Genomic DNA, 51,133 nt, shown 5'->3' with positions numbered 1-51,133 from the left:
TTTCGATGGTGTTGATAGCTCGTGAGACTGTCGATTGAGAGACAGCAAAAAGTTCTGCGAGGAGTTCTTCGGTGAGGTTATGGCGGTGGTAGAGCAGGGTGATTTTGAGGGCTTGGTTGAGGGTTAGTGCTGGTGGTCTTCCGCCTGGTTTTGACCAGGTGAGGTGATGGGTGAGGGCTGTATGTAGCGTGGCGAATTGCGTGGCTGTGAGGCCGGTTGTACGCTGGTGTGGCAACGGTCTTGTCCGGTATGGCTTGAGGTTATTTGTAGAGATTTAACGCTCATATTTTTGCCGCGGGTGGGGCCGTTGTCTAGTTGGTGGGTGTGGGGTGCGTGCCTACTTTTGAATAAGCCTCTAAAACTAATGTCGTTACCCAGAATCAAAACTATCGCAATTGACCCAGCTATCTCTACGAGGCGCTGAGTTTTCGTTACCGCAAGGTTCAAACGCAACTTCCCTGTGAGACTGAATTTCAGTCAAAGACAAGATGGCCAAAGGGTAAGCCCAGAAAATGGAAACAAAAAAACCGTGCAAGCTGGAAAAAGCAGCTTGCACGGTATTGGGATTTCTGAGCTTAATAGGCTGGTGTCTACTCAGCTACCAGCGACAGGGCCTCCAGGCGGTGGCCGGCCAGGATCTCGCGTCCGCCCAGGCCCTCAAGCTCCAGGAGCACGCCAATGCCGGCGACCTTCAGGTCAGCCATCTCCATCAGGTGGGTGGCCGCCTCAAGGGTGCCGCCGGTGGCCAGAAGGTCATCCACAATCAGCACACGGGAACCTGCCGGGATGTCGTCCTTGTGAATCTCAATCGCGGCCTTGCCGTACTCCAGGGAGTATTCCTTCATGTAGGTATCGCGCGGCAGCTTACCGGCCTTACGCACGGTCATGACGCCGGTACCGGCAATGTAGGCAATAGCCGAAGCCATCAAAAAACCGCGCGCCTCAACGCCAGCTACGATATCGAACTGACCCTCAAAACGCTGGGCGAGCTCTTCCATCGACGCCCGGAAGACCTGCGGGTTAGCGAACAGGGTAGTGACGTCGTAGAAGAGGATGCCTTCCTTGGGGTAGTCCTGAATCTGCGCGCAGGCAGCGGGAATCTGCTCCTCAAGGGGCAGGGAAGAATCAACGGGCTTAATCATGCTTTTAGCCTAGCTGATGACCTGGGGGCGGGCTGCGAAAGCACGCGCAGGTTCTAGCTCACTCTTGAGCGCTTCCAGCTGGGCGGCCACAGCGGACGGGGCGGTGCCGCCCTGGGCGCTGCGGGAGTTCAAAGACCCCTCAACGGTGAGCACTTCGCGGACGCCCGCGTGCAGGGCAGGTGAGATAGCCAGATAGTCCTCGTCGGTCAGGTCCCACAGCTCGCAGTCCTTTTCTTCGCAGACGCGCACAGCTTCACCGGCCAGTTCGTGGGCCACACGGAAGGGCACGCCCTCGCGCACCAGCCACTCGGCAACGTCCGTCGCCAGGGCAAAGCCCTGGGGAGCCAGCTCAGCCAGACGGTCGGTGTTAAAGATGAGGGTAGCAATCATGCCGGAGACAGCGGGCAACAGAACTTCAAGCTGGTCGATGGCATCAAAGACCGGTTCCTTATCTTCCTGCAGGTCGCGGTTGTAGGCCAGGGGCAGGGCCTTCAGGGTTGCCATCAGACCGGTGAGGTCACCAATCAGGCGGCCGGCCTTACCGCGGGCAAGTTCAGCGATATCGGGGTTCTTCTTCTGCGGCATAATCGACGAGCCGGTCGAGAAAGAATCGTGCAGGGTCACGAAGGAGAACTCCTTAGTGGCCCAGAGAATAACCTCTTCAGAGATACGGGAGAGATCCACCGAAATCATGGCGGCAATCCAGGCGAACTCGGCGTAGACATCGCGAGAGGCAGTGCCGTCGATGGAGTTGTGGGTTGCAGAGTTGAAGCCCAGGTCAGCTGCTACAGCTTCGGGATCCAGCCCCAGGGAAGAGCCCGCGAGCGCCCCGGAGCCGTAGGGAGACACAGCGGCGCGCTTGTCCCAGTCCAGCAGGCGGTCAAGATCGCGGGACAGGGCCCAGGCGTGGGCCAGGAGCTGGTGGGAGAGCAGGACGGGCTGGGCGTGCTGCAGGTGGGTGCGGCCGGGCATGGGTGCGTAAGGGTGGGCCTCAGACTGGGCGATGAGGGCATCGATGGTATCCATGACGCCCTGAGCAATGATGGAGGCGTGGTCACGCAGGTACATTCGGCCCAGGGTGGCAATCTGGTCGTTGCGGGAGCGGCCAGCGCGTAGCTTACCGCCCAGTTCGGCACCGGCACGTTCGATGAGGCCCTTTTCGAGGGAACCGTGCACGTCTTCGTCCGACTCCGCCGGGGTGTAGGCGCCAGAACGGACGTCGGCTTCAAGCTGGTCGAGGGCTGCAATCATGCCGGTGAGCTCGTCGTCGGTGAGCAGACCGGCCTTAGCCAGCACACGGGCGTGGGCGCGGGAGCCTGCAATATCGTAGGGCGCTAGACGCCAGTCGAACTGGGTTGACTTCGACAGGGCGGCAAGGGCCTCAGAGGGGCCGCCTGCGAAGCGTCCGCCCCAGAGAGCGCCATCGTTGGTACCGTGCTTTTCAGCTGACATAGTTTTACCTTTGCGGGGTTGGGAAAATCGTGCGGGGTAAGGCAAAAGCCGCCCGCCGGCGTCCTCACCTTTCAGTGGGATAAGGACGCGCGGGGTTGGGCGGCTGAAGCGGGGCTAGTTTTAGAGGCCCAGGCGCTGGTCGCGGGCTGAAGCGACCTTGGAGGACATACCGAACAGCTCAATGAAGCCGCGGGCCATGGACTGGTCGAAGGTGTCGCCCTCGTCGTAGGTGGCCAGGTTGAAGTCGTAGAGGGAGGTCTCTGACTTACGGCCGGTAACAACGGCGCGACCACCGTGCAGGTCCATGCGGATATCGCCGTTGACCATCTTCTGGGTGTCGTTGATGAAGGCGTCCAGGGACTTCTTCAGCGGTGAGAACCACTGGCCGTCGTAGACCAGTTCGGTCCAGCGCTGGCCAACGATCTTCTTGAAGCGGGCCTGCTCGCGCTCGATGGTGACGTTTTCGAGTTCCTTGTGGGCAGCCATGAGAGCCATAGCGCCGGGAGCCTCGTAGATTTCGCGGGACTTAATGCCGACCAGGCGGTCTTCAACGATGTCGATACGGCCGATACCCTGGGCACCTGCGCGGCGGTTCATAATCTCGATAGCTTCAAGCGGGGTAACTGCCTGACCGTCGATAGCAACAGGGACGCCTTCCTTGAAGGAGATGACGACGGTGTCGGGGGTGGGAGCGAAGGTGGGGTCGTCGGTGTAGTCGTAGACGTCCTTGGTGGGGGCATTCCAGATGTCTTCAAGGAAGCCGGTCTCAACAGCGCGGCCCCAAACGTTCTGGTCGATGGAGAAGGGGTTCTTCTTGGTGGTGACAATCGGCAGATTGTTCTTTTCTGCGTAGTCGATAGCCTTCTCACGAGTCAGGGCCAGGTCACGCACGGGGGCGATGCACTTAAGCTCGGGCCCCAGGGTCTGGATACCGACCTCAAAGCGGACCTGGTCGTTACCCTTACCGGTGCAACCGTGGGCAACGGTGGTGGCGCCAAACTGCTTGGCTGCTGCTACCAGGTGCTTGGTGATGACGGGGCGGGACACCGCCGATACCAGGGGGTAGGCGTCCATGTAGAGGGCATTAGCCTTGAGAGCGGGCATGCAGTATTCATTGGCGAATTCATCGCGGGCATCCGCTACATAGGCTTCAACGGCACCGCAGTCGAGGGCGCGCTGGCGGATGGTCTCGAGGTCCTCGCCGCCCTGCCCTACGTCAACGGCAACGGCGATAACTTCTGCGCCGGTTGCTTCGCCGATCCAGCCGATGGCAACTGAGGTATCTAGACCGCCTGAGTAGGCCAGGACGATGCGCTCTTTCATGGTGCTCCTTGAGATATTACGTTCAGGGGCGGGAGGTCCCCGCAGGTTCTATAAATAATTATGCACACTCAGACATAATTATGCAAAACGTATCAGTCAGTGATACGCGCTACTATCATCGCGCGCCACCCCAGAACCAGCAAGAGAAACGCGCGCCCAAAAATGAAAAAACCTTAATGGAATACTCACAGAACTTTTAAAGACAACTGCCACACTAGAAACATGCTCAAGAAATACATGTTCGGAATCCTGCTCCTGGCAGCCGCCGCCATCGTCGCGGCCCTTGCCCTGGTCATGACCTTTCGCGGCCAGCTCGGCGATGAAGTTGACCCCATCGTGCTCGACCGCACCAGCTCGCCGAGTGCAACGGCGTCCGCCTCCCCTCGCACTGCCAGCGCAACGCCCACCGCAGCAGAAAGCTCCGAGGCAGCCGCTGAGCCCGAACAGGCCCCAGCAGAACAAACACCTGCTGACCAGGCTCCGGTTGAACAAGCACCAGCCGAGCAAGCTCCCCCGGAGCAGGCACCGGCAGAACCCGCCCCGGTAGCCCCCGCACCCGTGGTGGTTGAGCAGGCCCCTGCACCCGTCGCTCCCCCGGCGCCCCAGGTAGAGTACTACCCCACCGAAGCCGACGACGATGACGACTACGAGGTAGATGACGATGACGATGACGACTAAATGGTGGCCCCGCCGAACCACCCACCAGCGTACAGGCTCCGTGCGTCTGCGTATCGTCGCCTGGATGGTACTGGTCACCACCTTCGTTATCACCGGCCTCATCTTTACGGTGCGAGAAATCCTCATCAGCGAAGTCGGCACCAAGGCAGCAGCAAACACCAGCAGCGAAATCTCCGAGTTCCGCACCTTCGCCGAACTCGGCGTCGACCCCACCACCGCTGCCCCCTTTGAGAATCTTGACCAGATGCTCACAACTTTCGTCTCCCGCCAATACACCGGCTACAGCGAACAGCTCATCGGAGTCACACCCCAGCAGGTCATCTTCATCGACGAACAACAGCAGTTCGCCGAAGACACCGGCTACCGGCTACACCAGGACAGAGACCTGCTCGCCAGCATCACCGGCAACAGCAGGACGTCGGGGATTGAGCAGACCCCGGCAGGGCCGGTGCACTGGGGCAAGGTAGAAATAAGCCTCAACACCGACAGCGGCAGCCAGGCAGGCTACCTGGTCGTTGTCGAATACATCCAGCCAGAACTCGACGCGGTGCAGCACACCATCGTCACCATGATATGGGTGGGCCTGGGCGGGCTAGCAGCCACGGTCGTCATCGCCTGGCTTGTAGCCTCCCGTATCACCAAGCCCATTCGCAGCCTGCGCACCGTAGCCCAGGACATCAACGACAAAAACTTTAGCGGCCGCGTCACCGTAACCGGCGACGACGACGTAGCAGCCATGGGCCGCACCTTTAACCAGATGCTCGACCGATTGGAGGAGTCAGCCATGATTGAACGCCAGTTTATGGACGACGTCAGCCACGAGCTGCGCACCCCCATCACCATCGTGCGCGGCCACCTAGAACTCATGGACCGCACCGAGGAACAGGATCAGACCCTACAACTGGTCGATGACGAGCTAGAACGCATGGGCCGTATCGTCGCTGACCTGCTCACCCTCGCCAAATCAGAAAGGCCCGACTTCGTGGCGCCCCACCCGGTTGAGGTAGCAGAACTCATGATTACCCTGGACTCCAAGGTGCAGGCCTTCACCGGCCACCGCTGGATGATGGCCGACATCGCCGAGGGCGAGGTACAGCTTGACGAACAGCGCATCACCCAGGCCATGGTGCAGCTCTGCGCCAACGCCGCCCAGTATTCGCCCGAAGAGTCAACCATCTCCATCGGCTCCCGCTTCGAGGGCAAGGGGGCAGAACGCACCCTCAACCTCTGGGTGCGCGACCGGGGCCCAGGCGTCAGCGAAGAAGACGCCGCCACCCTCTTCGAACGGTTCAAGCGCAACAACGCCAAAAATCCCGCCACCGCCAAAAAGCACTCGGTCGGGGCAGGTCTGGGACTGGCCATCGTCCGCTCCATCGCAGAAGCCCACGAGGGCTCCGTCTGGATCGCCCAGCCGGACGACGGCATCGGCGCGATCTTCGGCATCACCCTGCCAGCACCCACCGACCCCGACCAGGGCCAGGACGACAGCACCCCGGCAGATACCCCCGTCACCGTCACCCGCTACCCCAGCTGGACCCGCTAACCCCTCACCCACACACCCAAACACGTCGAAAGAAGCACCGCCATGAGCCATATCCTCATCGTTGAAGATGACCCGCGTATCTCGTCCTTCATCGTCAAGGGCCTCAAATCAGCCGGCTACACCTCAACCCTCATCGACGAAGGCCGCTCAGCCTACGCCCTGGCCAAGGTCAGCGACTTCGATCTCATCATCCTCGATGTAGGCCTACCCGGCATGGACGGATTCACCATCATGAAGGCCCTACGCGCCGACGGCATCACCACCCCCATCATCATGCTCACCGCCCGCGACTCCGTCTCAGACACCCTCGAAGGGCTCGAAAACGGCGCTAATGACTACATGACCAAGCCCTTCCAGTTTGCCGAGCTACTGGCCCGCATCCGCCTGCGCCTGCTCGATACCAACCGCGAAGAAAGCAGCGCATCCACTCTCACCCACCGCGACCTCGTCCTCAATGTGCTCACCCGCCAGGTCACCGTCTCAGGAGCCAGCACCGAGCTCACCAGCCGCGAGTTTGCCCTGCTAGAGACCTTCATGCGCCACAAGAACCAGGTGCTCTCCCGAGAGCAGCTCCTGGGGCAGGTGTGGGGTATGGACTTCGACCCCAACTCCAACATCGTTGACGTCTACATTCGCGCCCTTCGCAAGAAAATCGGCGACGACTACATCGCAACCGTACGCGGGGCAGGCTACAGGTTCGTCTAATGAAACTTCTCTACACCTCAACCTCCACCCCGGCGCAGGAGCCGCCGACCCACACCGCGCCGCTACCGGTACAGGCCCCCAGCTTCATCACCGTCAAGGTGCTTATATCCTTCTTCCTGGCGGTGCTCCTGATTGCGGGCACAGCCCTGACCGGAGTCACCTCAGAAGAGCTCTCCCTCGAAGGGGCCCTCACCCTCACCATCTTTATTCTGGCGATCTGGGCCTGGGTGTTCAGCCCGCTGTCAGACACCTACGTCTCACTCGCAGCTGCGGTAGCTCTGGTGCTCACCGGCATCATCAGCACCGACCAGTTCACCGCCTCACTGGGCACCTCAGCCGTCTGGCTGCTGGTGGCCGCTGTGGTGATGGCCCAAGCGCTGACCGCCTCAGGTCTCACCCGCCGTCTCACCGCCCGGCTCGTAGCACTGGCCCGCACCCCGCGTCAGCTCGCCCACCTCTACAACCTAGCCCTCTTTCTGACCGTCTACCTAGTCCCCTCACCTTCAGGCCGAGCAGCCCTTGCCCTGCCCATCTACCTGGCCATGGCAGAAGCTATGCCCGACCGCCCCAAGCTGGTCAAGGCCCTGGGAATCCTAGCGCCCTCCACCATCCTGGTCTCAGCGGTTGCCTCGTTTATCGGTGCAGGTGCCCACCTGGTCACCGCCGAAATCCTGGTGGCCTACGGGCTAGAAACCATCGGCTTCCTTGAATGGATGGTTCTGGGCTCAGGCCTGGGTCTGCTTGCCTCGCTTCTGGTCACCGAACTGGTCTTCGCGCTCTTCCCCACCCGCGACGACGCTCCGGCAAAACTGCACATCGACCTGGCAGACTTTGAAACCGAAGATTCCACCCCCGTACGTGGCGCACTTACCCAGCCAGAGAAAAATATCGCCCTGGTACTCGGCCTTGCAATCCTGCTCTGGTGCACGGAGTCCTTCCACGAGGTAGACCCGGTGATTGTGGCCGTGCTCGGCGCACTGGCCGCTAGTGCCCCTGGCTTCGGATCCGTCAAGCTGGCTGCCGCCCTCAAGAAGGCCCCCTGGCCCATGCTCATCTTCATGGCCACGACCCTGGCCATTGGTACCGCTCTCTCGGAGTCGGGGGCAGCGACCTGGCTGGCAGAGTCAATCTTCGCCCCGGTTTCAGGGCTAGGACGCAGCGGCGCGGCAGCCTTCGTGCTTCTCGTCATCGCCCTCTCGACGGTGGCCCACCTGGTGATTCAGTCCCGCTCAGCCCGCTCGGCCGTTCTGGTTCCCCTGATTATCACCGCCGCGATTCCCCTGGGGGTCAACCCGGTAGCAGCCGCCTTCATCTCAACCGCAGCCGCCGGCTTCTGCCACACGCTGACATCCAGCGCTAAACCGGTAGCCCTCTTTGCCTCCATCGACGGGAAACCCACCTACACCCCGTCCGATCTTCTCAAGCTTTCGGCCTGGCTGGCACCGCTCCACGCAGCGCTCATTGCCGGCTTCGCCTTCTTCATCTGGCCGGCCCTGGGCCTGCCGCTCTACCTCTAAATCACCACACCTTTACAAGGAGAAACACCATGACTATGTCCATTCCCCAGCGTATTCTGATCGCACCTTCCGGTTTCAAGGGCTCTCTTGAAGCTGATGTTGTAGCGGACGCCATTGCTTCCGGTATCCGCCGCGTCATTCCCGGCGTCAACACCGTGACCATGCCGATTCCTGACGGCGGCGAAGGCACCGCAAAGATGCTGGCTGGCTCCACCGGCGGCAAGCTCGTACACACCAAGGTCACCGGCCCGGTTGGCCAGCAGGTTCGTTCCCACTACGCCCTGCTCGGCGGGGCTCAGGACGGCGTCGCGGTCGTTGAAATGGCAGCGGCCGCAGGGCTCTCCCTGGTCCCTAAGGATCTGCGTAACCCCGCTGAAACCACCACCTACGGGGTGGGGCAGCTCATTGCTGCGGCACTCGATAACGAAGACGTACACACCGTGCTGGTAGGCTGCGGCGACTCAGGCACCTCAGACGGCGGTGCCGGTGCCCTCTCAGCGCTGGGTGCCCGCATTCTCAACGAGGTCGGAGAAGAAATCCCCCTGGGCGGCGCCCACCTGACCGAGGCTGCGTCCATCGACTACTCCGGTCTGCACCCCCGCCTTTCCCAGGTACGCATCGTCCTGGCTCTCAACCAGCACAACATTCTAACCGGCCCCAAGGGCGTTGCCCGCGTCTTTGGCCCCCAGAAGGGGGCAACCCCCGAGCAGGTTGAACAGCTGGATGCGGCCTTAACCCACTGGGCCAACCTGCTGGAAGAGACCTACGAGACCATGACCGACGGCAAGCTGCACATGGACTTCCACACCGGCGCAGGCACCGGCGCTTCCGGCGGTCTGGGGGCAGGGCTGGCTTTCATCGGTGCCGAGCTCACCCCGCGCTTTGAGGCCCTCATCGACTCCGGCCTGGCCGGCATCAACCTTGATGAAGAAATCCGCCACGCTGACCTGGTCGTTACCGCAGAAGGCGCTATCGACTTCCAGACCCCCAAGGGCAAGGTTCCTGCAGAAATCGCCGCCCGCGCCCAGGGTTCGGGTGCTCCAGTCCTCGCATTGGCTGGCTCTATCGGTAAGAAGGCCTACCGCGTGCACGATGCCGGCATCGACGCTTTCGCCTCGATTATCCCCCTGCCCATGGACCTTGAAGATGCCCTGGTCAACGGTGAAGAGCTGCTGACCGACTCGGCAGAGCGCACCTTCCGCATGATTCTGCTGGGTGCTTCGCTCTCGGCGTCCATGCAGTCCCGCCGGGCGCAGATGGCCGCCGCCTAACCTAACGGGTGAACGGTAGAGGCTCTCCCCTAGGCTTCCTGGGTGAGGGCCTCTGCCAGTACCCGCTTCAAGATTTTGCCGGTGGGCCCCAGCGGCAGCTCCTCTTTGAAAACATAGCGACGCGGGTACTTGTAGGCGGCAAGTTCCCGGCGGGCCAGCTGATCGAGGGACGCGGTCAGCTCGGCCTGCTGCGAAGCGTCCAGGGGTTCGCGCGGCACCACTACCGCCACAATTTCTTCGCCCACAGTTTCAGAGGGCTGCCCCACCACGGCTGCCAGCTGGACAGCGGGGTGGGTGTAGAGGACGTCTTCAATTTCCCGCGGGTAGACGCTGTTGCCGTTACGCAAGATCATGTCTTTGAGGCGGTCAACGATAAAGATGTTCCCCTCATCATCGAGCCGGGCTACATCGCCGGTGGCAAACCAGCGGCCCTTGAGCACCTCGGCGCTCGCTTCGGGGCGGCCCCAGTACCCGGCCATGACGTTGGGCCCGGCTACCCACAGTTCGCCCGCTTCACCGGTAGCCAGCGGCTGCCCCTGCCTATCGACCACTTTCACCTCTACCCCGGGTAGAGCCCTGCCGACAGAACCAATCACTAGGCCGTATTCAGCCCGGTTGAAGGACACAACGGGTGCAGTTTCACTCAGCCCGTACCCCTCGTAGATGGGGAAGGCCACCAGGTGCTCAATATCGGCGTGGACGGAGGCGGGCAGGGCAGCTCCGCCCGATATGCCGAAGCGGACGCGCCCCCGCAGCTGGTGGGTCAAAGCAGGGTCAGTGCCCAGATAGGTAGCCAGGGCACTGTACATAGTGGGAACTGCAGCAAACGCCGTAACTCCGGCAGTTGCACATAGCTGGGCTGCCCCACCCGGGGTGAAACGCGGGAGCAGGGCGATAGCAGCACCCGCTGCAAGTACCGCGTTCATCGATACGGTCTGCCCAAAGGCATGGAAGAGGGGAAGGCCACCGAAGATAACGTCGTCTGCGGTGAAGCCAAAAACATCAACACAGGTTCTAGCGTTCGACAGCATATTGGTATGGGTCAAGGTAGCACCCTTAGGGGCGCCTGTTGTACCTGAGGTGTAGAGGATAACGGCAGCATCGTCCCCGACGACCGCCTGCGGAGCCCAAGAACTCAAGGTGGGAGTATCTACCTCGAAGGTTTCCTCGGGCGCTATAGACTCGATGCGCAGCGAAGCTCCTACCTCGGCAGATACCTGGTCTAATTCCTGCCCAACCCGGGTCCCAGCCGCTGCCACCAAAAGCCGCGCACCGGCGTCCTGAACCTGATAAGCCGCTTCGCGGGCTGATAGGAGCGGGTGCATGGGCACCACAATCGCTCCCAGCGACAAGGCACCGTAGTAGAGGCCCACCATAGCCGGTACGTTGGGTAGCGCCAGCGCAACCCGGTCGCCGGTCTCAACACCGCGGTGAAGGAGCCAGTCACGAGCGGAAGCCGTCAGCAGGTTCAGCTGACGGTAGGTAAAGGTTCCACCCGCCCAGGTTAAGGCTAGGGAATCATCATCTGCCCGCTCCGAAAGTAGGGCTGCAATATTGTGCTGAGGCGATGCAACGAGAGTCTGGTCAGCGTCTTTGGTATCCACGGGTCTGCCTTTCTTCGAGCCTAGCTAGCCCTGCCCATTCTTTCACACCTTCTACCTCAAAACTTCTGAACAAAAGTTCTAAATAAGGCGGGCATGAGCTGTAGGGTGGTCTAGACAGGGTTGCTAACGTGCCTCACTTTTTGAGAAAGTGAAAGTATGACAGATGTGAACCATAGCCTGACCGAGCAGGACATCGACTTCCTTGACTCGGTATTCGATCTGGCACGTGATAACAAGCCGGTAGCCCTCAAATCACTGTTTGACCAGGGCGTACCTGTTGACCTCACCAACGCCAAGGGCGATACCCTGCTCATTTTGGCCGCTTATCACGAACACGCTGACATGGTTCAGCTCCTGATCAATGAGGGGGCCGACCTTGACCGTCTCAATGAGCGGGGCCAGACCGCCCTTGTCTGCGCTACTTTCCGTAACAACCTTCCGATTGCCCGCATGCTTCTCGATGCTGGCGCCGACGAAACCCTGGGGTCGCAAACTCCCGCTGATGTGGCAGAGTTCTTCGACCTTGACGAGATAAAGAAACTTTTTGAGGGGTAATGGGTTAGACCGGTATCACTACCGGGTTTACCTACGCCCACCCCGTTAATTCAGCCCCGGTCTTCGACGATGAAGACCGGGGCTTAACTGTGTGTGCGGTGCCTGCTCAGCGGGGTTAGGCCGCCCACTCCAGAAAGAGGGATGCGACCTTTTCGCCGCCGTTGGGGTCGCGGGTAATGACCATGACGGTGTCGTCGCCCGCGATGGATCCCAGCAGGGGCTCTAGCCCGGCCTGGTCAATAGCTGAGGCGAGGAACTGGGCGGCTCCCGGCGGGGTACGCAGGATGACCAGGTTGGCTGAGGCCTCGGCGGTCACGAGTAGTTCTTTGAAAAGGGAAACGAGGCGGGCGTCGGGGCCTTCCTGGGTGCTACGACGGACGGGGTGGTTAGGCACGGCGTAGATCAGCCCCGACTTTTCGTCGCGCACGCGCTCGGCGCCAATTTCCACCAGGTCGCGGGAGAGGGTCGCCTGGGTGACTTTGAGCCCGTCGTCGGTGAGCAGCTGGGCTAGTTCGGCCTGCGAGCGCACGCGGTGGGTTTGGAGCACCTCGATGATGCGGGCTTGCCGCGCGGTTTTGGTGGAGGGAATCGCCATTGTTTCTTCTCTTTTTCTGGTCGGTTTAGCTAAGAGCGGTGCGGACGTCGGTGGCTAGGTTGGACTCGGCGAGCAGGAAGGCCATGAGGGCTTTTTGGGCGTGGAGGCGGTTTTCTGCTTCGTCGAAGACGACGGAGGCGGGCCCGTCGATGACGTCGGCTGTGACTTCGTAGCCGCGGTAGGCGGGAAGGCAGTGGAGGAAGATAGCGCTGGAATCAGCCCTATTCATAGCCTCGGTGTTGACGGTGTAGGGCTTGAATACTTGGGCGCGGGCTTCTTTTTCGTCCTCTTGGCCCATGGAGACCCAGGTGTCGGTGATGACGACGTCAGCGCCGGCCAGGGCCTGGTCGGGGTCGGTAGTGACCAGGATTGAGCCGCCGGTTTCGGCTGCTCGCTGTTGGGCTTCTGCGACGACGGAGTCGGTGGGAAGGTAACCCTCGGGGCCCGCGATACGAACGTGTATGCCCGCGGTGGCGCCACCGAGCAGGTAGGAGTTGGCCATGTTGTTGGCGGCATCGCCCAGGTAAACCATGGTGAGGCCGGCCAGCTTGCCCTTGTGCTCGCGGATGGTGAGCAGGTCAGCGAGAATCTGGCAGGGGTGGTAGTCATCGGAGAGGGCGTTAATGACGGGCACGCGGGAGTGCTCAGCCATCTCCTCAAGACCCGCCTGGGCGTAGGTGCGCCAGACGATAGTGGAGACCATACGGGAGATGACCTTGGCGGTATCTGAGATGGTTTCCTTATGTCCAAGCTGGGCTTCGCCGGGGTTAACAATCAGGGGGTTGCCGCCGAGTTCTGCGATACCTGCGTGGAAGGAGAAGCGGGTGCGGGTCGAGGTTTTATCAAAGATGACGGCTGCGGTCTGGGGGCCGGCCAGGGGCTTGTAGCCGTAACGGTCCGCCTTCATGGAGGCAGCCAAATCGAGCACCTGCGCCTGCTCGGCGGGGGTGAGGTCGGTGTCTTTGAGGAAGTGGCGGACCACGGTTTTCTCCTAGGGGTAGGGGCAGCGTTTCAGCTGACCTTTCATTATATGCATAGTTACTGATAGTTATGCAGTATGTGAATAGATGGATAGAAGTACACGTCGCGGACGCCCTTCTGCCGACTAACCTTCTCACAGGCTCGCTAGCGCTCGCATGTGATTCATGCCAGCCCCAGCCAGTCGGCGTACAGGGCGGCCGCGACGTGCATCTGCATTTCCATCTGCATTTACTTCTGTCGCGCCTCAGCCAGAATTGCGGGGAAGGCAGCGGTAAACTCTGCTAGTTCGGCATCGGTGATGGTGAGGGCTGGGGCGATGCGGACGGTGCGGGCGTCCGGGGCGTTGACGATGAAGCCGGCTGCCCGGGCGGCGGTCACGAAGGCTGGTGCCAGGGGTGCACCGGAGTTGGTGGTGTCGTCGGTGAGGACGATGCCGATGAGTAGGCCCGCTCCCCTGGTTTCTGCCACACCGTCTAGTTCTTCGATAGCGGCTCTGAAGGTTGAGCCTCGTTGGGCAGCGGAGTCGAGTAGATGTTCAGCTTCGATGGTTTCGAGGGTTGCGGTAGCTGCTGCGGTGGCCAGGGGGTTGCCGCCGAAGGTGGTGCCGTGCATACCGGCTTCGAGGGTGCTGGTGTTGTCTTCGCCGACTACGATCATGGCGCCGATGGGGAAGCCGCCGCCCAGGCCCTTGGCCAGGGTAATGGCGTCGGGTAGGTTTTCGCCGGTGAGTTCACAGGAGTGTTCGAACCAGCGGCCGGTGCGACCCATGCCGGTCTGGACCTCGTCCACGATGAGCAGGGCGCCGCGAGCGCGGGTGAGTTCGCGGGCGCGGGTAAGGTAGCCTGCGGGCAGGGGCAGGACGCCGGCCTCCCCCTGGATGGGTTCGACGATGAGGGCAGCGACGTCGTCGGTGAGGTTTTCTTCCAGGGCTTCGAGGGTGGCCGGAATGTGTTTGACGCCGGTGGGGAGGGGTTCGAAGGGCTGGCGGTAGGCGGGTTTCCAGGTGAGGGATAGGGCGCCGATGGTGCGCCCGTGGAAGCCGTGGTCCAGGGCTAGGATGGTGCCTTTGCCGTGGAGGTTACCGTGGCGGCGGGCGAGTTTGTAGGCGGCTTCGTTGGCTTCGGTGCCGGAGTTGCAGAAGAAGACGCGGCCCGATTCGGTACCCAGGTAGCCCAGCAGGCGATGGGCCAGGGAGATCTGTTGGGGGCTGGTGAAGAAGTTGGAGATGTGGGTCAGGGTTGCGGCCTGCTCGCTGACGGCTTTTACCCAGGCGGGGTGGGCATGGCCAAGAGCGTTGACGGCGATACCGCCGAGTAGGTCAAGGTAGGTGGTCCCGTCGGCGTCCGTCACGCGTGAGCCCTGCCCCGAGACCAGCACCAGGGAGGGGTCGCCAAAGACCCCCAGGAGGTCGTTCCGGTAGTCGGCTAGGAGGTTTTCTTGTGTCATGGGTAGTCCTAATAAGTCACCGGCTTGACCTGGAAGTCAGGGGCCGGGTGGTGCCAGGGGGTGTCGTCGACGTTGTCGGGGGTGAGCTGGGTGCCGATGCCGCGGTCGGTGAAGATTTCGAGCAGGGGCGAGTGGGCGAGGCGTCCGTCGACGATGGAGGCTCTGGGCACGCCCTGTTCTACGGCCTGCAGGCAGGCGCTCATTTTGGGGATCATACCGGAGACTAGGCTGGGGAGCATCTCGCGTAGTTCACTGACGGTGAGGGAAGAGATGAGGGAGTCTTTGTCGGGCCAGTTGGCATAAAGGCCCTCGACGTCGGTGAGGACGACGAGTTTTTCGGCTCCGAGGGCGGCGGCGACGGCTGCTGCGGCGGTGTCTGCGTTGACGTTGAGGATTTCTCCGGTCAGCCCGGCAAGCCCGTGGTTGTGTTCAGGGTACTTTTCGGGGTCGTGCATTTCGGGGGCGACGGAGGAGATGACGGGGATTTTGCCGGCCTGGATCATGGACATGATGGCGGTGGTGTTCACACCGACCACTTCACCAACGAGGCCGAGGTCGACTTCTTGGCCGTCCACCACGGTGCCGATGCGGCGGGCGCGTAGGAGCCCGCCGTCCTCGCCGCTCATGGCGACGGCGAAGGGGCCGTGGGCGTTGATGAGGGAGACGAGTTCGCGGGCTACTTGGCCGGTGAGTACCATGCGGACGACGTCCATGGCTTCGGGGGTGGTATAGCGCAGGCCGCCGCGGAACTCGCTTTCGATGCCGAGTTTGGTGAGCATGGCGGTGATTTGGGGGCCGCCGCCGTGCACGACGACGGGGCAGATGCCGATGGTTCGTAAGAAGACCATGTCTTCGGCGAAGGCGGCGCGGAGCTCCTCGGAGATCATGGCGTTGCCCCCGTATTTGAAGACCATGATTTTGCCCCGGAACTGTTGGATCCAGGGTAGGGCTTCCATGAGGGTTTTAGCTTTTTGTTGGGCGGTGTCGAAGCGGGTGTGGGCGTTTTTTTGCTCTGCCATGGGGATCTTTCAGTTAGCTGGAGTAGGCCGAGTTTTCGTGGACGTAGTCGTGGGTGAGGTCGTTGGTCCAGATGGTGGCTTCGTGCTGGCCTGCGCCCAGGTCGATGTCGACGGTTACTTTGCGGTCTGCGGCGAGGTCAACGAGGGAGCGGTCTTGGCCGATGCCGCCGCCGGTGCAGACCTGTACGCCGTTGATGGTGACGTTGACCCTATCGGGGTCGAAGGCGGCTGAGGTAGTGCCGACTTCGGAGAGGATGCGGCCCCAGTTGGGGTCGTTGCCGAAGATGGCTGTTTTGAAGAGATTGGAGCGGGAGACAGCCCGGGAGACTTCTTCGGCGTCCGCTTCGCTGGCGGCGCCCAATGTGCGCACGTGGATATCGTGACTGGCGCCCTCGGCGTCCCCAATGAGCTGCAGAGCGAGATCCTGGCAGACCTTGGTGAGGGCTTCGGTGAAGACGCCTAGGTCAGGTTCGATATCGGAGGCGCCGGAGCTCATGAGAATAACGGTGTCGTTGGTCGACATACAGCCATCGGAGTCGGCCCGGTTGAAGCTCAAGCGCACCGCCTCGCGTAGGGCGGTATCGAGGTTGTCGGGTGAGACCAGGGCGTCGGTGGTGATGACCACCAGCATGGTAGCCAACCCCGGGGCCAGCATACCTGCGCCCTTGGCCATACCGCCGATCAGGTAGGCGCCGCCCTCTTCAATTTCCACGCCAATAGCGGCCTGCTTTGAGACAGTATCGGTGGTCATGATAGCTTCAGCCGCAGCTAGGGATGAACCGGGGCTCACGCCCAGGGCGGCCGCGGCGTCCTTTGCACCCGCGGTGAGCTTGTCCATGGGCAGGCGCTCGCCGATCAGGCCGGTGGAGCATACCAGCACGTCGCCGGCTGAGATATTGAGCAGGTCAGCAACGAGCTCAGCGGAGGCATGGGTATCTTGGAAGCCGGGGGCACCGGTGCAGGCGTTGGCACCGCCGGAGTTGAGCAGCACGGCGTCCGCCCGCCCGTCGCTGATGACCTGCTGGCTCCACAGCACGGGGGCGGCAGCGAAGCGGTTGCTGGTAAAGACCGCGGCGGCGTTTTTGACCGGACCATCGTTGACGACCAGGGCAACGTCCTTCTTACCCTCAACAGCGCTAATACCGGCGCGGACGCCGGCAGCGCGGAAGCCGCGGGGGAAGGTCACGCCGTGGGTGGTTACGCCTTCAATCTGGTGGATAGTGTCGGTCACGGTGCGAGTCCTTCCTGGAGCAGACCTGCGTTTTCGGGCAGGCCCAGGGCAATGTTCATAGATTGGATGGCACCGCCTGCGGTGCCCTTGGCGAGGTTGTCGATGACGCTGGTGATGATGACGCGCCCGGCGTGCTCGTCGAAGGCCAGTTGCATCTCAGCGTGGTTGGAGCCCTGCACGCTCTTGGTGGTGGGCCACTGCCCTGCAGGAAGCAGATGCACGAACTTTTCGTCGGCGTAGGCGGCCTGCCAGGCTTCATGCAGCTGAGCTTCGGTCACGCCGGGGCGGACGCGCGCGGTAGCGGTGGCCAGAATGCCGCGGGGCATGGGGGCAAGGGTTGGGGTGAAGGAAATCTGCACCTGCTCCCCCGCTACGGTGGAAAGTTTTTCTTCAATTTCGGGGGTGTGCCGGTGGGAGCCACCAACCCCGTAGGGGCTCATGCCGCCCATGACCTCTGCTGAGAGCAGGTGGGGCTTGAGGCTCTTCCCTGCTCCCGAGGTGCCGGAGGCCGCAACAATCACAACATCGGTGGGCTCCAGCAGGCCAGCGGTAAAACCGGGGGCCAGGGCCAGAATGGACGCTGTGGGGTAGCAGCCGGGCACAGCAATCCGTTTGCTCCCCACCAGGTTCTCACGCTGTTTGCCGCTGGGGGTGGGCAGCTCAGGCAGGCCGTAGGGCCAGGTGCCGGAGTGCTCTGAGCCGTAGAACTTGACCCAGGCGTCCGCGCTCTCAAGGCGGTGGTCTGCCCCGGCGTCAATCACCAGGGTGTTCTCGGGTAGCTGGGCTGCAATCTCTGCGCTGGCACCGTGGGGTAGGGCCATGAAGACTACGTCATGGCCACTCAGGGCCTCGGCGGTGGTGTCAGCAACGACCAGGTCGGCGTAGGCGCGAAGGTGGGGGGCAATATCACCCAGGCGGGAACCTGCGGACGAGTGCGCGGCCACGGTTTTCACCTCAACGTGGGGGTGGGTTGCCAGTAGGCGCAAAATCTCGCCACCGGCGTACCCGGTGGCTCCTGTGACAGCTACGGTAATAGTCATAGCACTATATTTGCATGTTTTTACATAGTAGTAAATATTTATGCACTGCGTTTCGCAATGTGAAATCAACTAACAGATTTGGGACCACAGGGACTCAAAACTTAGGAGTTATTCAGATGATAGAAACCACCAACACACAACCTAAACCACAGCGCAACAGGAAAAGAAATACAGCCCCCCCCCCCGCACACCCACGCTCACACCACTACACCCATCTTTGATAGCATTATTCTCAAATTAAAAACTCACTAAAGTATGGACATTTCTACCAAACTCCCCATCAACAACCAAAGTCAGCATATAATATGTTACGAAGCCACGTAATCTAACATTCTATAAATTATGACAAAAATAGAATTAACAATACTGCACTTTAAAAAGTAAAATCAAGGAGATGCAATGAGTGAAAAATCAATATTCTTTGCCGAAATTAAAAACGAAACGAAAAAGGGAGAATATTTTACACATCCCGCAAAAGATATTTTCGATCCTAATAAAAAAATCGAGAGAATCTACATACCTAAAAGAGTTGCGGATGAGCTCTCGATTAAAGAACAAAAACAGAAATACTCAGACGATATTGCCCTCCTTGGCTTCGTCGACTACACCACAGCACCCAGCCCAAGTGCCATCAGCCTGCTCGGCCTTTGGAGCACATCAAGCGACGATGTTAGAAAAATTAGCAATTTTATTGACGTAATCAACCTTTTAGATTTAATAACAAAAAAACCATTAGGAGATAAATTTAGGCAGACTTTCGAAAGTTACATAAAAAATATTGAAAATCATATCCAAAAAAATTATCAACTAATAGAACTGCCCGACGAGCTCGAAGTTCAAGCAAAAGCATTTATTAAGTATTTTCAAAAGAATTTCGGCATAGATTATTCTTTGGAAAATCTCGCAGAGAATATATCTGATATCCATTCAAAGATTTCGGATATAATAGCTAGTTCGAGATCAATCAAAGAACTAGAAAATTCAATAAGAAGCATTCACGCTTTTATAGAAGAAAAAGAAAAACAGATTGAGTCCCTTGAAAAAATTTTGGGAAACGTAAACCAGCGTGAAAAATTGCCAGAAATTGTAAATCTTAAAAAATCAATTGAGCCCGATGATATCAGTAAAATTTGTGAAAATATCGAACTTCACAGAGGCCATATTTTTAGCGAAGAAATAATAAAATTTTTCATATACGGTTTGTATACGCACCAGCTCTTGATATTCTTTGGAGAACCTGGAACCGGAAAGTCATCTTTCGCAAGGGATATCGCCTGGAGTATTGGAGCTAACCTACTTGAAGTTCCTGTACAGCCTAGCTGGTCAGAAGAACAAGATTTATTTGGATACTTTAATCCGGTAACGAATGAATTTATTTCTACTGAATTAACAGAATTTATTCTCAGGGCAAATAGCGAATGGAACAGTCAGAAAGAAAGTTCTCCACTCTTTATAGTCTGCCTCGATGAAATGAATATTTCGCAGGTTGAATACTACCTCGCGACTGTTCTTTCACGCATAGAAATAGATTATCGTAACGATAGCGCCCAAAGAAACATATCACTCTTACCACCTAAATTTGCAGAGCGCTCCTTACAGCTTATTTCTAGTAACAAGATATTATCTAAGGAAGAAGAATCTTCTATATCAAAAATCATAAGATATAAGAATCTTGCTATTACACCTAATATAAGATTTGTCGGCACTATAAATGTTGATGAAACGACAAAGAAGCTTAGTCCTAAAGTTATCGACCGTAGTTTTATAATAAATTTTAATCAACTAGGCGATAATATATCGAAAGCTAGCATCATTGGTAAGAACGATATTACTTCCCCCTCAGCTTCTGCAACCTACGCTGCTAAGATTTTTGGAGACTCTCTGCCCAACTTCTCTTCTTACGATATATCGAAATTACCAGATAGAGTAAAGACCCTAATTAGTCTCTCAAGTTATAGAACAAAAATTGCTGCTGGAGTTCTATGGAACTTTAGGGAAATTTTTAGTATTTCAGAAGAAGAAATGCTTGATATTCTTCTTCACACGAAAATATTGCCTAAATTCGACGGATATCCCTCAGTCTCTGATGACAAGAATATTAAAATAATTGCTGGATTAGTCGAGGGTCTAGACCAAAGCAGTGCATCCAAAATTTACGGAAGAATGAAAGAGGATAGATTTAATACAGGAATTTTCTCCTACTTTAATTTCTAGGTTTAAAAACAATGAATTATTCACTTAATTACGAACCTACGTCAGAAATCACAATTAAAGATAATAGGGCATACAAACAAGCGTACACTGGTGATTGTTTATTTAAGCTTAATTCTACCACTCCTCTTCCCGAGAATATAGACTGCAAAATCTATTCGGAAATCAACTCTATTACTATTAAGAAGGGGAAAAATGGATACTATAAACTAAACAGTAGCTATACGAATATTCCAGGTATTATCTCAATAATATTTGATATTGACGGAGAAATTGTTAAATTCGAGCTTTTTATAGTCCCCAAAGACGCAGTTATGGGCATTAATCAGTATATCAATATGCTCAACTTCTTAGATAGAAATAGAGTCATTTGGGAGGTTGACAACACATACTCCAGTCTTGCACAAAGACAATACCTGTCCCATAACAAATTAGAGAATACACTTCGGCAACTAGAATTTGTAGTTAAGAAGATTGTTAGTTCACCCCAATCTACAGTGATAAAAAGTTACCGAAGCACATGGAATCCATCTAACAAAAACTTTAATAAGAAAATTTTAGTAAGTATCGCATCTGGAAAACAAACTAGCAAAAAAATATCCTATCAATTTTCCGATAACTTTGATATTCCAGAGAATAGATACCTTAAAACTATCCTCACTGAGATACTCAGAAGACTTCTATATCAGTTAGAAATTAGCGAAGGAAATAGCTTTAATAATCAAAATATAGTTAATTCCTACTATGTTGGAAAATCTATTTTAAAATTGCTTGATTCAGGTAAATTTTCACGTGTCAGCTTCGATAAAAACTCTTTTCTGAAAGGTAGAAATTATTTTTTCAGAGATAGTAGGTACAGAACAGCAGTTCTACTAACAAATAATATTTATGACTGGACTAATTGTTATACCTCTGCGATCCACAGTAGATTAGTTTCTAGTACGCCTTTTATCTATCAATCTTTTACATTTTACATTCTGCTAAATTTTTTTATTGATCTCGGGTTTACGCTTGAAAGCTCTAATAGACCTCTATCCCCTCAAAAAACTGATACAAAAGAAATAGAAGTTCGTTTTATGAAGAAACTAAAATCAGTTTCTCTGCATATAACTCTCTTGTATGAGAGTAGTGGCATAATTGACTCTAATAAGCGTCCAGATTTCCAGATTCTTTATTATTACTCTTCGGATGATAAAAAATTTAACAATCTATCCTCTAAAGTATTTTATTGCATTCTAGACTCAAAATATAGGCTGCTAGAGGATACCACGGAATGGGGCGTCCCACATTCAATTTTTGATGAGGCATACATTAAATATTATAAAAAATTTATCGAAGATGTTTCATTCCAAACTAAAGAATTCTCACACGTCGGCTCATATTTGTTGCACCCTACTTCTACAGATGAAAAAATTAAATCTCTGCACTGTGAATCTTCATTTATTTTCAACAAACCAAACTTCGCAATTGAAATAGCTGACCAGGTTATCGCGTCAGATTATTTTTCAAGAAAATATGAAAACAGTGCAGATGAGGATAGAAAAAATTTTTTTGAGCAACCTAGCTATAGATTTGGCGGGCTATGTATTAATGCTTCAAATATAATTGATGGGCCAAATGAAACTGGAGATTTGAGAAGACTTTTTAATTATCTTTTTCATTTTATTCCTTACGATGCAGTTACAAGACCGCCTGAGATGTCTACACCCAGTCGTTTCTCTCTCATCGAGTATGAAAGTATTCTACATCCTGAAAAAAACTCTTTCTGTACACGTTGCGGTTCTGTATCAATAGATGATGATTCATCAGACCATAAGATAAAAGGGAGAAAGCTTAAGTGTACCGACTGCGGATATTCTTTTTATCTTGCATATTGTGGTAACAAAGTGCATCGAGATAGCCTCTCCGAAACTTACCGCCCTAAGCTTATCCATTATGATACTGATAATTTTGGGTTTAAGCCGAATCCAAAATCGCCCTATACCGTCTGTGTTGAATGTGGAAAGACTTACGATGACTTATTCCCACCTCAAAAGTAACTCGATGTCAGCGGCTGACGTAAATTGTCTAGCGAACGATAAAACAGGCGATAGGAGCGGCTTCGAGCGTAAGCCTGTGGAGCCATTTATGAATAATCCCTATAGTTTATAGAAATCCATATTTCTATCGTTCTCAAATATAAAAGGGATGCCTAATCGGATAAATTGGCATCCCTTTTATTTATAATTTATTATTTTATTAATTGAATGTAGTATCTAGATTAGTTTAGGTAATAAACCTAGTCAGGTAATTCAGTGCTTCTACGCTTGCGAATCATCATGAAGGTGCCTGCAACACCGGCGCCAAAGACCAGAATCGCACCGGCCAGGCGGAACATAGCACTGCGCTTCTGGGAGGCTACGGTATCCTCGGTCACCGGTACCAGGCTACCTTCTTCGCCGGTACGAACCACGGTCAGGTTAGCGTCTCCGGTTTGCACCAGCAGGGCATCGACGGTCTCGGGGAAGTCAGCGCTGACGGTACCGGTCTGGGAGCCGCGGAACTCAACAGTAGAACCGGGGTTCACCTGCACAGGATCAGCAATCTCCGAAATGAAAGTCTTACCGGTCATCGCGGTGTTGTCAGGCAGGGTGCCGGTGTAAGTCGCCACATTGCTATCACCTTGCAGGTCGCTGGTGACCTTTTCAAAGGTGCCGGTCATGACCCATGAGCGCCCCTCGTAGCCTTCGTTGGCGCGGGCCTCGTTGAAGGTCCGGATGCCGCCAATCAGCAGGATAATGGCAAAGATGGAAGCCAGAATCATGATACCCGCCGCAGCCAGCTTGGGCCCAAGTGGTCCGCGGGGTTCCTCGTAGTCTTCTTCCTCTTCTGCGAAGGTGAAGAAGTCGTCGGTGCGGTCATCTTCGTCGAAGTTGTCGTGGTCTTCGAGGTAGCGCTGATCGCTCACGGTGCATCTCCAGAGGTTGTGGGTGATTGCCTATACAAAGGCGGAAGTCCATTCTACCGCGTCAGCTCCCAAAAGGCTTATCTGTCTCACCGACCACCCAGCCTTTTCAGCGCCGCCGCCCAGAAAACTGCCCGTCCTCGCTCAAGCACCTGCCCGGCAGGCTAGCTGCGCAGACAAAGAGCCCGGCGGACGCGCGTCCGCCGGGCTCTACCCGAATCTGGGGTTTGTGCGGGCCTTAGGCTCGCTGAACCGCGCCGAAGCGTTCGGCGGCCAGAGCCACACCGGCTTCACGGGCTGCGGAGGCCTCGTCAGCGGTCAGGGTGCGGTCGGTGGCACGGAAACGCAGGGCGAAGGCCAGGGACTTCTTGCCCTCTTCGATGCCGGTGCCGCGGTAGTCGTCGAAGACGCGGACGTCCTCGAGCAGTTCACCGGCGCCCTCAGCCAGGGCTGCGGCAAGGTCAGCAGCCGGGATTGCTGCGTCCACAATCAGGGCGACGTCCTGGTTGGCTGCCGGGTAGCCGGAAATACCGGTGGCCTGCACTGCCTCGCCTGCCTGGGCGATGAGGGCGGTGAAGTTGAGTTCGAAGGCACTGGTGCGCTCGGGCAGGTTCAGCTTGGCCAGCAGCTTGGGGTGCAGTTCACCGGCGTAGGCGATGACCTCACCGGCTGCGTTCTTGAGCACGGCGGTGCGGCCCGGGTGGAAGGCCTGGTGTTCGCCGTTTGCAACGGTGACTTCTACCCCGGCGGCATCGGCTACCAATAGCACAGAGTCCAGGGCATCGCGCCAGTCAAAGGCACGGGCGGTGATTCCCGGGGTTTCCTCGTGCTCAGCACCGGCGAAAAGACCGGCGATGTGGCGGGGCTGGTCGGGAATACCGGCGTTCAAATCTGCCAGAACCTCGTCGGCGGGCTTGACGCCAAGACCGGGGATGGAGGCTGACCCCAGCTGGGTGCCGGGAATAAAGACGGAACCGGTCTCGTAGATGGCCAGGTTCTTGAAGCCGCGGGAGAGGTTGCGTGAGAGCACCTCGGTCAGGCCCGGCAGCAGGGAGCGGCGCATCCAGCCCTGGGCGGACGAGATGGGGTTAGCCAGGCGGATGGAGTCCACCGGCTCACCGGCAACCGGGGAAGCCCAGAGGTTATTGTCTTCATCGGAGACAAAGGGGTAGGCAAAGACCTCGGTCAAACCCGATGCTGCCAGGGCGTTGAGGGCCCGGCGGCGCAGGGTCTGCTCAACAGTGTAGCCGCGGCCGGGAGGGGCCACGGGTAGGGTCGAGGGAATCTTATCGTAGCCCACCAGGCGGGCAACTTCCTCGGTCAGATCTTCCTTAGCGCCCAGGTCGGTGCGCCATGAGGGCACGGTAACCTCGTAAGAACCCTCGGCCACCTCAACGCTGGCGCCAATCTGCTCCAGGGAGCCAACAATCTGCTCTTGGGTGTAGTCGATGCCAATGCGGCCTGCGGTGTAGTCGGCGGGCAGGGAGATGACGGTGGGCTCGAAGCTGCCACCGGCGTCCGTCACGCCCTCATCGGCAGTTGCACCGGCCAGCTCAACCAGCAGGTCAACGGCCCGCTGGGCAGCAGCGGCCTGAATCTGGGGGTCAACGCCGCGCTCAAATCGCTTGGACGCCTCAGATGAGAGCTTGTGGCGGCGGGCGGTGCGAGCGATGGAAACCTCATCGAAACGGGCTGCCTCGATAACGATGCGGGTGGTTGAGTCGGAGACCTCGGTGGAGGCCCCACCCATGACACCGGCCAGGCCGATGGGGCCGGACTCGTCGGTAATCAGCAGGTCTTCGACGTTGAGCTCGCGCTCTTTCTCATCCAGGGTGGTGAGCTTCTCGCCAGCTTCGGCACGGCGCACGGTGATGCCGCCGGTCAGCTTATCTGCATCGTAAAAATGCAGGGGCTGGCCGGTTTCAAGCATGACGTAGTTGGAGATATCCACCGGCAGGGAGACGGAGCGGACGCCCGCCAGGCGCAGGCGGGAGGACATCCAGGTGGGGACGGGGGCAGTTGCGTCGACGCCGCTAACAGAGCGGGCAACGAAGCGGGTGGCGCCGTCCTTACCGTGAATGGGGGCTGAGTCGGTCAGGGTGACGGGCAGGCCCGCGCCGTTGGCAGCGGGTGCCTTGGCGGCCAGGTCGAGGACGAAGTCATCAAAGTCGTTGCCGGTGGCGTGGCAGTATTCGCGGGCGATACCGCGAATGGAGAAGCCGTAGCCGCGGTCGGGGGTTACGTTGACTTCAGCGGCTTCGTCGTAGAGGCCCAGCAGGTCCATGGCGTCGGTGCCGACCTCGGGGTCAAGCCCCAGGGTGGAGAGCACCAGAATGCCGCCGTGGTCCTCACCAATGCCGAGCTCCTTGACAGAGGCGATCATGCCAGCTGACTTGTGGCCGTAGGTCTTGCGGGCGGTAATAGCGAAGCCACCGGGCAGTACAGCGCCGGGCAGGGTGACAACGACCTTATCCCCGGGCTTGAAGTTGTGGGCGCCGCAGATAATACCCTGCACGCCGGACTCTTCAATGCCCTTACCGGTCAGGGTCTGCTTCTGACCCTCGGGCACAACGCGCACCTGGCACCAGTTAACGGTCTTACCGTTGGAGTGGGTTTCGGGCTCCATCGAGAGCACCTGCCCCACCACGATGGGGCCGGTCAGCTCATCGGTCGGGCGGTGAACGTCTTCTTCTTCAAGGCCAACCTTGACCAGGGTAGCCATAACATCTTCGGCACTTGCGTCGGCCGGGACGGGTGCGTATTCACGCAGCCAGGAAAGGGGTACTCGCATGGGTTAGATCTCCATCTTGAACTGCTGTGAGAAACGGACGTCGCCTTCAATCATGTCGCGCATATCCTGCACACCGTTGCGGAACATGAGGGTACGTTCGATGCCCATACCAAAAGCGAAACCTGAGTAAACTTCGGGGTCAACACCGGCTGCTCGCAGCACATTGGGGTTGACCATGCCGCAGCCGCCCCACTCAATCCAGCGGGGGCCGCCCTTGGCGTCCGGGTGCCAGACGTCCAGCTCAGCGGACGGCTCGGTGAAGGGGAAGTAGTTAGGGCGCAGGCGGATCTTGGCTTCTTCGCCGAACATAGCGCGGGCCATGTGCTCCAGGGTGCCCTTGAGGTCAGCCATGGTCAGGCCCTTATCGACGGCCAGGCCCTCAATCTGGTGGAAGACCGGGGTGTGGGTAGCATCGAGCTCATCGGTGCGGTAAACCTGGCCGGGGCAGACCACATAAAGGGGCAGGTCGCGGGAAAGCAGGGAGCGCATCTGCACCGGGGAGGTGTGGGTACGCAGCATCAAGTGGGCGCTAGTGGGCTCCACGAAGAAGGTATCCTGTAGCTCGCGGGCCGGGTGGTCAGGCTTGAAGTTCAGCGAGTCAAAGTTGTACCACTCTGATTCAAGTTCGGGGCCATCGGCAATCTCCCAGCCCATGCCCACGAAGATATCGCACATCTGCTCCTGCAGGACGCTGATGGGGTGGCGGCCGCCAATACGGCGGCGGGGAGTGTGGGCAGTGACGTCCACAGCCTCTTCAACCAGAATACGGGCGTCACGCTCTTCTTCCAGCTGGGCGTTACGGGCCTCAAGAGCCTTGGTCAGGCGTCCGCGCACCTGGCCCATAATCTTGCCAACCTCAGCCTTGTGCTCCTTGGCCAAATCACGCATCTGCTTATTGGCCAGAGTAAAACCGGCCTTCTCGCCAGTAAAGTCCAGGCGCACGCGCTTGAAATCTTCAAAGGTGGGGGTTTGTTCGGCGATTTCCTTCTGGGCCCGCTCAAACTCGGCGGCAAAAGCATCGCGGACGGTCGCCAGACCGTTCTCGGGGTCTTTTTCTAGAATGGCGCGAATGTTAGCCAGCACCTGGAAGGGTGTGGGGTTCTCAGGCACCTCGGGCAAAGAATCAGTCATCTGCACTTCTCTTCACAATGTGGGTTTCGGGCGCTTACCGCGCCCAGGGCATCAAGACAATAGTTTAGTGCAAATACCGACCGGGCGCTGTGGCTGTCTAGCTAGTGAACGATGCGATTCTAGTGAGAAAAGACTTACCGGAAGGTGAAGCAGGCTCGCGCTCGCTGCCGACCCTCTCGCTGGTTCGCTGACGCTCACAAGCGATTCACGCCAGCCGCCGAGCCAACAGCTTCGCTGCGAGCCTGCTTCACCTTACCCTCTCGAAGAAAGCCCGAGCGCTAGGAGTAAAGGTTAGGGCAAGCCAGGTGAGGTTGGCTAGGGACCACACCAGGAACCCGGTCATAGCCATTGGGCCGACAGCAAGGGGCGTAACCCAGATAAGTGAAAGAAGCGAAACAGTGCTGATGACAGTACAGACAAACCCGAGCAGATTAGCGGCTCCTGCTTTTTGCCAGGTGCCGGTGCGGCGGATAACCCAGATATACAGCAAAGAGGTGAGGGCGATTGAAATAACAGCACTCACGATTCCCCGTGTACCGCTGATATCAAGGGAAGTAACCGTTAGCGTCAGGTAAGCGATACCCGACAGCACTAAAATGCCCTGCATTACTCGGATAACCGTGGGCACCTCTCCCCTACTAAAGGCCAGTTGCTGTTTCTCTTTGTCTTTCATGAATCATCAGCCTCCTTTCTTTCAGGGTAGCGACCAGTCGGTCACGGTTCAAGATTATGAAGTTCGCACAGAAATGGGCCCTCCGGATCAACCGAAGGGCCCATCACAGCTAGAAGATAAGGTCTAGCGCAAGATTGAAGCAACAGACTTATTCGATACCGCAACAATCCAGACGATGGCCAGAACCAGCCACAGAACGCAGAGTGCAACAACAATAATCGAAATGTAGATTGAGCCCAGCGCCGAGAAGGCTGCGCCAAGAATTCCCAGACCCGCGAAAACATAGCCGGTGATGCGACCAGCCTTTTTGTACTTAGCCATAAGGAAGTACACCAGAGCAAAAAGTGCCAGACCAATAACGGTTCCCGCCACAGTGGTCACGGGGTTTTGGTCGGTGGGCACGGTCTCACCGAGCACATCGATAGTTGCGGGTGTCAGCACGTAGCCTAGTACCTGCACCAGCAGGTAAACAACAGCTGTAGCTAAGAGAATGACCTGTGAGCGTTTGTGCTTCTGCTCAGCGTCGGGAGCTACCGGCTGCTGCCCGAATCCGGGCTGGCCACCCATATACATGGCCTGGGTGTCGTTCGGTGCGGAGTGGTCGTTAGTTCCGTAGGGTGTCTGCGACATGTCTAAACCTCCATGTGAAAGATGTGTTGCGTACTACACACTATACCGGAGGGGAAAGTCAGATGCCTTATTTTTCTGCTGGGGCGAGTTCTATGACGCTTCGCTACAGCTTAAGCGGCGCGGACGCCCGCCAGCAGCTCCTCGACAATAGGAAAGTCAGCGGGAATCCAGGGCAGCTCCAGCACCGTGGCATCAAGCTGGACCCAGCGTAACTCAGCGTGGTCTTGTAGGGCGGTGGCGCGTCCGTCCGTAATTTCTGCGAACCAAACTCGCATAGCAGCTTTCTCGTTCAGCACCCAGCCCTGGGGGTGGGGGCCGACAATCTCGGTACCGAGCTGGGCGGTAACACCCAGCTCTTCACCCAGTTCACGGAGCAGGGCGTCCTCGCAGGCTTCACCGGGCTCAACCTTGCCGCCGGGAAACTCCCACAGGCCAGCCAGCGCCGGTGGGGCCGAGCGCTGGCCCACCAGCAGGCGGGTAGGGCTGGTCAAAGAATCGACGATAGCTGCCCCGACCACCTGCACCGGATAGACGGCAGTAGGCTGTTCTCCCACTAGTCGCCCTTGCGGTTCTGGGCCAGGGAGGAGGCGAAGAGGCAGACACCAGCTGCCATGCCGACATTCAGCGACTCGGCGGCCCCGCGCAGGGGAACGGCCACACGCAGGGAGGCGGCAGCCTTTTCTTCATCGCTCAGGCCCGCCGCTTCGTTGCCGAAGAGCCACATGGTGGGCTTGGCCAGGTCATACTTGACCTTCTTACGGGGTTCGACGCCGTTGCGCAGGGCGAAGGCGGCGTCCTGGAGGTCATCTAAGGAGACTCGGCCGTAGCCGTCTGCTGCAAGCACGCCGATACCCTGGGCTTTGGCGTCCTCGGCGAAATCTTCAAGGTCGATGCCCTGGATCACGGGTACGTGGAAGAGGGAGCCTGCGGTGGAGCGCACCGCCTTGGGGTTGTAGAGGTCAACGGAGCCCTTGGTGGTGACGATCAGGTCAGCACCGGCAGCATCAGCTGCCCGCAGGATAGTGCCTGCGTTGCCCGGGTCTTGCACGCGGGCCAGGACGGCGATGAGCTTGGGGTTGATGGCGCCTTCGCCCCAGATGTCGGAGGGGGCAATATCGTTCTGGAAGGCAACGGCGATGATGCCCTGGGGGCTGACGGATTCGGCCATGGCCGCGAGGACGGGCTCGGTCACCATGCGCATGAAGACCTTGCGGCCGGGCTCGGGGGTGGGGCTGCCGTGGGCTTCTTCGAGCAGGTCGACGATGTCGGGGTGGCGGTCGAAGGCGCGTTCGGTGATGTAGACGGCGTCGAGCAGGGGCTTGGCCTGGTGGGCTTTGAGGGCTTCGCGGACGGCCTGCGGCCCCTCGACCAGGAAGTGCCCGGTTTTGGTGCGGGCTGCCCGGGTGGCAAGTTTGGCGATGTCTTTGACGCGGTCTGCCTGGGGGTTTTCCATGACGACGGGGGTGCTGAGGCGTTCTTTGAAGTCCATAGGTTCTATTGTCTCACGGCTTGTTTGTTGGCTTGTGGGTTTGTGGGGAAGGACGCGGTGGGGTGGAAAGGAGAAGGAGGTATGGGCCGCACCCTTTCCAGTTACCACTGGTAAGACATACAATGAGTACACATTGAATATACGAAAGGTGGACGTTATGGCTACTAGTGTGGTGAATGTTCGTTTGGATGAGCAGACTAAGAGGGACCTTGAGGTCTTGTGTCAGGAGCTGGGAATTACGGTTTCTGCTGCCTTTTCGATGTTTGCGAAGAAAATGACTAGGGAGCAGAGGATTCCCTTTGAGGTATCGATTGATCCGTTTTATTCCGAGGCTAATGTGAGTATGTTGCGCCGGTCGGTTGCTCAGGTTAAGGGAGGTAATCTCACAGAACGCGAGCTTATTGATGAATAAACTGTGGTCAGATGAAGCTTGGGAGCAGTATGTTTACTGGCAGTCTGAAGATCGAAAGACTCTCAAACGTATCAATGCCCTCATCAAGGACATCACACGGAACGGACCATTTTCTGGTATCGGGAAACCTGAGCCCTTGCGAGGGGAGTTCTCTGGGCTATGGTCGCGACGAATTGATCAGACGCATCGACTGGTTTATGAGGTTACTGAGCTTGACGGGCGTACCGTCCTGGTTATTTATGCCTGTCGAACTCATTATGGGGATCATTAGCTTGGCTAACGAATTAGCTGGTAGTCTTTATTTTAACCGTTCAGCCCGCACCACCTCTTAGAGGCGGTAGCGGGCTGGATCTCTTTTAAGCTGAAGGTATACCTAGCTTATGATTTCGCTGAATCGCTCGTAGAACCGCTGTAAACGGTTAATAAGGCGTTCCTTACGTGCAGCACGACTTTCGCCGTTTGCGGGTCGGGCAAAGCGGGATCCGGTGCCCTTCATCAGTCGACCAATGCGTTCACCGTGGGTAGGTACTCCCCCGGCCAACCATGCATCTGCTACCAGCGATCGTGTAGGCTCAGGGTCTAGCTTTTCCTCTTCAATGATCTTGTTAAGTTCGGCTGATGACTGTTCTTGAACGTGTTTCTTCCATTCGCCCTGAACGTCGTCCTTGTCGAAGGAAACCTTGTTGAGGAAGTCTTCGATGAGGTCCTTTTTGTTGTGCAGGGTGGGGCTTGAATCGATGGCACGGTTAATCTGCGAGCGCACTTCCTCATCGGTCCCGTTGCTCTGCCGGTACTGTTCGACCAGCATGAGAATATGGTCCACACCGACCGAAACCTGTTTGATGAGTTCGATTTCGAAGATAAGGTCTTCAGTAATATCAACAGGACTGTTCTCGCTGCGTTCCCGCATACTGCGGTAGATATCGAGGTAGTGCGATTGGTAGTCTTGCACGTCGCGTGGAGCAAGAGTGTCGTCAGCTTCAAATTCGTCAAAGGCTGACAGGATATTCCGGAGCTTCAGTACCTCACCGAAGAGCTTGACGAACTCTTTCTGTGCTTGTTCGCCGAGACCCCCTGAGCCCAGCGCGTCGAGGGAGAAGTCTTTCTGCAGGGCTTCAAGGTTTTCACGGTAGGTTTCGAGGTACTCTGCGTAGGGTTTGAGCAGGACGGTGGCACGGGCGTCTTTATTGCCGAAGAGGGCGAGCGCTTCATCGGTTTCGGTCTCGAGGTTTCGGAAGCAGACGATGTTGCCGTATGTTTTGACCGAGTTGAGAATGCGATTGGTGCGGCTAAAGGCCTGAATCAGACCGTGGGACTTCATGTTTTTATCGACCCAAAGGGTATTGACGGTCTTGGAGTCAAAGCCAGTGAGGAACATATTGACCACGATAAGCAGGTCTAGTTCCCGGTTCTTCATTTTCTTTGAGACGTCCTTGTAGTATCTGTCGAAGCCTTCGCCAGTCAGGTCGAAGGACCTGTCAAATATCTCGTTGTAGTCAGATACGGCCTCTTGTAGGAACATAAATGAGCCCATATCGAGTTCGCTGGGGTTCAGTGATTCCTCTGCAAGGAAGTCATCTGAGTCGTCATTATTTGGTGCGGCAGAATAGATAACTGCGATCTTGAGGGGTTCTATACCGTGCTCTTCTAACCGCTGCTGTTGAATTTTTTGGAATTTACTGTAGTAGACTCTAGCCGCGTCGATGGAGGCGGTTGCCAGGATTGAGTTGAACCCTTCAAGGCGCTTGTCTTTGAGCTGGTAGGTTTCGTTGCGCTTTGTTTTTTGGTCGTAGTGGTCGAGGATGTAGTGCACGATACGTTCGATGCGTTCGGGTGAGCGCATAGCGGCTTCTGCTGCGATACCGTAGACCTCTGTGTCTTCTACACCGTTTGCGAGTTTGACGCTGTTATTGTATTCGACGCGGAAGGGCAGCACATTCTTGTCACCGATAGCGTCGACGATGGTGTAGGTGTGCAGTTTTTCGCCGAAGGCATCCTGCGTGGTGCGGAGTTTGACGTTCCCGCCGCTTTTTGCGTTGGCGTCAAAGATGGGGGTGCCGGTGAACCCGAACATGAAGTATTTTTTGAAGTTGCGAGTGATTGCTGTGTGCATGTCGCCGAACTGGGAGCGGTGGCATTCGTCGAAGATGAGGACGACGGGTTCAGCAAAGATGGGGTGGCCGGGGTTCTTCTTGATGAACTGGTCGAGTTTTTGAATCGTGGTGATAATGATTTGGGCGCTGGGGTCTTCAAGCTGACCTTTGAGAATCTTCGTTGAGGTATTGGAATTCGCGGCGCCCTTTTGGAAGGCGTCGTATTCCTTCATGGTCTGGTAGTCCAGGTCTTTGCGGTCGACGACGAAAAGGACCTTGTGTACGGTGTCGAGGTCTTTGGCGAGCTGGGCTGTTTTGAAGCTGGTGAGAGTTTTGCCGGATCCTGTGGTGTGCCAGATGTAGCCGCCGGCCTCAATGGTGCCCTGTTTTTTGTAGTTGGTGGCGATGAGGATTTTTCGCAGGATTTTTTCGGTGGCCACGATCTGGTAGGGCCGCATGACCAGGAGGTCTTTGTCGACGGTAAAGACGCAGTAGCGGGTGAGGATGTTGAGCAGGGTGTGCCGAGCAAAGAAGGTTTTTGCGAAGGGGATGAGGTCGCTGATTCGCTTGTTGGTGTCAGTGGCCCACCAGCTGGTGAATTCGAAGGAGTCGGCACTAGCCTGACGACGGCGACGCTGTGATCGCTGGGAGTCTACGTGCTTGTAGCGGACGGTGTTGGAGTAGTACTTGGTTCTGGTGCCGTTGGAGATAACGAAGATTTGAATGTAGTCGTAGAGGCCGGAGTCTGCCCAGAAGGAGTCTTTCTGGTAGCGGCGAATCTGGTTGAAGGCTTCTTGAATTTCGACCCCGCGGCGTTTGAGTTCTACGTGGACGAGGGGTAGGCCGTTGACCAGGACGGTCACGTCGTAGCGGTTTGAGGCTGCTCCCCCGTCGGTGACGTACTGGTTGATGACTTGCAGGGTGTTGTTGTGGATGTCGCGGCGATCAATAAGTTTGAAGTTTTTGATGGTGCCGTCGTCGAGGACGCAGGGTTGGATGGGCTCACGTTGGATGATGTGGGTTTTGTCGGTGTGGCTGGCGGTGGGGTTGGCTACGACGGTTATGTAGAAGCGTTCCCATTCGGCGTCGGTGAGCTGGTAGTTGTTAAGTTTTTCGAGCTGGGTGCGCAGGTTGTTTTTGAGGTCTTCTGCGGTGCGGAGCGGAAGGTAGTCGTAGGCCTGGCCTTGGAGGGTTGCGATGAATTCGGCTTCGAGCTGGGCTTCGGTTTGGTAGGTGAGCTCCTGGTTGGCTATGACAGGGATTTCGCTGGCGACGGTGTGCTCTTCGGTGAGCAGGATGGGGGTAATGGTGTTGGCTGGGTTGTGCTTGATGGCCATGGCTGTTCTTTCGTGGCTGGTTCAGAGGCGTGTGGCTGTGTGGCAAGGACGGTGTCGCCCCGGCTGGCATGTGGGGTGGGTGTGCCGGGGCGACAGTGTTAGGGGGGGTTAGGCTGCTTCTGGCTGGAGTTCCTTGAATGTGAGGAGCTGGTCGCGGTAGTACTCGTACTGTTTACGGCGGGCAGCGATTTCAGCGGGTAGGCCGGAGCTAATGTCATTCACGAGAGCTTCAAAGCGGTCGAGAATATCAACGATGCGCTCCTGTTCCGCGAGAGAGGGAATCAACAAATCAATTTCACCCATTTTATTACTCATTAACTTTGGATTACCCATTCCAGAATTTACATAACGAGGGGCTATCTGGGAGAGTGCGTAGTAGATATACTTCAATGAAACATCAGATACTTTGATTTTCAAAATCCCACATACGTTAGTGCAACTAAATTTTCCAGTGCGATATGAAACAGTGCCAGCATTCGCACCATCTGTAGTCCAGGTTAAAAACTTCCCATCGAAATCATAACTAGAGATTGTTCCAAAAACCCCCTCTTCTTGCGTTTGAGAAGAATAAACTGGATAAATACCAGGATTATTCCTGAGATAATCTTTAGAGATGACTCGACCACGAGATATTTCGAATATTTCCTGAACTTTTCTTGCGCTAAGTGAGGCTTGCCCCCCCCCCTATTTTCAAAATTCAAAAGAGAATCCAGATAAAAGGTATACTGCTTTCTCCGTGCCTCCAGCTCAGCCTCCAGCAAGGTGAATCTATCTAATATTTTAACAATTTCTTCCTGAATTTTCAGCGGTGGCACAGGTACTTTGATTTTTTCCAAAGTCTTACTTGTTATACTTTTAACAATCGTTCCATGCCCTTGAACGTTAACAATCTGAAAGTAATAAGCCAAAAAATCAGGATTTATACAATCCTTTAGAATCAGCCCTCTTATATCCTGATTAATCGCTAAATCAGTTCCAGCAATTTTTAATTTACCTGGCGAAATTTTTATAGCAACAATCACGGATCCAGCAGGAATTACATTAGTTGAACTCCCTTCCACACCAGCAAGAGTAATTTTTGATCGAGTATTTTTTACATAGTTTGTTGAGGTATTCAGATCGCCTACTGATACCCAAGGTATATCACCATCCCAATACTCGGATTTAGATTTACTTGGGGTCCCTCCCCCAATATTTTTCATAATTAATTTTCCGAGCTCTAGGTATTCAACACCGTTTGGACACATTTCTTCAATTAGCTCAGCAATCCTACTCATGGTCTGCACCTGCCTCGAGTTCTGCCACAATGGCGTCAATTTCAATACGCAGCTGAGACTGGCGGGCAACGATCTGCTCGATCTCAGCATTCAGAGCAACAATATCGATGACCTCACGGGTGTCTTCAGCTTCAACATAAGAGGACACCGAAAGGTTATAGTCGTTCTCAGCAATAGTGCTGTTATCAACCAGCTGGGCGAAGTAGTCAACGTCCTGGCGCTCTGCGAGCGCGTCCAAAATCTGCTGGCGGTGGGCTTCAGTCAGAGTGTTCTTATTACCTGACCGTTCAAAAAGGGCCGAGGCATCCACAAAGAGAGTCTTGTTATCCTTCTTCGACTTCTTGAGCACAATAATGCAGGTACCAATGGTGGTACCAAAGAAGAGGTCCGGCGGAAGCTGAATCACGGCGTCCACATAGTTACCATCAATCAGGTACTTACGAATCTTGCCCTCCGCTCCCCCGCGGTACAGCACACCGGGGAACTCAACAATGGCAGCCGTCCCGTTCTCTGCCAGCCAGTGCAAAATATGCATAGTAAAGGCCAGGTCAGCCTTCGACTTAGGAGCCAGCACACCAGCCGGAGCGAATCGCTCATCGTTAATCAGCAGGGGGTTAGCGTCGCCCTCCCACTTCACAGAATAGGGAGGGTTCGACACTATCGCCTCAAAAGGCTCAATATCGCGGTGGGCCGGGTCAAGCAAGGTATCCCCGTGGGCGATATCAAAGTTTGCATAGTTGAGGTCATGCAGGAACATATTGATAACAGCCAGGTTACGGGTAGTCAGGTTAATCTCCTGCCCAAAGAAACCTTCCTTGACGTTTTCCTTACCCAAGACCTTGGCAAACTTCAGGAGTAGGCCACCGGAACCACAGGCCGGGTCATACACTTTGTTGACCTTATCCTTACCCGCCACAGCAATATGGGCCAGTAGCTCAGAAACAGCCTGCGGGGTGTAGTACTCGCCGCCCGACTTACCGGCGCTTGAAGCATACATACCCATCAGGTACTCGTAAGCATCACCAAAGGTATCGTTATGGGAGTCAGCAAAATTACCCAGCTTAAAATTGCCTACCTCATTGAGCAACTTACGCAAGAGCTCATTCCGCTTAGGAATAGATGCACCCAGCTTATTACTGTTAACATCCAGGTCATCGAAGAGACCACGGATTTTGTTATCTTCTTCGCTCAAAATCCCGCTAGCTGAAGATTCAATGCGCTTGAAAATTTCCTGAAGTTCTTCATTCAGGTTTTCATTGTTCTGGTTAGCGCGCTGACGAACATTCTCAAAGAGGTCTTCAGGGAAGATAAAGAAGCCTTTTTCCTCAACCGTATCTTCGATAGCCTCATGATTTTCAGCAATCTCGACATTGGTCAGGGTCGCGTAGCTGGGCTCGCCCTCTTCTAACTCGCTATCAAGGTAGGCCGTGAGGTTTTCCGAGATAAAGCGGTAGAACATAAACCCCAAAACATACTGTTTGAAGTCCCATCCATCGACGCTACCGCGCAGGTCATTCGCAATTTTCCAAAGGGCACGGTGCAACTCTGCCCGCTCAAGTTCCTGACTCATGTAGTCTTTCTTTCCGATTAGCATGGCCCAACTAGCCATCCCCACCTGTTCCGATATTTACTCAAATTCTACGGGACAAGCCCAAGGTTACTTTTCTTCAACAATGCTGAGGTCAGCCAGTGCCCCCATCAACGCTTCAACGCCGCCAGCAAGTTGTTGGGCCTGCCGAAGTAACCCATCTAGCTGCTCAAACTGCTGCACCGCACGCTCCTGACCCAACAAATTCAAGCGACGTACCCGGACGTCCTGAAGCCTCACCCGGTTCAACACAGAACCAGGCTCCGCCTCAGCCGTCTGATTATTAACCACTGCCGCTAGATACTGTGGATTCCACACGGCAGGATCAAGGCGGAATACCTGAACGGCACCGGCGCCTTTCACAACATAGGTCTGACCATCATCAGGCACAGCAACCGCGCTCAGCTTCGGGGCGGTCCATACCACCACATCCCCCGGCTCAAGCACCCGGGAACCGTCCCGCACGTACACCTTCTCACAAGCATCAAAACCTACACGCGGTTTCAACAGGCGAGCCGAAACGCTTCCCTTCCCCCAGAGATCCATCACGATATCTTCCCGATGCAGCACCGCCCTATGGGCCTGCCCACCAGGCAAATTAGCCAGAGAAACCACCGGAGCATCAAAGTCCACCCCAAAACCGGCATCAACCTGCAAAGAATCTGCACTCTTAGCTAGTCTCACCAGCCCCTCACGCACCAGCCCCTCAGCCTCAACCAGCCGGGCCTGAACGTCCTCAGCCTTCACCTCAGACTTCAAAGCAGCAGCAGGAAGCCACGAAAAATCCGCCCCAGCCAAAGACTCAGCCAAAGAAACCCAACGTGACGGCAAACGTGAAGGAAGCTCAAGTCGCTGAATAGAAGCAACAGCCAAAGCAACCTCCTCAGCAACATTCTTCACCCCAGAAGCATCAACCACGGCAACAGAGTCAGATGCCTGGCCCGGAGCCCGCAGAACCCACAGCACAAGCGGAATCTGGGTGCTCCTCGCAAGGCCTCCCGGCAACTGGATTATCGCAGCAACACAATCCTGAGCAATCAAAGCATGACGGAAGCGTTCAAACCGCTTATTCATGGCGACATTGAAGGGGGTCAGAACATAACCCCAGCCTCCCTCAGACAAGTGAGCTACAACATCGACTAAAGTCAGAGCGTCACCACCACCGCTCTTAGGTAGCAGGTCCAAGGCCACTACATCCCGCCCCATGAAATCTTCAGGAACAAGACCCTCAAGACGGATTCCCCACGGCCCTTCAACAAAAGCAAAATCAGCATCATGCTCGGGGAAAGTATCAACCTTCATAGAATTCACAGCACTGAGCTGGGCGTCAACACCGTTTAGAGCTAGACGCAACTCAGCAACTGCAAGAACCAAATGGGCGAAGTCTGCACCATAAACCCTCACCGCATCGTTCTTGACCGAAGCAAGCGCTGTGCTCGCAAAACCAATCATAGGGTCATAGATAGATTCAACCGTTTGTTGCTGAACTTCAGCAATCTGACGGGCAAGAGAAGGCAAAGCATCAAAACGTCCCGCCAGCTCGACTCCGCCCAAGCCAGTAGGCTTATTCGCAAGAGCATCAATAAGATCTTCCACCAAACCAGCAACCGGCTGGTTCGCAACCAAACCAAGGGCAGCAGAAACCAGAGAGTTCAATTCATCGGAAGTGAAGGTTGAACAGATCTTGAGCCACGCATCAGCAACAAAATGCTTTAACCCCACAGACTCCGCACACTGTGCAAGCTCATCAGTTGCCCGGGAAGCAACAACCTGTTGCACCACCCCGTGGTCAGCAAAATAAACCACCCCCAAAGCCAAGAAGGCAGACTCTTCAACAGGTAACCTGCGCCCAGCCTGAGCCACCAAGGTCTTCAGATGAATACTAGAAGACTGAGCCTTCAAACCCTCCTGCGTCACTTTCTGATTCGCCAACAACCAGGCAAAAACCTCATCAGAACTGAATTTTGGCTGGCGCTCACTCGAAACAGCCTCAACCGGAGCAGGGAATTCCTTACCATGGCGCTTACGCCAGTTAGCCACTGCGGGCTTTGAGACCCCTGCAATATCAGCAATATCCTGCAGGGTCAGATACAGATCAGACGAAGTACTCTTGTGAATTTTCACAGTGCATCTCCCAAAACATAGCGGGTAGGTCTTCGGTTGCAACCTCGGAGGCCAGCCATTCAGGCTCACCCCATAGCACCAGCATACCCAAACATTTCTGTGAACGCAATTCACACTATTTTCTGCTGTGAACATCTAGAAATTGAAAACTGGCAGCCCGCCCACCCGCCAGCGTCCCACCCGGAATACCCCCCCTCCCCTGCTTGTTGACTTGTAAGCTCTCCTCAGCCCCACAACGAAAGGCACAGCCCGTGCAGAATCAAGCCATCAAGCAGCTCGTCCTCGACGCCGCCCAGCGCCGCCGCGCCATCAAATTCTTCGACCCCGAGAAGAAAATCAGCGACGACGACATCACCTACATCCTCGAAACCGCTCGCCTCTCCCCCAGCTCCGTCGGCGCTCAGGGCTGGCGCTTCGTCGTCCTGCAAAACCCCGAGATCCGCGAAGCCCTCAAACCCTTCAGCTGGGGAGCTGCTCGCCAGCTCGGCGGCGCAAGCCACTTCGTCCTGATCCTAGCTAAGCGCAACATGCAGCACGACGGCCCCCATATGCAGGCCTCACTTGCCTCCCGCAATCTCTCCCCCGAAGACCACGCCAAAGCCCTCGAAACTTACAAGAGCTTCCAGGTCAATGACATGGGGCTCACCGACGCCCGTGCCCTCTTCGACTGATCCGCCAAGCAAACCTACATCGCCCTGAGCAACATGATGACCGCCGCCGCCCTCATCGGTATCGACTCCTGCCCCATCGAAGGCTTCAACGCCGACAAGGCCAACGCCCTGCTGGCCGACCACGGCATCATCGACCCCGAGACCGAAGGCATCGTCACCATGCTTGCCCTTGGCTACCGCGCTGAAGAGCTGCCCTGGCCCCAGACCCGCAAGCCCGCCGAAGAGGTCATCACCTGGGTTAAGTAGCAAAACCCACCCTACCTGCAACTTCAGGTAGCACAGAAGCCCACCCCACCGCCGTCCGCCCACGGACAATAGCGGGGTGGGCCGAGTTTCACGCTCACAGACGTCCGCACCCGTCCTGAATTTTCCCACTACACCCGTTGTAAACCAGCACGCGGCGATTTCGGTATCGCCGCATACCAGGATAAAGAACCGGCTGGGGTAGTCTGGGCCCTCTACTTGTCAGCGGACGACCCCGGTTACGGTTACATCGACGAAACAACCCCCGAAGTCAGCCTCTGGGTATCAGAAGAGCACCGCGGCCGCGGTCTTGGCCGAGTGCTTCTACATGCCATCATTTCAGAAGCTGCCACCAGGAACTTGAACCAGATGAGCCTCTCTGTAGAAGCCGATAACTTCGCCCGCAACCTCTACCTAGCTGAGGGCTTCGTCCCTGTAGTAGGCCGCGAAAAGGACGGGGTAATGCTCCGAATACTGTCATAAAGACAGCAACCTTGCACCGCGGCCGACACTTAGCCGCTCATCCATCCCCGCTCAAAATCTGACTGTCCACCAGACTCTCGCTGTGCCCATCAAACGCATAGACGCTGCGAGAGTCTGGTGGACATTCACTGTGCGCCCGACGTCCCGGCCCGCCGCCCCGGCGCTCCAGCCCCAACAAATACCACAAAAAAGGACGCCGCCCCTCACTACCCTGCCAGGTGGCAGGAAAGCGGGAGGCGGCGTCCGCACCCCAACGATCAGGTGGGGCAAGACAAACCTAAAAAGACTTAGGCAGCCTTGGGAGCTGAAGTGTCCTCAGGCAGGTTGTTCTTAGCGATTTCAACCAGAGCTGAGAAAGCAGCAGGCTCGTTAACAGCCAGCTCAGCCAGCATACGACGGTCAACCTCAACCTCAGCAGCCTTCAGGCCCTGGATGAAACGGTTGTAGGTCAGACCCTCAGCGCGTGCAGCTGCGTTGATACGCTGGATCCAGAGACGACGGAAGTCGCCCTTCTTCTTACGACGGTGGTCGTAGCTGTATACCAGTGAGTGAGTGACCTGTTCCTTAGCCTTACGGTAAAGGCGTGAACGCTGGCCACGGTAGCCTGATGCACGATCAAGGATTACTCGGCGCTTCTTGTGCGCGTTAACCGCGCGCTTCACACGTGCCACGTGTGTCTCCTAACGTCTTGTGTCCTACCCAGCTAAAAATCTAGCGCTAGTGCAGGAGAGAAAATATCTACTTTTGGTGCGCCCACAGGGGGCGAAGCTTCAAAAAGAAGGAGCTTACTTGCCCAGCATCTTCTTGATGACCTTAGCCTGGCCGCCGGTTACGATCTGGTCAGATGCCAGACGACGGGTCAGACGGGATGACTTGTGCTCCAGGTAGTGGCGGCGGTTGGCCTGCTGGCGCTTAACCTTGCCAGTACCGGTGAGCTTGAAGCGCTTCTTAGCACCAGAGTGGGTCTTCTGCTTCGGCATGAGCCGATTCTCCTTACGTTCTACCCTCGCCCCGGTTACAGGGTGAGGAACTGAAAAACTCAACGACCCCGGCGGGCGGGGAAGTTTTAAGGGTGTTCTGCCCGCCCACCATCGCCTTTATTTCTCAATAAAAACGGCGGTAAGCGAACGACGACCAAGCACGAAACCCTACACGAGCTCGCGCCTGGTTGTCTAAACAGCTCCTATTCGGCTGACGCCTGTGCCTTGAGCTCCTCGGGCATTGCATCTGCCAGGGAGTTGGTCACAGGGGTTGCCTCGGTGGTGTTGACGCGTTCGCGACCCTTGCGGCCACCTGACTTCTGGCTCTCACGGCGGGCTTCCTGCTTGCCGCGCAGCGGGGCAAGAACCATCACCATGTTGCGACCGTCAACGCGAGGGTTGGACTCTACGGTGCCAACCTCGGTCAGGTCGTTCGCCATGCGTTCAAGCAGTCGCACACCCATCTCGGGGCGCTGCTGTTCACGACCACGGAACTGAATCATAGCCTTGACCTTGTCACCGCCAGCCAGGAAACGACGTGCGTGCCCGACCTTGGTTTCGTAGTCATGGGTATCAATCTTGAGGCGGAAACGGATTTCCTTCAAAGAAGCATTGACCTGCTTCTTTCGAGATTCACGTGCCTTGACTGCGGCTTCGTACTTGTACTTGCCGAAGTCCATAAGCTTGCACACAGGCGGCTTAGCGTTAGGGGCAACCTCAACCAGGTCAAGGTCAGACTCCTGAGCAAGACGCAGTGCATCTTCTACGCGGACAATACCGACCTGTTCACCGCCGGGGCCGACGAGTCGAACTTCCGGAACGCGAATGCGGTCGTTGATGCGTGGATCGCTAATGACAAAGCTCCTGTTGCTTGTGGTGGGGGTGTCCCCCGTGAATTTCTGTGGGGGCAAAAAAGCCCCCGGTTGCGGCTAGCAAGCGGAGGCTTCAGTTACCTACCCGCGGTTGAGGGAGCGGACGCCGGCAGGCGGCGCTGCTACCCAGTTGCTTCCCAGAGGGAGGCTGCGGGTGCTGACCCGGTCGCCATATCTGGCGGCTGCGGGTGGGAACCTGGGTTCCACTTGCAAACAGCTCTTAACATTACTGGGTAAGGCGCGGTTTTTCAAGGGTTTTCGGGGTTTTTCTTGGGGCGGACGCCGGTAGGCAGGATCAGTGTGACGGGCGATTCACGTTCGGTGGGGTTGGTATGAGATTCTAGTAACCATGAGCAACGAAACTAGCTACCGTTTTGAAGAGTCCTCTGAGCAGGACGTCCAGCTACCTGAGGGCCTAACCGCTGAGCAGGTCGAAGAGGTCAACGCACAGATGCGTGATATCGCTGAAGTGCCCGCTGTTGAGGTCATCACCACTGCCGCTGTTCACCTCATGAGTGCAGCCGCCGTTAAGTGCGGCCTGGCAGCAGAAGAGAATGCCGAAGACCTCAAGGATCTGGACGAAGCCCGCAAGCTCATCACAGCCCTCGCCGGCTTCGTCACCGCCGCGGCCCCCGAAATTGGCTCCCAGCATGCCGCTCCCCTGCGCGACGGTCTACGCTCCCTCCAGCTTGCCTTCCGCGAAGCCTCCCCCTACCCGGACGCCCCCGGCAAGGGCCCCGGCGAAAAGTTCACCGGGCCGGTCTTCTAAGCCGATGCCAAGGCAATCTGTACGGAGTCAGCCTGCTCGGCGATAACCCGGTTCAGGGCGAGCCCCTGCTGGAAGGTCTGCACGGTCTGGTTGACCTGTTCCTGGGTGAGGCCGGGGCGGAGTTTGAGCATAATCTTGAGTTCTGGCCCGTGCCCACCACCTGCCAGTACGCGTCCGCTCGCGGTCTGCGAGTACACACCGGTGCCGGGGCCTGCTTCAACCGCAACCACAGCAGACAGGGGCGCTGCAATGTTGCTGAGCTCTTCGGCGACCCGGGGGTTGCTGTAGGAGGGCACCCATTCTTCTCCCTTGGCGATTGCCCAGAAAGCTGGGCGGCGCACGACGAAGGTGAGGTCGGCGCCGGGGTTTACCACAATCAGCTGGTTCTCGTCTTCAACGGCTGACAGGGCGGTTTTCCGCATGTCAGCGGCAACCGGGCGGGCTAGGTCGTGCCAGGCGGTGAGGGCGTCTACGTTGGTGAAGACGGGGAGGGCACGGCGTCCGTCCGGAGCCTGAATACTCACCAGCGCCATATCCGATTCTTTGTCTGATACCAGGCCGTGCTCGGTGATTTCTGCTTGAGATAGCTGGGCTACGACTGGGGCAAAGATACGCACGGAGCGCAGGGCGTCGACCACGGCGACTTCATCGACTTCGCCCGCGGCAAAAGCATCGAGAACTTTTTGCAGGGCGGGGTCGGTTCTGCCGTCGTCGCCGGGGAACTGGTGGGTGTGGCTGGTGCCTTCCCCCAGGTTGCGTCCTTCCCAGGGCTGCCCGCCGGTATCGGTTTTTTGGCCGGCGGACGCCAGCTGGGCAGCGATATGTGCAGGTAGCTCCCGGCGGGGTGCGCTGGGATTACCGGGGTTGCCGTGCCCGTGGGTGTGGGCGCGGTGCACGCGATCTGAAAAGTCGGTCACTAGGGGCGACCTGCAACGTCGAGGGCCTGGGCCAGGGTGAACTTACCGGCGTAGAGGGCCTTACCGGTGATAGCGCCTTCAACGCCGTGGGGAACCATGGTACGCAGGGCTGCGATGTCATCGAGGGTGGCGATACCGCCGGAGGCAACCACGGGCTTGTCGGTGCGCTCTGCGACCTTGCGCAAAAGTTCCAGGTTAGGGCCCTGCAGGGTGCCGTCCTTGGTGACGTCGGTGACCACGTAGCGAGCGCAGCCGTCCTCGTTCAGGCGGTCGAGAACCTCCCAGAGGTTGCCGCCTTCCTTGGTCCAGCCACGGGCTGCCAGGGTTTCCCCGCGTACGTCCAGACCAACGGCGATGATATCGCCGTGCTCGGCGATCACCTTGCGGGTCCACTCGGGGTTTTCCAGGGCAGCGGTGCCCAGGTTGATGCGGGCTGGGTTCAGGGATAGGGCGCGTTCCAGTGACTCGTCGTCGCGGATTCCGCCTGACATCTCGATTTTGATGGAGAGTTCCTGGGCTACCTCGGTCAGAATTGCGATGTTATCGCCGCGGCCAAAGGCAGCATCGAGGTCGACAAGGTGCAGCCACTCAGCGCCGGCGTTCTGCCATTCCAGAGCAGCTTCGACGGGGGAACCGTAGTTAGTTTCAGAGCCGGCTTCGCCCTGCACCAGGCGCACTGCCTGGCCGTTGGCTACGTCAACTGCCGGCAGCAGTTCGAGGCGATCAGTCATTATTCTCTCCTTGGGAGTATGGGGTAAGAGTGAAGTTTTAGGAGGGGCTAGGTATACGCTGCTGGCGGCCTAGCTGTAGTTCATAACCACGTACAGGCCATAGCCGGCGAAGGCAAGACCCACCAGGAGCAGAACCAGCTGGGCTACCCAGGTAATTTTCTGCCTGTAAAAGGAGTAGGCGCCGCCAATGAACATCATGCCCACAGTCATCAATAGCAGACCGGACGTTGTTGCAGACATCTCTACTGCTCCCCGTCCAAGCGTCCGGTCACAGGCAGGGAGTCAATCCAGTTCGTGAGCAGGCGAATGCCCGCTTCACCTGACTTTTCGGGGTGGAACTGGGTAGCCGCCAGCGGCCCGTTTTCTACAGCGGCGATAAAGTCGCCCCCGTGGTTGGCCCAGGTAACCTGGGGCGGGAGCATCGCTTCGTTGTTCTGGTCGAAGGTCCACTCCTGCACACCGTAGGAGTGCACGAAGTAGAAGCGTTCGTTCTCGATACCGGCAAAGAGCTTGGAGCCTTCGGGGGCGCGGACGGTATTCCACCCCATGTGGGGTACAACTTCAGCCTTGAGCTTTTCAACGGTGCCGGGCCACTCGCCCAGCCCGTCTGCTTCAACTCCGTGCTCAACACCCTTGTCGAACATAACCTGCAGACCCACGCAGATGCCGAGCACGGGGCGTCCGCCCGCAACGCGCCTGCCAATCATGCGGATAGCGTCTGCTTCTTTCAGGCTATCCATGACGGCCTTGAAAGCGCCAACGCCGGGCACAACCAGGCCATCGGCGCCCAGGACGTCTGACTCCTTGCGGGAAAGCACAACACGCGCTCCCGCTTCTTCAAGGGCGCGGACGGCTGAGCGCACGTTCCCTGCCCCGTAATCGAGAACGGTGACGGTCGGTTGACGGGTTTCAGTCATTAGAGGGCTCCCTTGGTGGAGGGGATGCCGGCGTGGCGGGGGTCGGGCTCTACCGCCTGACGCAGGGCACGGGCCAGGGCCTTGAACTGGGCTTCGGCAATATGGTGGGGGTCGCGCCCGCTCAGTAGGGTGATGTGCAGGCAAATACCGGCGTGGTAGGCAAAGGCCTCAAAGACGTGGCGCACCATTGATCCGGTGAAGTGCCCGCCGATGAGGTGGTATTCGAAGCCTTCGGGTTCTCCGGTGTGTACCAGGTAGGGGCGGCCTGAAATATCGACTACGGCTGAGGCTAGTGCTTCATCGAGGGGAACGGTGGCGGTGCCAAAGCGGCGGATACCGGCCTTATCACCCAGGGCCTGACGGAGAACCTCACCGAGTACAATGCCGGTGTCTTCTACGGTGTGGTGCACATCGATGTGGGTATCGCCGGAGCACTTGATGGTCATATCAATCAGGGAGTGCTTGGAGAGGGCGGTCAGCATGTGGTCATAGAAGGGAACGCCGGTGTCGATGTCAGAGACGCCGGTGCCGTCCAGGTTAATTTCGACGCTGACGGAGGACTCGCTGGTGGTGCGCTCCATCTTTGCAATGCGGGGGCCGATGCCGGTGGATGATTCAGTGGGAACTGCCATGTCTATCTCTTTTTCTAAAGGTTCTTGCCGGTGTGAGGACGGGTGCGGGGCGCTTATCCTTCGAAGGTCTGCACGTAGTCGGTGAGGTGTTCCAGGAAGGCGCTGGTCTCGGCTTCAGTTCCGGCGGTGACGCGCAGGTAGCCGGGAATGCCGTTATCGCGTACAAGGACGCCGCGCTCCAGCAGGTAGACCCAGGCGGCTTTTTCGTCGTTGAGGCCGCCGAAGAATACGAAGTTGGAGTCCGAGACAGCGGGCTCTAGCCCTAAACCGGTCAGATGCTCTACGATGCGGTCGCGCTGGGCGCGGATGCCGTCAACATTAGCTAGCAGCTGGGTGCGGTGGCGCAGGGCGGCGATAGCGGTTGCCTGGGTGACAGCTGAGAGGTGGTAGGGCAGGCGAACCAGCCGGACGGCGTCCGCAACGGCAGGGGCAGCTGCAAAGTAGCCCAGGCGAGCACCGGCCAAAGCGAAGGCCTTACTCATGGTGCGGCTCACCACCAGGTTAGGGCGACCGGGCAACAGGGTGAGGGCGTTTTGGGTGCGGTCCTGAGCGAACTCGGCGTAGGCCTCGTCGACCACGACAATACCGTTATAGGCGGCAACGGCATCGTAGACAGCCTCAATGACATCTAAACCCAGACCTGTGCCTGTGGGGTTATTGGGTGAGCAGAGGATGACAATCGAGGGCTTGTGCTGCTCAATTTGCTCAACCGCCGATGCTGCGCTCAGTGAGTAGTCAGCTGCGCGGGTACCGGTAATAAAGGCGGTGTTGGTGCCGTCTGCCAGCAGGGGGTACATGGAGTAGGTGGGCACAAAGCTCATAACCGAACGGCCAGGCCCACCAAAGACCTGCATAAGCTGCTGGAGAATCTCATTGGAGCCGTTGGCTGCCCAGATGTTCTCGGGAGTCAGACCGTGCCCCAGGTAGTCTGCTAGCTCCGCCCTGAGGGTATCGAACTCGCGGTCGGGGTAGCGGTTGAGGGTTACGGCAGCCTCTGCCACATCGCGCGTAATAGCCTCGATGACTTCTTGCGGCATGGGGTGGGTGTTCTCGTTAACGTTAAGCGTTACCGGAACGTCAATCATGGGCGCGCCGTAGGGTGAACGCCCCCGCAAATCATCGCGCAGGGGTAAGGCTTCAAGTGCTGTGGTAGTTTCGGTCACTCCCCTAGTGTAGCGACCCAGACCCTTGCCCTGCATTCTTGTTTCGCAGTCTGGCATAGGGCCTCTACCTCTCATTACCGGGTCTGGGTGTAGACGGGAACCTCAAGAACCTGCCCGGGAACGAGCTGGCCGCTGGTGAGATCGTTAATCTGCATGATGCGGTTAATGACGTCGCGGTTATCTTCGCCCGGCGCAACCTCCGCCGCGATCGACCAAAGGGTGTCACCGTGCACCACGGTCACAGGCTGGCTGACAGGAGCAACCGGGTCAAAAGTAGCGCTCTTGGCTTCGCCCGGAGCTATAAAGGTCAAGGCACCGAGTACCACCAGGGCTAGGAGGGTAAGTAGCGGCAGGCCCCTAAAGACCAGACGGCCGCGGCGAGTGAGCCGAATTTTTTGGCGCTGAGCAGCAGCGGTACGGGGCGCACTGTCAGCACGCACCTGGCGGGTGGGCACAGACACTACTGCGGTCTGCCCAGCGTTACGCGGGGCAGAAGTAGGGCTAGTGGGAGCCGGGGCCGCAAAGCGAATGCGGTACTGAGGCTCCCTTATAGCTCCAGCCGAGATAGCAGGCTGGGCCCTGTGGCGAACAGTAAAAGTAGCAGCCTGATCAAGGGGCTTCTTCAAAGAAGTACGAGCCATAAACTCGGGCAAGGCGATGGTGCTCATAAGTCTTTCTCCTGATTCACGCTCAAAGATTCAACCACTAGTCGAATCTTTGTTCTAAAATTTCTTCGTACTTATGTTCTATCAGAAAAATCGAACATAGTCGAGAAAAATTAGAACAAATGTTTGAATAACCTGTTTGCTTGGCATAGTCTTAGAAGACCACTTGATAGTGAACACCGGGTGGCTGACATTTTAAGAACCTACAGAGACGAGTTACCGTGAGCGAACAGACTGTGCAGACTCCGGCAAGCCCGCCCCACAAGGGCTCCCGCCCCCTCACTGCCCGCCAGAAAAAAATTTTGAGCGCCATTTCAAACGCGATTGATGAACATGGCTACCCGCCGTCCATGCGTGAGATTGGCGACCTCGTAGGCTTGGCTTCCCTCTCATCGGTTACCCACCAGCTCTCTCGCCTCGAAGAAATGGGCTACATTAGGCGCGACCCCAAGCGTCCTCGCGCTATTGAAGTTCTCACCGGCGAGACCTCAACCAACGAAGCAAAACCCGAAACCAGCGTTATCACCCTGCCGATTGTGCCCACCTTTGCGCAAACCGACGACAACTTAGCAACCGTCCCCCTGGTGGGCCGCATTGCTGCAGGCTCCCCTATCGCCGCTGAGCAGGCTATCGAAGATGTAATGACCCTACCCCGTCAGCTAGTCGGCCAGGGTGACCTTTTCATGCTGCGGGTCAAAGGCGATTCCATGGTCGATGCGGCAATCTGTGACGGCGACTGGGTCGTTGTGCGCGCCCAGAACACCGCCCAGAACGGCGATATCGTAGCGGCCCTGCTCGATGATGAGGCCACCGTCAAAACCTTCCGCCAGCGCGATGGCCACACCTGGCTGCTGCCCCAGAACACCCAGTACGAGCCTATTCTGGGCGACACCGCCACCATCATGGGCAAGGTTGTTTCTGTTCTCCGCAGCCTCTAAGAGTCAGCAGGTTCTTCACCGCGTCTCAGGTACCCGCCCCACCCGGCTCGCTCTTCACAGGCAAGAAAAATCAGCCCGGCCTTCACAGCCGGGCTGATTTTTTCCCAGTCTTTAGTCAATTGACTGCTTAAGGCGCTCCAGGGCACCGACCACAACGTCCTTACGCGTAGTGGTCCAGAAGGGCGGCAGAGACTTCACCAGGTATGAGCCGTACCTCTGGGTAGCAATACGGGAGTCAAGGACGGCCACGACTCCCCTATCACCCACAGACCTCACTAGACGCCCTGCACCCTGAGCCATACGGACCGCTGCGTGGTAGGCAGACACAGCCATAAAGCCATTGCCTCCGGCAGCTGCTACCGCCCGGGTACGGGCCTGCGACAGCGGGTCATCAGGGCGGGGGAAAGGAATACGGTCCATCATGACCAGGCGGCAGGAGTCGCCAGGAACATCCACGCCCTGCCAGAGACTCATGGTGCCGAAAAGACAGGAATCGGTGTCCTCGGTGAACTCCTGCACCAGGGCGCGCAGAGACGACTCTCCCTGCAGAAGAATGTTCAGGTCGGTGCGCTCCCGCACGTACTCGGCAGCCAGCTCGGCCCCGCGCTTAGAGGAAAAGAGCCCCAGCGCGCCGCCACCCGAGGCGGTCACGAGCTCAACGATACGGTCCAGCTGCTCTACCGAAACTCCCCTCCCAGGTTTAGGCAGGTCAGAGGCTAGATACAGCACGCCCTGCTTGGGGTAGTTAAAGGGAGACCCCACATCGATACCGTCCCAGCGCGGAGCGTCCTTACCCATCAGCCCCAGGGCACCAGCGGCGGCGTCAAAACTTTCTCCCACCGTCAGCGTCGCAGACGTCAGCACCACGGTGCGGTTTTCGAAAAGACCTTCTCGCAGGTAACCGGCAACCGAGATAGGTGCGATGTTCAGGGTGGCGGGGTCATCGTCGGCTGCCGCCACATACCCCCTGCCGGGCTCCCAAGAGCCGGTACGAGAAACCCAGATGACCTGATAGAGCGGGTCAGCGGTCAGCATCTTCTCTGAGGTTTCGTGTACCTCGGTCAGGGCGGCACGCGCCATCTGGCGACCGGCGTCGCCGTCCTTGTCCCCGCTCTTCGTATCGGTGAGGGCCTGACGCGCCGCATCGCGCACGCGTTCCATGGCAGCGGCAACCCGGTCAGGCAAGCCCTTGGGCATCATCTCGGCGGGTACCCCGTTGAGAGAGTCGTCAAGGGCGAGCGCTGCCTGTTCGAGTGCCTTGTGGTCGGCGTCCGTGTGCCGCTTGAGGCTGCGGGCAACCTTGGTAATAGCGGCCGGTGATAGTGCCCCGGTGACGGCACCGGTGACGCGGTCAGCCAGTTCGTGGGCCTCGTCGATGATGGCGATGTCGTGGTCGGGTAGCACCGCAGCGCCCTCAAAGGCGTTGATAGCGAGAAGGGCGTGGTTGGTAATGACGATATCTGATTCAGCTGCTCTGGTTCGGGCCATCTCGCTGAAACATTCTTCGACCAGGGGGCATTTTTTGCCCAGGCATTCTGAGGCTGTGACGGCTACCTGCCGCCATGCCTTATCGCTTACGCCTGGCAGCAGCTCGTCGCGGTCGCCGGTGTCGGTGGTTTGTGCCCATTCGCGAAGGCGCACAACCTCTTCCCCCAGTTTTCCGGCGGGGCCGGTGGCGCCGGTAGTGGCATCTATATCGAAAAGGGCGTCGCCGTCGTCCTCGGGGTAGCCACCTTCCAGCTTGTGCAGGCAGACATAGTTATTGCGGCCCTTGAGGATGGCCACATCGGTTTCATGTTCGGGCTCATCTCCCAGTGATTCCAGCAGGCGAGGTATATCGCGGTTGACAATCTGGGATTGCAGGGCCAGGGTTGCGGTTGCCACCACGATGGGCTTTTCGGCAGTCTGGGCGGCATAGATAGCGGGCACCAGGTAGCCCAGGGACTTGCCGGTGCCGGTACCTGCCTGCACCAGCAGGTGCTTTTCAGTCTCCAGGGCGCGGGCAACGTGCGCCGCCATGGTTCGCTGACCATCGCGTTTCTGGCCACCGGAGCGTTCCACCACGGTGTCCAAGAGGTGCAGGACGGGCTGGGCACCGGGCAGGGTTTCTAGCTCCTGCCCGGTGGGTGCGGTGACGTGTTCCTTCATGCGCGCTGGGTCTCTACTGCCCCTGAGGCGATAGCTTCATCGATTTCAGGTTGCAGAACCTCGAGCAGGTCTTCTTCCAAAACGTACTCGGCCAGGTCAGAGGCTACCTCATCACGTACCAGGGCCTGCACGTAGGTGCCGTCAGAGACAAAGGCGGTGCGCAGGATTTCAGCGTCCCATTCGTGCAGGCGGGAGACGACGC

The 51,133-nt window shown here is 57.2% G+C and carries 46 protein-coding genes and 4 pseudogenes (1 of these 50 cut by a window edge); 15 read left to right on the top strand and 35 right to left on the bottom strand.

Annotation, left to right across the window (positions count from 1 at the left end; genetic code table 11):
- From L6963_RS05360 to L6963_RS05345, 4 genes are all read right to left on the bottom strand, one after another.
- The coding region (locus tag L6963_RS05360; protein WP_237207817.1) for a helix-turn-helix domain-containing protein at positions 1–235 on the bottom strand (235 nt) is incomplete at its 3' end.
- 355 nt (positions 236–590) lie between these two features.
- The gene (locus L6963_RS05355) at positions 591–1,142 is read right to left on the bottom strand and encodes an adenine phosphoribosyltransferase (RefSeq protein WP_237206831.1); all 552 of its coding nucleotides are present in this window, start codon (positions 1,140–1,142) and stop codon (positions 591–593) included.
- Between the two features lie 9 nt (positions 1,143–1,151).
- Complete coding sequence (gene argH, locus L6963_RS05350) at positions 1,152–2,594, bottom strand: argininosuccinate lyase (RefSeq protein WP_237206830.1); 1,443 nt, start codon at positions 2,592–2,594, stop codon at positions 1,152–1,154.
- A gap of 120 nt (positions 2,595–2,714) precedes the next feature.
- On the bottom strand, positions 2,715–3,917 hold the full coding sequence (locus L6963_RS05345) for an argininosuccinate synthase (RefSeq protein ID WP_237199929.1): 1,203 nt from the start codon (positions 3,915–3,917) through the stop codon (positions 2,715–2,717).
- A gap of 222 nt (positions 3,918–4,139) precedes the next feature.
- Between L6963_RS05345 and L6963_RS05340 the strand changes: the two genes are divergently transcribed.
- From L6963_RS05340 to L6963_RS05320, 5 genes are read left to right on the top strand one after another with little or no spacing between them, the layout of a single operon-like run.
- Complete coding sequence (locus tag L6963_RS05340; protein WP_237206829.1) at positions 4,140–4,595, top strand: hypothetical protein; 456 nt, start codon at positions 4,140–4,142, stop codon at positions 4,593–4,595.
- Positions 4,579–6,138 (top strand): sensor histidine kinase, encoded by a 1,560-nt coding sequence (locus L6963_RS05335; protein ID WP_237206828.1) that lies wholly within the window; start codon positions 4,579–4,581, stop codon positions 6,136–6,138. The genes L6963_RS05340 and L6963_RS05335 overlap by 17 nt, the downstream gene beginning before the upstream one ends.
- Before the next feature lie 42 nt (positions 6,139–6,180).
- Positions 6,181–6,843 (top strand): response regulator transcription factor, encoded by a 663-nt coding sequence (locus L6963_RS05330; protein ID WP_237206827.1) that lies wholly within the window; start codon positions 6,181–6,183, stop codon positions 6,841–6,843.
- Entirely contained in the window at positions 6,843–8,360 is a 1,518-nt protein-coding gene (locus L6963_RS05325) for an SLC13 family permease (RefSeq protein WP_237186804.1), read from the top strand. The genes L6963_RS05330 and L6963_RS05325 overlap by 1 nt, the downstream gene beginning before the upstream one ends.
- A 29-nt stretch (positions 8,361–8,389) precedes the next feature.
- Complete coding sequence (locus tag L6963_RS05320) at positions 8,390–9,631, top strand: glycerate kinase (protein ID WP_237206826.1); 1,242 nt, start codon at positions 8,390–8,392, stop codon at positions 9,629–9,631.
- Between the two features lie 29 nt (positions 9,632–9,660).
- On the opposite strand, the gene L6963_RS05315 is transcribed toward L6963_RS05320, so the two are convergent.
- Entirely contained in the window at positions 9,661–11,235 is a 1,575-nt protein-coding gene (locus tag L6963_RS05315) for an AMP-binding protein (RefSeq protein ID WP_237206825.1), read from the bottom strand.
- 156 nt (positions 11,236–11,391) lie between these two features.
- On the opposite strand from L6963_RS05315, the gene L6963_RS05310 reads away from it, so the two are divergent.
- Complete coding sequence (locus L6963_RS05310; protein ID WP_237206824.1) at positions 11,392–11,790, top strand: ankyrin repeat domain-containing protein; 399 nt, start codon at positions 11,392–11,394, stop codon at positions 11,788–11,790.
- 115 nt (positions 11,791–11,905) lie between these two features.
- On the opposite strand, the pseudogene L6963_RS05305 reads toward L6963_RS05310, so the two are convergent.
- The 6 genes and pseudogenes from L6963_RS05305 to argC form a co-directional block, all read right to left on the bottom strand.
- Positions 11,906–12,394, bottom strand: a pseudogene (locus tag L6963_RS05305) (arginine repressor); the annotation flags it as partial.
- 16 nt (positions 12,395–12,410) lie between these two features.
- Positions 12,411–13,367 carry an ornithine carbamoyltransferase gene (argF, locus tag L6963_RS05300; RefSeq protein WP_237206823.1) on the bottom strand — a complete coding sequence of 319 codons (957 nt, stop codon included), beginning with the start codon at positions 13,365–13,367 and terminating at the stop codon, positions 12,411–12,413.
- A gap of 227 nt (positions 13,368–13,594) precedes the next feature.
- A complete protein-coding gene (locus L6963_RS05295) occupies positions 13,595–14,812 on the bottom strand; it encodes an acetylornithine transaminase (protein ID WP_237206822.1) in 1,218 nt (405 codons plus the stop codon).
- Positions 14,813–14,820: 8 nt separating this feature from the next.
- Positions 14,821–15,831 carry an acetylglutamate kinase gene (argB, locus tag L6963_RS05290; protein ID WP_237206821.1) on the bottom strand — a complete coding sequence of 337 codons (1,011 nt, stop codon included), beginning with the start codon at positions 15,829–15,831 and terminating at the stop codon, positions 14,821–14,823.
- 13 nt (positions 15,832–15,844) lie between these two features.
- The gene (gene argJ / locus L6963_RS05285; protein ID WP_237206820.1) at positions 15,845–17,062 is read right to left on the bottom strand and encodes a bifunctional glutamate N-acetyltransferase/amino-acid acetyltransferase ArgJ; all 1,218 of its coding nucleotides are present in this window, start codon (positions 17,060–17,062) and stop codon (positions 15,845–15,847) included.
- Positions 17,059–18,102: an N-acetyl-gamma-glutamyl-phosphate reductase gene (argC, locus tag L6963_RS05280; RefSeq protein ID WP_237206819.1), complete on the bottom strand. Its 1,044-nt coding sequence runs from the start codon at positions 18,100–18,102 to the stop codon at positions 17,059–17,061. Before argC ends, argJ begins: the two co-directional genes overlap by 4 nt.
- Positions 18,103–18,501: 399 nt before the next feature.
- On the opposite strand from argC, the gene L6963_RS05275 reads away from it, so the two are divergent.
- Both L6963_RS05275 and L6963_RS05270 read left to right on the top strand, forming a co-directional pair.
- Positions 18,502–20,316, top strand: a complete 1,815-nt coding sequence (locus L6963_RS05275; RefSeq protein WP_237206818.1) for an AAA family ATPase — start codon at positions 18,502–18,504, stop codon at positions 20,314–20,316.
- An 11-nt stretch (positions 20,317–20,327) separates the two neighbouring features.
- Complete coding sequence (locus L6963_RS05270; protein WP_237206817.1) at positions 20,328–22,352, top strand: hypothetical protein; 2,025 nt, start codon at positions 20,328–20,330, stop codon at positions 22,350–22,352.
- A 239-nt stretch (positions 22,353–22,591) separates the two neighbouring features.
- On the opposite strand, the gene L6963_RS05265 is transcribed toward L6963_RS05270, so the two are convergent.
- From L6963_RS05265 to L6963_RS05235, 7 genes are all read right to left on the bottom strand, one after another.
- Complete coding sequence (locus tag L6963_RS05265; protein ID WP_237206816.1) at positions 22,592–23,260, bottom strand: hypothetical protein; 669 nt, start codon at positions 23,258–23,260, stop codon at positions 22,592–22,594.
- Positions 23,261–23,495: 235 nt separating this feature from the next.
- A complete protein-coding gene (gene pheT / locus L6963_RS05260) occupies positions 23,496–26,048 on the bottom strand; it encodes a phenylalanine--tRNA ligase subunit beta (RefSeq protein WP_237206815.1) in 2,553 nt (850 codons plus the stop codon).
- Positions 26,049–26,051: 3 nt separating this feature from the next.
- A complete protein-coding gene (gene pheS / locus L6963_RS05255; protein ID WP_237206814.1) occupies positions 26,052–27,179 on the bottom strand; it encodes a phenylalanine--tRNA ligase subunit alpha in 1,128 nt (375 codons plus the stop codon).
- Between the two features lie 247 nt (positions 27,180–27,426).
- Positions 27,427–27,852 (bottom strand): hypothetical protein, encoded by a 426-nt coding sequence (locus L6963_RS05250; RefSeq protein ID WP_237206813.1) that lies wholly within the window; start codon positions 27,850–27,852, stop codon positions 27,427–27,429.
- A gap of 123 nt (positions 27,853–27,975) precedes the next feature.
- On the bottom strand, positions 27,976–28,482 hold the full coding sequence (locus L6963_RS05245; RefSeq protein ID WP_237206812.1) for a hypothetical protein: 507 nt from the start codon (positions 28,480–28,482) through the stop codon (positions 27,976–27,978).
- A 110-nt stretch (positions 28,483–28,592) separates the two neighbouring features.
- Positions 28,593–29,036 carry a (deoxy)nucleoside triphosphate pyrophosphohydrolase gene (locus tag L6963_RS05240; RefSeq protein ID WP_237206811.1) on the bottom strand — a complete coding sequence of 148 codons (444 nt, stop codon included), beginning with the start codon at positions 29,034–29,036 and terminating at the stop codon, positions 28,593–28,595.
- Entirely contained in the window at positions 29,036–29,971 is a 936-nt protein-coding gene (locus L6963_RS05235) for a TrmH family RNA methyltransferase (protein WP_237206810.1), read from the bottom strand. The genes L6963_RS05240 and L6963_RS05235 overlap by 1 nt, the downstream gene beginning before the upstream one ends.
- 157 nt (positions 29,972–30,128) lie before the next feature.
- Here L6963_RS05235 and L6963_RS05230 point away from each other — a divergent pair, with 157 nt between their 5' ends.
- Positions 30,129–30,383 (top strand): type II toxin-antitoxin system RelB/DinJ family antitoxin, encoded by a 255-nt coding sequence (locus L6963_RS05230; RefSeq protein ID WP_083093599.1) that lies wholly within the window; start codon positions 30,129–30,131, stop codon positions 30,381–30,383.
- Positions 30,376–30,654: a Txe/YoeB family addiction module toxin gene (locus L6963_RS05225; RefSeq protein ID WP_237206809.1), complete on the top strand. Its 279-nt coding sequence runs from the start codon at positions 30,376–30,378 to the stop codon at positions 30,652–30,654. Before L6963_RS05230 ends, L6963_RS05225 begins: the two co-directional genes overlap by 8 nt.
- Positions 30,655–30,756: 102 nt before the next feature.
- Here the strand turns inward: L6963_RS05225 and L6963_RS05220 are convergent, their stop codons facing one another.
- From L6963_RS05220 to L6963_RS05200, 5 genes are all read right to left on the bottom strand, one after another.
- On the bottom strand, positions 30,757–33,813 hold the full coding sequence (locus L6963_RS05220) for a type I restriction endonuclease subunit R (protein ID WP_237206808.1): 3,057 nt from the start codon (positions 33,811–33,813) through the stop codon (positions 30,757–30,759).
- A 108-nt stretch (positions 33,814–33,921) separates the two neighbouring features.
- On the bottom strand, positions 33,922–34,428 hold the full coding sequence (locus L6963_RS05215) for a restriction endonuclease subunit S (protein ID WP_237206893.1): 507 nt from the start codon (positions 34,426–34,428) through the stop codon (positions 33,922–33,924).
- The gene (locus L6963_RS05210) at positions 34,311–35,090 is read right to left on the bottom strand and encodes a restriction endonuclease subunit S (RefSeq protein WP_237206807.1); all 780 of its coding nucleotides are present in this window, start codon (positions 35,088–35,090) and stop codon (positions 34,311–34,313) included. Before L6963_RS05210 ends, L6963_RS05215 begins: the two co-directional genes overlap by 118 nt.
- Positions 35,083–36,660 carry a type I restriction-modification system subunit M gene (locus L6963_RS05205; protein WP_237206806.1) on the bottom strand — a complete coding sequence of 526 codons (1,578 nt, stop codon included), beginning with the start codon at positions 36,658–36,660 and terminating at the stop codon, positions 35,083–35,085. The genes L6963_RS05210 and L6963_RS05205 overlap by 8 nt, the downstream gene beginning before the upstream one ends.
- Before the next feature lie 87 nt (positions 36,661–36,747).
- Entirely contained in the window at positions 36,748–38,802 is a 2,055-nt protein-coding gene (locus L6963_RS05200) for an N-6 DNA methylase (RefSeq protein WP_237206805.1), read from the bottom strand.
- Between the two features lie 251 nt (positions 38,803–39,053).
- Between L6963_RS05200 and L6963_RS11900 the strand changes: the two genes are divergently transcribed.
- The 3 genes and pseudogenes from L6963_RS11900 to L6963_RS05190 form a co-directional block, all read left to right on the top strand.
- Positions 39,054–39,473: a nitroreductase family protein gene (locus tag L6963_RS11900; protein WP_423816783.1), complete on the top strand. Its 420-nt coding sequence runs from the start codon at positions 39,054–39,056 to the stop codon at positions 39,471–39,473.
- A gap of 15 nt (positions 39,474–39,488) precedes the next feature.
- Positions 39,489–39,719 (top strand): annotated as a pseudogene (locus L6963_RS11895) (nitroreductase family protein); the annotation flags it as partial.
- 156 nt (positions 39,720–39,875) lie between these two features.
- Positions 39,876–40,199: pseudogene (locus tag L6963_RS05190) on the top strand (N-acetyltransferase family protein); the annotation flags it as partial.
- 287 nt (positions 40,200–40,486) lie between these two features.
- Here L6963_RS05190 and rplT read toward each other — a convergent pair.
- The 3 genes from rplT to infC all read right to left on the bottom strand — a co-directional run bounded on the left by rplT (position 40,487) and on the right by infC (position 42,090).
- The gene (rplT, locus tag L6963_RS05185; RefSeq protein ID WP_135011424.1) at positions 40,487–40,870 is read right to left on the bottom strand and encodes a 50S ribosomal protein L20; all 384 of its coding nucleotides are present in this window, start codon (positions 40,868–40,870) and stop codon (positions 40,487–40,489) included.
- Positions 40,871–40,984: 114 nt separating this feature from the next.
- The gene (rpmI, locus tag L6963_RS05180; RefSeq protein ID WP_135011425.1) at positions 40,985–41,179 is read right to left on the bottom strand and encodes a 50S ribosomal protein L35; all 195 of its coding nucleotides are present in this window, start codon (positions 41,177–41,179) and stop codon (positions 40,985–40,987) included.
- A gap of 203 nt (positions 41,180–41,382) precedes the next feature.
- Positions 41,383–42,090, bottom strand: coding sequence for a translation initiation factor IF-3 (gene infC / locus L6963_RS05175; protein ID WP_237206804.1), 708 nt, complete (start codon positions 42,088–42,090; stop codon positions 41,383–41,385).
- Between the two features lie 310 nt (positions 42,091–42,400).
- On the opposite strand from infC, the gene L6963_RS05170 reads away from it, so the two are divergent.
- A complete protein-coding gene (locus tag L6963_RS05170; RefSeq protein ID WP_237206803.1) occupies positions 42,401–42,820 on the top strand; it encodes a DUF1844 domain-containing protein in 420 nt (139 codons plus the stop codon).
- Here the strand turns inward: L6963_RS05170 and L6963_RS05165 are convergent.
- The 7 genes from L6963_RS05165 to L6963_RS05135 all read right to left on the bottom strand — a co-directional run bounded on the left by L6963_RS05165 (position 42,817) and on the right by L6963_RS05135 (position 47,848).
- Positions 42,817–43,737 carry an SseB family protein gene (locus L6963_RS05165; RefSeq protein ID WP_237206802.1) on the bottom strand — a complete coding sequence of 307 codons (921 nt, stop codon included), beginning with the start codon at positions 43,735–43,737 and terminating at the stop codon, positions 42,817–42,819. The genes L6963_RS05170 and L6963_RS05165 overlap by 4 nt on opposite strands.
- The gene (priA, locus tag L6963_RS05160) at positions 43,737–44,468 is read right to left on the bottom strand and encodes a bifunctional 1-(5-phosphoribosyl)-5-((5-phosphoribosylamino)methylideneamino)imidazole-4-carboxamide isomerase/phosphoribosylanthranilate isomerase PriA (protein WP_237206801.1); all 732 of its coding nucleotides are present in this window, start codon (positions 44,466–44,468) and stop codon (positions 43,737–43,739) included. The genes L6963_RS05165 and priA overlap by 1 nt, the downstream gene beginning before the upstream one ends.
- Before the next feature lie 69 nt (positions 44,469–44,537).
- Complete coding sequence (locus L6963_RS05155; RefSeq protein ID WP_237206800.1) at positions 44,538–44,708, bottom strand: hypothetical protein; 171 nt, start codon at positions 44,706–44,708, stop codon at positions 44,538–44,540.
- A gap of 2 nt (positions 44,709–44,710) precedes the next feature.
- Positions 44,711–45,385 (bottom strand): imidazole glycerol phosphate synthase subunit HisH, encoded by a 675-nt coding sequence (hisH, locus tag L6963_RS05150; protein WP_237206799.1) that lies wholly within the window; start codon positions 45,383–45,385, stop codon positions 44,711–44,713.
- On the bottom strand, positions 45,385–46,017 hold the full coding sequence (gene hisB, locus L6963_RS05145; RefSeq protein WP_237206798.1) for an imidazoleglycerol-phosphate dehydratase HisB: 633 nt from the start codon (positions 46,015–46,017) through the stop codon (positions 45,385–45,387). Before hisB ends, hisH begins: the two co-directional genes overlap by 1 nt.
- Positions 46,018–46,070: 53 nt before the next feature.
- A complete protein-coding gene (locus tag L6963_RS05140) occupies positions 46,071–47,216 on the bottom strand; it encodes a histidinol-phosphate transaminase (RefSeq protein WP_237209120.1) in 1,146 nt (381 codons plus the stop codon).
- Between the two features lie 38 nt (positions 47,217–47,254).
- On the bottom strand, positions 47,255–47,848 hold the full coding sequence (locus L6963_RS05135) for a LysM peptidoglycan-binding domain-containing protein (RefSeq protein WP_237206796.1): 594 nt from the start codon (positions 47,846–47,848) through the stop codon (positions 47,255–47,257).
- Positions 47,849–48,123: 275 nt separating this feature from the next.
- Between L6963_RS05135 and lexA the strand changes: the two are divergent.
- A pseudogene (gene lexA / locus L6963_RS05130) lies at positions 48,124–48,783 on the top strand (transcriptional repressor LexA); the annotation flags it as partial.
- A gap of 111 nt (positions 48,784–48,894) precedes the next feature.
- Here lexA and L6963_RS05125 read toward each other — a convergent pair.
- Both L6963_RS05125 and hflX read right to left on the bottom strand, forming a co-directional pair.
- On the bottom strand, positions 48,895–50,931 hold the full coding sequence (locus L6963_RS05125) for an ATP-dependent DNA helicase (protein ID WP_237206794.1): 2,037 nt from the start codon (positions 50,929–50,931) through the stop codon (positions 48,895–48,897).
- On the bottom strand, positions 50,928–51,133 hold the 3' portion of the coding sequence (gene hflX / locus L6963_RS05120; RefSeq protein ID WP_237206793.1) for a GTPase HflX. The gene runs 1,399 nt beyond the window's last position; the window shows 206 of its 1,605 coding nt (coding positions 1,400–1,605); its start codon lies off the right edge, out of view — the gene reads right to left on this strand; it ends in the stop codon at positions 50,928–50,930. The genes L6963_RS05125 and hflX overlap by 4 nt, the downstream gene beginning before the upstream one ends.

Source organism: Rothia nasimurium (genome assembly GCF_928392795.1).
GTDB classification, from domain to species: Bacteria; Actinomycetota; Actinomycetes; order Actinomycetales; family Micrococcaceae; genus Rothia; species Rothia nasimurium_F.
The sequence above is the reverse complement of the archived record's forward strand: the minus strand, read 5'-3'. Positions and strand labels throughout refer to the sequence as shown.

Coding starts and splice junctions, on each gene's coding strand:
- L6963_RS05270 (WP_237206817.1), top strand. CDS start 20,328: ATGAATTATTCACTTAATTACGAACCTACGTCAGAAATCACAATTAAA.
- L6963_RS05230 (WP_083093599.1), top strand. CDS start 30,129: ATGGCTACTAGTGTGGTGAATGTTCGTTTGGATGAGCAGACTAAGAGG.
- L6963_RS05310 (WP_237206824.1), top strand. CDS start 11,392: ATGACAGATGTGAACCATAGCCTGACCGAGCAGGACATCGACTTCCTT.
- L6963_RS05235 (WP_237206810.1), bottom strand. CDS start 29,971: ATGGACTTCAAAGAACGCCTCAGCACCCCCGTCGTCATGGAAAACCCC.
- L6963_RS05330 (WP_237206827.1), top strand. CDS start 6,181: ATGAGCCATATCCTCATCGTTGAAGATGACCCGCGTATCTCGTCCTTC.
- pheT (WP_237206815.1), bottom strand. CDS start 26,048: ATGCGAGTACCCCTTTCCTGGCTGCGTGAATACGCACCCGTCCCGGCC.
- L6963_RS05335 (WP_237206828.1), top strand. CDS start 4,579: ATGACGATGACGACTAAATGGTGGCCCCGCCGAACCACCCACCAGCGT.
- priA (WP_237206801.1), bottom strand. CDS start 44,468: ATGACTGATCGCCTCGAACTGCTGCCGGCAGTTGACGTAGCCAACGGC.
- L6963_RS05295 (WP_237206822.1), bottom strand. CDS start 14,812: ATGACACAAGAAAACCTCCTAGCCGACTACCGGAACGACCTCCTGGGG.
- L6963_RS05135 (WP_237206796.1), bottom strand. CDS start 47,848: ATGAGCACCATCGCCTTGCCCGAGTTTATGGCTCGTACTTCTTTGAAG.
- L6963_RS05205 (WP_237206806.1), bottom strand. CDS start 36,660: ATGAGTCAGGAACTTGAGCGGGCAGAGTTGCACCGTGCCCTTTGGAAA.
- L6963_RS05245 (WP_237206812.1), bottom strand. CDS start 28,482: ATGTCGCAGACACCCTACGGAACTAACGACCACTCCGCACCGAACGAC.
- L6963_RS05355 (WP_237206831.1), bottom strand. CDS start 1,142: ATGATTAAGCCCGTTGATTCTTCCCTGCCCCTTGAGGAGCAGATTCCC.
- L6963_RS05225 (WP_237206809.1), top strand. CDS start 30,376: ATGAATAAACTGTGGTCAGATGAAGCTTGGGAGCAGTATGTTTACTGG.
- L6963_RS05345 (WP_237199929.1), bottom strand. CDS start 3,917: ATGAAAGAGCGCATCGTCCTGGCCTACTCAGGCGGTCTAGATACCTCA.
- L6963_RS05275 (WP_237206818.1), top strand. CDS start 18,502: ATGAGTGAAAAATCAATATTCTTTGCCGAAATTAAAAACGAAACGAAA.
- L6963_RS05155 (WP_237206800.1), bottom strand. CDS start 44,708: ATGTCTGCAACAACGTCCGGTCTGCTATTGATGACTGTGGGCATGATG.
- L6963_RS05250 (WP_237206813.1), bottom strand. CDS start 27,852: ATGAAAGACAAAGAGAAACAGCAACTGGCCTTTAGTAGGGGAGAGGTG.
- hisB (WP_237206798.1), bottom strand. CDS start 46,017: ATGGCAGTTCCCACTGAATCATCCACCGGCATCGGCCCCCGCATTGCA.
- L6963_RS05210 (WP_237206807.1), bottom strand. CDS start 35,090: ATGAGTAGGATTGCTGAGCTAATTGAAGAAATGTGTCCAAACGGTGTT.
- argC (WP_237206819.1), bottom strand. CDS start 18,102: ATGACTATTACCGTAGCTGTCACAGGAGCCACCGGGTACGCCGGTGGC.
- L6963_RS05340 (WP_237206829.1), top strand. CDS start 4,140: ATGCTCAAGAAATACATGTTCGGAATCCTGCTCCTGGCAGCCGCCGCC.
- L6963_RS05320 (WP_237206826.1), top strand. CDS start 8,390: ATGACTATGTCCATTCCCCAGCGTATTCTGATCGCACCTTCCGGTTTC.
- L6963_RS05325 (WP_237186804.1), top strand. CDS start 6,843: ATGAAACTTCTCTACACCTCAACCTCCACCCCGGCGCAGGAGCCGCCG.
- argH (WP_237206830.1), bottom strand. CDS start 2,594: ATGTCAGCTGAAAAGCACGGTACCAACGATGGCGCTCTCTGGGGCGGA.
- pheS (WP_237206814.1), bottom strand. CDS start 27,179: ATGACTGATTCTTTGCCCGAGGTGCCTGAGAACCCCACACCCTTCCAG.
- L6963_RS05140 (WP_237209120.1), bottom strand. CDS start 47,216: ATGCAGGGCAAGGGTCTGGGTCGCTACACTAGGGGAGTGACCGAAACT.
- L6963_RS05170 (WP_237206803.1), top strand. CDS start 42,401: ATGAGCAACGAAACTAGCTACCGTTTTGAAGAGTCCTCTGAGCAGGAC.
- argB (WP_237206821.1), bottom strand. CDS start 15,831: ATGGCAGAGCAAAAAAACGCCCACACCCGCTTCGACACCGCCCAACAA.
- L6963_RS05125 (WP_237206794.1), bottom strand. CDS start 50,931: ATGAAGGAACACGTCACCGCACCCACCGGGCAGGAGCTAGAAACCCTG.
- rpmI (WP_135011425.1), bottom strand. CDS start 41,179: ATGCCGAAGCAGAAGACCCACTCTGGTGCTAAGAAGCGCTTCAAGCTC.
- hisH (WP_237206799.1), bottom strand. CDS start 45,385: ATGACTGAAACCCGTCAACCGACCGTCACCGTTCTCGATTACGGGGCA.
- L6963_RS05220 (WP_237206808.1), bottom strand. CDS start 33,813: ATGGCCATCAAGCACAACCCAGCCAACACCATTACCCCCATCCTGCTC.